The sequence below is a fragment of the Salipiger sp. 1_MG-2023 genome (genome assembly GCF_030547555.1).
Taxonomy (GTDB): domain Bacteria; phylum Pseudomonadota; class Alphaproteobacteria; order Rhodobacterales; family Rhodobacteraceae; genus Salipiger.
Map to the genome: position 1 here is coordinate 1 of NZ_JAUOQN010000028.1, position 57,671 is coordinate 57,671.

General features: G+C 63.8%; 46 protein-coding genes (1 of these 46 running past the window's edge). 25 read left to right on the forward strand and 21 right to left on the reverse strand.

The window, feature by feature from the left end:
* Positions 1-446: 446 nt before the first annotated feature.
* Together Q4543_RS13970 and Q4543_RS13975 are read left to right on the forward strand one after the other, a co-directional pair.
* Entirely contained in the window at positions 447-1,319 is an 873-nt protein-coding gene (locus Q4543_RS13970; protein ID WP_303439081.1) for an S-methyl-5'-thioadenosine phosphorylase, read from the forward strand.
* Between the two features lie 21 nt (positions 1,320-1,340).
* Complete coding sequence (locus Q4543_RS13975; protein ID WP_303439082.1) at positions 1,341-1,949, forward strand: LysE family translocator; 609 nt, start codon at positions 1,341-1,343, stop codon at positions 1,947-1,949.
* A 300-nt stretch (positions 1,950-2,249) separates the two neighbouring features.
* On the opposite strand, the gene phaZ is transcribed toward Q4543_RS13975, so the two are convergent.
* On the reverse strand, positions 2,250-3,509 hold the full coding sequence (phaZ, locus tag Q4543_RS13980) for a polyhydroxyalkanoate depolymerase (RefSeq protein WP_303439083.1): 1,260 nt from the start codon (positions 3,507-3,509) through the stop codon (positions 2,250-2,252).
* Positions 3,510-3,722: 213 nt separating this feature from the next.
* Here phaZ and Q4543_RS13985 point away from each other — a divergent pair, with 213 nt between their 5' ends.
* The 3 genes from Q4543_RS13985 to Q4543_RS13995 all read left to right on the forward strand — a co-directional run bounded on the left by Q4543_RS13985 (position 3,723) and on the right by Q4543_RS13995 (position 6,910).
* Positions 3,723-5,516, forward strand: coding sequence for an alpha/beta hydrolase (locus tag Q4543_RS13985; RefSeq protein ID WP_303439084.1), 1,794 nt, complete (start codon positions 3,723-3,725; stop codon positions 5,514-5,516).
* A gap of 130 nt (positions 5,517-5,646) precedes the next feature.
* A complete protein-coding gene (locus Q4543_RS13990; RefSeq protein WP_303439085.1) occupies positions 5,647-6,093 on the forward strand; it encodes a phasin, PhaP in 447 nt (148 codons plus the stop codon).
* 295 nt (positions 6,094-6,388) lie between these two features.
* Positions 6,389-6,910: a phasin gene (locus Q4543_RS13995; RefSeq protein ID WP_303439086.1), complete on the forward strand. Its 522-nt coding sequence runs from the start codon at positions 6,389-6,391 to the stop codon at positions 6,908-6,910.
* A gap of 69 nt (positions 6,911-6,979) precedes the next feature.
* On the opposite strand, the gene Q4543_RS14000 is transcribed toward Q4543_RS13995, so the two are convergent.
* The 5 genes from Q4543_RS14000 to tldD all read right to left on the reverse strand — a co-directional run bounded on the left by Q4543_RS14000 (position 6,980) and on the right by tldD (position 14,017).
* Entirely contained in the window at positions 6,980-7,606 is a 627-nt protein-coding gene (locus tag Q4543_RS14000; protein ID WP_216005145.1) for a 3-oxoacid CoA-transferase subunit B, read from the reverse strand.
* Positions 7,606-8,310 carry a CoA transferase subunit A gene (locus Q4543_RS14005; RefSeq protein WP_216005144.1) on the reverse strand — a complete coding sequence of 235 codons (705 nt, stop codon included), beginning with the start codon at positions 8,308-8,310 and terminating at the stop codon, positions 7,606-7,608. Before Q4543_RS14005 ends, Q4543_RS14000 begins: the two co-directional genes overlap by 1 nt.
* Positions 8,311-8,401: 91 nt before the next feature.
* Positions 8,402-11,143 carry a type I DNA topoisomerase gene (gene topA / locus Q4543_RS14010; RefSeq protein WP_303439087.1) on the reverse strand — a complete coding sequence of 914 codons (2,742 nt, stop codon included), beginning with the start codon at positions 11,141-11,143 and terminating at the stop codon, positions 8,402-8,404.
* A gap of 133 nt (positions 11,144-11,276) precedes the next feature.
* Entirely contained in the window at positions 11,277-12,428 is a 1,152-nt protein-coding gene (gene dprA, locus Q4543_RS14015) for a DNA-processing protein DprA (RefSeq protein ID WP_303439088.1), read from the reverse strand.
* 167 nt (positions 12,429-12,595) lie between these two features.
* Complete coding sequence (gene tldD / locus Q4543_RS14020; protein WP_303439089.1) at positions 12,596-14,017, reverse strand: metalloprotease TldD; 1,422 nt, start codon at positions 14,015-14,017, stop codon at positions 12,596-12,598.
* Between the two features lie 251 nt (positions 14,018-14,268).
* Here tldD and coxB point away from each other — a divergent pair, with 251 nt between their 5' ends.
* The 6 genes from coxB to Q4543_RS14050 all read left to right on the forward strand — a co-directional run bounded on the left by coxB (position 14,269) and on the right by Q4543_RS14050 (position 19,300).
* The gene (coxB, locus tag Q4543_RS14025) at positions 14,269-15,147 is read left to right on the forward strand and encodes a cytochrome c oxidase subunit II (protein ID WP_303439090.1); all 879 of its coding nucleotides are present in this window, start codon (positions 14,269-14,271) and stop codon (positions 15,145-15,147) included.
* A gap of 76 nt (positions 15,148-15,223) precedes the next feature.
* A complete protein-coding gene (gene cyoE / locus Q4543_RS14030) occupies positions 15,224-16,174 on the forward strand; it encodes a heme o synthase (RefSeq protein WP_303439091.1) in 951 nt (316 codons plus the stop codon).
* Positions 16,171-16,347, forward strand: a complete 177-nt coding sequence (locus Q4543_RS14035; protein ID WP_216005138.1) for a hypothetical protein — start codon at positions 16,171-16,173, stop codon at positions 16,345-16,347. The genes cyoE and Q4543_RS14035 overlap by 4 nt, the downstream gene beginning before the upstream one ends.
* Positions 16,337-16,921, forward strand: a complete 585-nt coding sequence (locus Q4543_RS14040; protein WP_303439092.1) for a cytochrome c oxidase assembly protein — start codon at positions 16,337-16,339, stop codon at positions 16,919-16,921. Before Q4543_RS14035 ends, Q4543_RS14040 begins: the two co-directional genes overlap by 11 nt.
* A 31-nt stretch (positions 16,922-16,952) precedes the next feature.
* Complete coding sequence (locus Q4543_RS14045) at positions 16,953-17,753, forward strand: cytochrome c oxidase subunit 3 (protein WP_303439093.1); 801 nt, start codon at positions 16,953-16,955, stop codon at positions 17,751-17,753.
* 269 nt (positions 17,754-18,022) lie between these two features.
* Positions 18,023-19,300, forward strand: a complete 1,278-nt coding sequence (locus Q4543_RS14050) for an O-acetylhomoserine aminocarboxypropyltransferase/cysteine synthase family protein (RefSeq protein WP_303439094.1) — start codon at positions 18,023-18,025, stop codon at positions 19,298-19,300.
* A 24-nt stretch (positions 19,301-19,324) separates the two neighbouring features.
* Here Q4543_RS14050 and Q4543_RS14055 read toward each other — a convergent pair whose 3' ends face one another.
* Positions 19,325-19,993 (reverse strand): cysteine hydrolase family protein, encoded by a 669-nt coding sequence (locus tag Q4543_RS14055; RefSeq protein WP_303439095.1) that lies wholly within the window; start codon positions 19,991-19,993, stop codon positions 19,325-19,327.
* A complete protein-coding gene (gene fabG / locus Q4543_RS14060; protein ID WP_303439096.1) occupies positions 19,993-20,772 on the reverse strand; it encodes a 3-oxoacyl-ACP reductase FabG in 780 nt (259 codons plus the stop codon). The genes Q4543_RS14055 and fabG overlap by 1 nt, the downstream gene beginning before the upstream one ends.
* A 139-nt stretch (positions 20,773-20,911) precedes the next feature.
* Here fabG and Q4543_RS14065 point away from each other — a divergent pair, with 139 nt between their 5' ends.
* Together Q4543_RS14065 and Q4543_RS14070 are read left to right on the forward strand one after the other, a co-directional pair.
* Positions 20,912-21,907: a phosphotransferase enzyme family protein gene (locus Q4543_RS14065; protein ID WP_303439097.1), complete on the forward strand. Its 996-nt coding sequence runs from the start codon at positions 20,912-20,914 to the stop codon at positions 21,905-21,907.
* Positions 21,904-23,205 (forward strand): aspartate aminotransferase family protein, encoded by a 1,302-nt coding sequence (locus Q4543_RS14070; RefSeq protein ID WP_303439098.1) that lies wholly within the window; start codon positions 21,904-21,906, stop codon positions 23,203-23,205. The genes Q4543_RS14065 and Q4543_RS14070 overlap by 4 nt, the downstream gene beginning before the upstream one ends.
* Here the strand turns inward: Q4543_RS14070 and Q4543_RS14075 are convergent.
* Positions 23,197-23,958, reverse strand: a complete 762-nt coding sequence (locus Q4543_RS14075; protein ID WP_303439099.1) for a DeoR/GlpR family DNA-binding transcription regulator — start codon at positions 23,956-23,958, stop codon at positions 23,197-23,199. The two genes, Q4543_RS14070 and Q4543_RS14075, sit on opposite strands and share 9 nt — an antisense overlap.
* A gap of 164 nt (positions 23,959-24,122) precedes the next feature.
* Between Q4543_RS14075 and metH the strand changes: the two genes are divergently transcribed.
* Complete coding sequence (metH, locus tag Q4543_RS14080) at positions 24,123-27,878, forward strand: methionine synthase (protein ID WP_303439100.1); 3,756 nt, start codon at positions 24,123-24,125, stop codon at positions 27,876-27,878.
* Positions 27,879-28,023: 145 nt separating this feature from the next.
* Here the strand turns inward: metH and der are convergent, their stop codons facing one another.
* From der to Q4543_RS14095, 3 genes are all read right to left on the reverse strand, one after another.
* Complete coding sequence (gene der / locus Q4543_RS14085) at positions 28,024-29,478, reverse strand: ribosome biogenesis GTPase Der (RefSeq protein WP_216005128.1); 1,455 nt, start codon at positions 29,476-29,478, stop codon at positions 28,024-28,026.
* Between the two features lie 87 nt (positions 29,479-29,565).
* Positions 29,566-30,891, reverse strand: a complete 1,326-nt coding sequence (locus Q4543_RS14090; RefSeq protein ID WP_303439123.1) for a PQQ-like beta-propeller repeat protein — start codon at positions 30,889-30,891, stop codon at positions 29,566-29,568.
* Positions 30,892-31,042: 151 nt separating this feature from the next.
* Positions 31,043-31,699, reverse strand: coding sequence for a tetratricopeptide repeat protein (locus Q4543_RS14095; protein WP_303439101.1), 657 nt, complete (start codon positions 31,697-31,699; stop codon positions 31,043-31,045).
* Positions 31,700-31,891: 192 nt separating this feature from the next.
* On the opposite strand from Q4543_RS14095, the gene Q4543_RS14100 reads away from it, so the two are divergent.
* The 4 genes from Q4543_RS14100 to Q4543_RS14115 all read left to right on the forward strand — a co-directional run bounded on the left by Q4543_RS14100 (position 31,892) and on the right by Q4543_RS14115 (position 38,607).
* The gene (locus Q4543_RS14100; RefSeq protein ID WP_303439102.1) at positions 31,892-33,166 is read left to right on the forward strand and encodes an efflux RND transporter periplasmic adaptor subunit; all 1,275 of its coding nucleotides are present in this window, start codon (positions 31,892-31,894) and stop codon (positions 33,164-33,166) included.
* Positions 33,163-36,819 carry an efflux RND transporter permease subunit gene (locus Q4543_RS14105; protein WP_303439103.1) on the forward strand — a complete coding sequence of 1,219 codons (3,657 nt, stop codon included), beginning with the start codon at positions 33,163-33,165 and terminating at the stop codon, positions 36,817-36,819. The genes Q4543_RS14100 and Q4543_RS14105 overlap by 4 nt, the downstream gene beginning before the upstream one ends.
* Positions 36,820-36,952: 133 nt before the next feature.
* Positions 36,953-37,993, forward strand: a complete 1,041-nt coding sequence (locus tag Q4543_RS14110) for an AI-2E family transporter (RefSeq protein ID WP_303439104.1) — start codon at positions 36,953-36,955, stop codon at positions 37,991-37,993.
* A 137-nt stretch (positions 37,994-38,130) separates the two neighbouring features.
* Positions 38,131-38,607: a hypothetical protein gene (locus Q4543_RS14115; RefSeq protein WP_303439105.1), complete on the forward strand. Its 477-nt coding sequence runs from the start codon at positions 38,131-38,133 to the stop codon at positions 38,605-38,607.
* 65 nt (positions 38,608-38,672) lie between these two features.
* Here Q4543_RS14115 and Q4543_RS14120 read toward each other — a convergent pair whose 3' ends face one another.
* From Q4543_RS14120 to Q4543_RS14130, 3 genes are all read right to left on the reverse strand, one after another.
* Positions 38,673-41,027: a TRAP transporter large permease subunit gene (locus Q4543_RS14120; RefSeq protein ID WP_303439106.1), complete on the reverse strand. Its 2,355-nt coding sequence runs from the start codon at positions 41,025-41,027 to the stop codon at positions 38,673-38,675.
* 14 nt (positions 41,028-41,041) lie between these two features.
* Positions 41,042-41,971, reverse strand: a complete 930-nt coding sequence (locus Q4543_RS14125; protein WP_303439107.1) for a TRAP transporter small permease subunit — start codon at positions 41,969-41,971, stop codon at positions 41,042-41,044.
* Positions 41,972-42,087: 116 nt separating this feature from the next.
* The gene (locus tag Q4543_RS14130) at positions 42,088-43,173 is read right to left on the reverse strand and encodes a TRAP transporter substrate-binding protein (protein WP_303439108.1); all 1,086 of its coding nucleotides are present in this window, start codon (positions 43,171-43,173) and stop codon (positions 42,088-42,090) included.
* 236 nt (positions 43,174-43,409) lie between these two features.
* Here Q4543_RS14130 and Q4543_RS14135 point away from each other — a divergent pair, with 236 nt between their 5' ends.
* Positions 43,410-44,825, forward strand: a complete 1,416-nt coding sequence (locus Q4543_RS14135) for a cache domain-containing protein (protein ID WP_303439109.1) — start codon at positions 43,410-43,412, stop codon at positions 44,823-44,825.
* Positions 44,826-44,835: 10 nt separating this feature from the next.
* On the forward strand, positions 44,836-45,477 hold the full coding sequence (locus tag Q4543_RS14140; RefSeq protein WP_303439110.1) for a response regulator transcription factor: 642 nt from the start codon (positions 44,836-44,838) through the stop codon (positions 45,475-45,477).
* Positions 45,478-45,490: 13 nt separating this feature from the next.
* On the opposite strand, the gene Q4543_RS14145 is transcribed toward Q4543_RS14140, so the two are convergent.
* On the reverse strand, positions 45,491-45,703 hold the full coding sequence (locus Q4543_RS14145) for a hypothetical protein (RefSeq protein ID WP_303439111.1): 213 nt from the start codon (positions 45,701-45,703) through the stop codon (positions 45,491-45,493).
* A 448-nt stretch (positions 45,704-46,151) separates the two neighbouring features.
* On the opposite strand from Q4543_RS14145, the gene Q4543_RS14150 reads away from it, so the two are divergent.
* Both Q4543_RS14150 and ilvN read left to right on the forward strand, forming a co-directional pair.
* Entirely contained in the window at positions 46,152-47,906 is a 1,755-nt protein-coding gene (locus tag Q4543_RS14150; RefSeq protein ID WP_303439112.1) for an acetolactate synthase 3 large subunit, read from the forward strand.
* Between the two features lie 106 nt (positions 47,907-48,012).
* The gene (gene ilvN, locus Q4543_RS14155; RefSeq protein ID WP_303439113.1) at positions 48,013-48,582 is read left to right on the forward strand and encodes an acetolactate synthase small subunit; all 570 of its coding nucleotides are present in this window, start codon (positions 48,013-48,015) and stop codon (positions 48,580-48,582) included.
* 10 nt (positions 48,583-48,592) lie between these two features.
* Here ilvN and Q4543_RS14160 read toward each other — a convergent pair whose 3' ends face one another.
* Complete coding sequence (locus Q4543_RS14160; protein WP_303439114.1) at positions 48,593-48,949, reverse strand: hypothetical protein; 357 nt, start codon at positions 48,947-48,949, stop codon at positions 48,593-48,595.
* A 239-nt stretch (positions 48,950-49,188) separates the two neighbouring features.
* Between Q4543_RS14160 and Q4543_RS14165 the strand changes: the two genes are divergently transcribed.
* Positions 49,189-50,007, forward strand: coding sequence for a helix-turn-helix domain-containing protein (locus Q4543_RS14165; RefSeq protein WP_303439115.1), 819 nt, complete (start codon positions 49,189-49,191; stop codon positions 50,005-50,007).
* Positions 50,008-50,022: 15 nt separating this feature from the next.
* Here Q4543_RS14165 and Q4543_RS14170 read toward each other — a convergent pair whose 3' ends face one another.
* Positions 50,023-50,817 (reverse strand): DUF2189 domain-containing protein, encoded by a 795-nt coding sequence (locus tag Q4543_RS14170; protein WP_303439116.1) that lies wholly within the window; start codon positions 50,815-50,817, stop codon positions 50,023-50,025.
* Between the two features lie 317 nt (positions 50,818-51,134).
* Here Q4543_RS14170 and Q4543_RS14175 point away from each other — a divergent pair, with 317 nt between their 5' ends.
* Complete coding sequence (locus Q4543_RS14175; protein ID WP_303439125.1) at positions 51,135-52,067, forward strand: lysophospholipid acyltransferase family protein; 933 nt, start codon at positions 51,135-51,137, stop codon at positions 52,065-52,067.
* Here Q4543_RS14175 and Q4543_RS14180 read toward each other — a convergent pair.
* Complete coding sequence (locus Q4543_RS14180) at positions 52,031-52,894, reverse strand: thioredoxin family protein (protein ID WP_303439117.1); 864 nt, start codon at positions 52,892-52,894, stop codon at positions 52,031-52,033. The two genes, Q4543_RS14175 and Q4543_RS14180, sit on opposite strands and share 37 nt — an antisense overlap.
* A 238-nt stretch (positions 52,895-53,132) precedes the next feature.
* Between Q4543_RS14180 and acnA the strand changes: the two genes are divergently transcribed.
* Positions 53,133-55,904 (forward strand): aconitate hydratase AcnA, encoded by a 2,772-nt coding sequence (gene acnA, locus Q4543_RS14185; RefSeq protein WP_303439118.1) that lies wholly within the window; start codon positions 53,133-53,135, stop codon positions 55,902-55,904.
* A gap of 58 nt (positions 55,905-55,962) precedes the next feature.
* Here acnA and Q4543_RS14190 read toward each other — a convergent pair whose 3' ends face one another.
* On the reverse strand, positions 55,963-56,673 hold the full coding sequence (locus tag Q4543_RS14190; RefSeq protein WP_303439120.1) for a hypothetical protein: 711 nt from the start codon (positions 56,671-56,673) through the stop codon (positions 55,963-55,965).
* A protein-coding gene (locus Q4543_RS14195; protein ID WP_303439121.1) for a GSCFA domain-containing protein crosses the window boundary here: on the reverse strand, positions 56,670-57,671 show its 3' portion. The gene runs 57 nt beyond the window's last position; the window shows 1,002 of its 1,059 coding nt (coding positions 58-1,059); its start codon lies off the right edge, out of view; it ends in the stop codon at positions 56,670-56,672. The genes Q4543_RS14190 and Q4543_RS14195 overlap by 4 nt, the downstream gene beginning before the upstream one ends.

The following is a 57,671-nucleotide window of genomic DNA, read 5'->3' on the forward strand; positions in this document are numbered from 1 at the left end:
CTCCTCGAGATCCACGTAGCTGAACAGCGATCCCGTCACTTGGTCCGATCCGCGCATCGCCACCTCCATCCATGCCGCGGTGGCGATGAATCATGTTCCGCTACGGGCGTCGAGGCCGGAGTTTTTCAGCGGCCTGTTAGTTGCCACAGATGGCCGTGACGCCAACTGCATGCTGATAGTTTCGAGAATGCAGAATGGGTTCGACCTTGAGAGTGGCGTCATAAGCGAGTGGCAACAGCGGACGGACGGCACAACGTCAAAGGCGGCGGCTTCAACGTTTACCCGTCCAGCATCTCGCCTGCCTCGCTGCGTACTGGATGCTGCTCGCCGGGCTTGGTGGCGTCGCAGTGACCATCTCCTCGCGCGGCGGAGCTCCCGCCGCGCGCCTTGATGCGCCCCCGCTGCCGTGCCTTACTGGGCGCACCACCCGCAATCAGGAGCATCGCATGACCCCCACCATGATCGGCGTGATCGGAGGCTCTGGCCTCTACGATCTGGACACGCTGACCGACAAGCGCTGGACAAAGGTCGCAACGCCCTGGGGGCTGCCCTCGGACGAGATCCTGACCGGCACGCTGGACGGCGTGCCAATGGCCTTCCTGCCCCGCCACGGGCGCGGCCATGTGCACAGCCCGTCCACCGTGCCCTACCGCGCCAACATCGACGCGCTCAAACGGCTGGGGGTGACCGACGTCATCAGCATATCGGCCTGCGGCTCGTTCCGCGAGGCAATGGCACCGGGCGATTTCGTGGTGATCGACCAGTTCATCGACCGCACCTTCGCACGCGACAAAAGCTTCTTCGGAACGGGGTGCGTTGCGCATGTGTCGATGGCCCACCCGACCTGCCCGCGCCTCGGCGCCGCCTGCCTCGACGCGGCGCAACACGCCGGCATCACCGTACATGACGGCGGCACCTACCTTGCCATGGAAGGTCCGCAATTCTCGACCCTCGCGGAATCGCGGATGTACCGCGACAGCTGGGGCGCCGACGTCATCGGCATGACCAACATGCCCGAAGCGAAACTCGCCCGCGAGGCCGAACTCTGCTACGCCTCGCTCGCCATGGTCACCGATTACGACAGCTGGCACCCCGATCATGGCGCGGTCGAGATCACCGACATCATCCGCGTCCTGACCGGCAATGCCGACAAGGCGCGCGCGTTGATTGCACGCCTGCCCGCGCTGCTCGGGGCCAATCGCGCCCCTTGTCCGCATGGCTGTGACCGCGCGCTCGATAATGCCCTGATGACCGCCCCGGACAAACGCGACCCGGCGCTGCTGGCCCGGCTCGACGCTGTCGCCGGGCGCGCCCTCTAGCCTTTCAGAGAAAGCCTCGACATGCCCCTCGACACCTGGCTGACCTTCCTCGCCGCCTCGACGCTGCTGCTGCTGATCCCTGGCCCGACCGTGCTGCTTGTGCTCAGCTACGCGCTGTCCAAGGGGCGCTCTGTCGCGGTTGCTTCGGCGCTTGACGATTTTACCGCGATGACCCTGTCCCTCGCCGGGCTAGGGGCGCTGGTGCTGGCATCGGCCACCCTGTTCACCGCACTCAAATGGATCGGCGCGGTTTACCTCATCTGGCTCGGGATCAAGCTGATCCGAACCGCGCCAACCCATGGCCTGACCCTGCCGCACGCCGACATCAACGCCCGCGGCGTCTTTGGCCATGCCGCTGCGGTCACCGCCCTGAACCCCAAGAGCATCGCCTTCTTCATCGCCTTCGTGCCGCAATTCATCGACCCGACCAGCCCGATCCTGCCGCAGTTCACCATCCTCGTCGTCAGCTTCGTCATCCTCGCCGGCCTCAACGCGCTGGCCTACGCGCTGGCTGCCGACCGCCTGCGCGGCCTGATCCGCCAAGATCGCGTTCTGGCTTGGCTGACCCGCGCCGGCGGCGGCGCTCTGATCGCCATGGGGCTGCTCACCGCCACCCTGCGTCGCAGCTAACGCGCCGCAATGTCCCTCGCCAAGACATGGCCGGGACAACATCCTTGCGCCTGTAGGCTGGAAAACGACAAAGAGATGAGCAGAACCAACGGCGCCTAACCGAAGATGTCCTGCTGTACGACGACCTCCTCGCGACCGCTCAAAGCGATAGCCATGAATCTCCACGCCAACTGCGCCCGTGACGGTCGTCGAACAGAGACGCCGCGCCCCTCTTCATCTTGCCCCTAAACTCCGGGGAGCGCGAGGGGCTGGCCCCTCGCCTGCACAAGGCCCGCAACAGGTGCCAGCGTCAAAAATCGCTCAGGCCGCGTTGGCCGCCTTGCGCGGGGTCTTGGCATTGGCGTCGATGAACTCCAGCACCAGCGGGCGAATATTGTTCCGCCAACTCTTGCCGGCGAAGATGCCATAGTGACCCGCGCCCGGTTCAAGATGGCTCGCCTTCTTCGAATCCGGCAGCCCGGTGCACAGGTCAAGCGCCGCCACGCATTGCCCCGGAGCCGAGATGTCATCCTTCGCACCTTCGACCGTCTTCACCGCGACATCGGTGATCTTGCCGATATCGATCATGTGGCCATCGACCATGAACTGATTCTTGGCAATCTCGCCATTCTTGAAAATCCGCTCGACCGTCGACAGGTAGAACTCCGCTGGCATGTCCATCACGGCCAGATATTCATCATAGAACCGGTTATGCGCATCGTGGTCCGTCGCTTCGCCGCGCGCCACCTTCATGATCTCATCCGAGAACGCCTTGGAATGACGCTCGAGGTTCATCCCCATGAAAGACGACAGCTGCAACAGCCCCGGATAGACCAGCCGCCCGACGCCCGGATATTTGAACCCGACGCGCTGAATCATCGTTTCCTCAAGTTGGCCCATGGTGACGCGATTGCCGAAATCGGTCACCTCCGTCGGGGTTGCATCAGGGTCGATCGGCCCGCCGATCAGGGTCAGCGTGCGCGGCTGCGCCTCGGGTTCGAATTCGGCGAGATAGGCCGTAGCCGCCAGCGTCAGCGGCGCCGGCTGGCAGACCGCGATCACATGCGTATCCGGCCCAAGATGTCGCATGAAATCAACAAGGTACATCGTATAGTCTTCGATATCGAACTTGCCGCAGCTGACCGGGATGTCGCGGGCGTTCTTCCAGTCGGTAACATAAACCTCGGCGTCAGGGATCAACGACACCACCGTAGAGCGCAGCAGGGTCGCGTAATGCCCCGACATCGGCGCGACAAGCAGAACCTTGCGCGGCTTCTCCTCGCGCTCGGCCACGTTGAAATGCAGCAGCTTGGCAAAGGGCTTGTCGAGTACGGTTTCCTTGTACACAAGATGGTCCTGCCCGTCGTTGCAGGTGATCGTTCTGATCCCCCAGCTTGGCTTGACCACCATGCGCTTGTAGCTGCGCTCCGCCACTTCGCCCCACGCGGCCAGCCATGTCAGCGCCGGGTTGGGAACAACCGCCATCGCCGGATAGGATGCCATCGCTTTCGCCGTCGCGCCCACCCACTGGTTGGTGTTGCGGATGGTCTCCATCAGGTCGTAAGTCGCCATGAAGCGCATGGGCGTCTCCTGTCTTTCTGTCGCGGCAGCATACTGCACCCCGTCCGGCGCATGTATACGACCAATTCATTACAGACCCCTTGCAGCACAAGGCCCAGTATTGCCCTTCCTGTGCGCGCGCGGCCCCTGCCCTGTCAAATCAATTCGCCGCTTTGACCATCGCCACGGCGTCGTTATTCTGTTTTCAGTGAAGAATAGGGGGGATTCGCGATTATGACAACGAATGCTGAAATCAGCAGCCCCGGGCGGGAAAAGCTCGAGGAAAATCTCGCGAAAGTCGAGCAACTTACCCAGAGATTGCTGGGTGCGCTCGCCTCTCACAAGCCGATCAACTCGGCGCTGGGTGGACCGGACCCGATGCTTTATGCGCAGGCCGTGACCGCCTACTGGCAGGACTGGATGAAGAACCCGACCAAGGTCTTTGAACAGCAGGTCGGATACTGGGGCAAGTCCCTGCAGCATTATCTCGAGGCCAATCAAGCCCTTGCCGAAGGCAAACTGACACCGCCCGACGACACCGGCCCGACCGACAAGCGCTTTGGCAACCCGCTATGGGACAGCCATCCCTATTTCAACTTCATCAAGCAGCAGTACCTGATCAACGCCGGCGCCATCAGTGCTGCGGTCGATCAGATCGAAGAGCTCGACCCCACCGAAAAGCGCCGTCTGCGCTATTTCGCCCAGCAGATCACCGATATGATGGCGCCGACGAATTTTTTCGCCACCAACCCCGATGCCCTGCAAAAGGCCATCGAAACCGAAGGTGAGAGCCTCGTCAAAGGGCTCGAGAACCTCGTGACCGATCTCGAGGCCAACAATGGCGAACTGGTGGTGCGGCTGGTCGACGAAGAAGCCTTCGAGGTTGGCGGCAACATTGCCACCGCGGAAGGCAAGGTGGTCTGGCGCAACCGGATGATGGAGCTGATCCAGTATTCGCCCACCACCAAAACCGTGCATGACATCCCGGTCGTCATCTTCCCGCCGTGGATCAACAAATACTACATCCTCGACCTCAAACCGCAGAACAGCCTGATCCGCCATATCGTCGATCAGGGCTACACCCTGTTCGTGGTCAGCTGGGTGAACGCCGATGCCAGCTACCGCGACGTCGGGCTCGAAGAGTATATCGACGACGGCTACCTGACCGCGATGCGTCTCGTGCGCGAGATCTGCGGCACCAAGCAGGTCAACGCGGTGGGCTATTGCATCGCTGGCACCACGCTGGCGCTGACTCTGTCGCTGCTGAAGAAACGCGGCGACAAGCAGGTGAAATCGGCGACCTTCTTCACCACCCTCACCGATTTCAGCGAACAGGGCGAATTCGTGCCCTTCCTTCAGAACGATTTCATTGATGGCATCGAGAAGGAGATCGAGATCAGCGGCATTCTGCGAAGCTTCATTATGTCGCGCACCTTTTCCTTCCTGCGCTCGACCGACCTGATCTACACGCCTGCGATCCGGTCCTACATGATGGGCGAAACGCCGCCCGCCTTCGATCTGCTGTACTGGAACGGCGACGGTGCGAACCTGCCCGGCAAGATGACGATGCAATATCTGCGGGGCCTGTGCCAGCGCAACGAATTTTCCGAAGGGCGCTTCGAGCTTATGGGCGAAACGCTGGATCTGCGCGATGTCGATGTGCCGCTGATCTCGATCGCGGCCGAAACCGATCACATCGCCGCATGGAAAGATTGCTACCGGGGCGTGCAGAAGATGGGGTCGAAGAGCAAGCGCTTCATCCTGTCTGAGTCCGGCCATATCGCCGGCATCGTCAACCCGCCGAGCAAGAAGAAATACGGTCACTACCTGAACCCCGACCTGAAGCTTTCCGCCGACGACTGGCAGGCGCAGGCAGACTTCCACGAGGGGTCGTGGTGGCCGACATGGGAGGCGTGGCTGTCGAAGCGATCCGGCAAGAAAGTCCCCGCCCGGACCCCCGGCGATTCGGATCATCCGGTGCTTTGCGACGCTCCCGGCACCTATGTTCGCGTAAGAGCCAATCAGTAAGCTCCGACAATTCCACAATTATGCTGCATTGCAGAAATTTCACTTGAAATGCTGCGGTGCAGCATTCATATTGGTCTCAGCCGACAAATCGGGGGGTGGGCTCCCGAGGCAATCAGACAGGAATTTACAGATGGCCGCCAAGACGCAAGACTTCACCGCCATGATGAAAGACATGATGGGTTCGTTCCCCGTGGACACCAAGGCCATGGACGAAGCCTTCAAGACCACTGCGACGCTGAACGAAAAGCTGTCGGCCGTGGCACTCGAAGCCGCCGAGAAATCGACCGAGCTTTCGGCAAAGTGGACCAAGGACACCCTGACCAAGCTGTCCGACATGACCAAGTTCAAGGCAGAGCCCGCTGATTACGCAAAGGCGATGACCGATTTCGCTTCTGCTCAGGCCGAGACTGCAGCCGAGAACATGGCCGCCTTCGCCGAAATCGCGAAGAAGGTTCAGATGGACACCGTGGAACTGATGATGGCTGCCGGCAAGGACTTCACCGAAGACGCCAGCGCCGCCATGAAAAAGGCCACGGATGACATGACCGCCGCCGCCAAGAAAGCGACGACGAAGTAAGATCGCCCGCCGCTCCCCCCAGCGCGACGAGGCACGCAATTGCGCCCCTCTCCTCCCAAACATGGCGCAATACGGTGGGGCGGGTTCCTTGGTTGAACCCGCCCTTTTTTCCATTCGGAGTTTTGACGCGACTTTCCCGCCTTCGGCAGCATCGGCGGGATCGCACCGAAACCGCTAAAGTTTCCAAGAAAGACCGCTGCCACCCCTTGCAATGCTGCATCGCAGCATCGACATTTGCAGCAACCCCAGGGCGGCGCCCCGCCGCCGAGAATCCCCCGAAGGAGGAGATTTCAAGATGGCAATGACCGAAGACTTCACCGCCAAGATGAAAGACATGATGGGCGCGTTCCCGATGGACAGCACCAAGCTGGAAGAGGCATGGAAATCCTCTGCCGCCTATAGCGAAAAGGCGACCTCGATCGCGATCGAAGCCGCCAGCAAAAGCACCGACATCTCGGTCGGCTTCACCATGGAAACCCTCGGCCGCATCGGTGAACTGGCCAAGGCCAAGCCCGAAGCCGCCGATTATGCCCAGGCGATGACCGATTTCGCATCGGCGCAGATGTCCTCGCTTCAGGACAACATGACCGCCCTTGGCGAAGTCGCGAAAACCATGCAGGCCGACACCATGGAACTGATCATGTCCATGGGCAAGGAAATGGCGGATGAGGCCTCGGCCACGACGACCACCGTCGCCAAGGCAACGACCCCTCCTGCCGCGCCCAAGACCGCCAGCGCCGCAAAGACCACCACGCGCCGCACCACGGCAGCTGCCAAGACAACCGCGCAAGAGGCTACCCCCTCGACCGACAGCTGAAACTGGCACAAGACATAAAGAAACGCGGCTCCCTTTCGGGGCCGCGTTTTGCATTTCAGCACTGACTGCTCAGTTGACGATGGTCGCCTCGGTCGCAGCGCGCAACTCGTCCTCGGTGACGCCCTCGGCGGTCTCGACGATCTTCAGACCGCCCTCGACCACGTCCAGCACCCCAAGATTGGTGATGATCCGGTCGACCACGTTCTTGCCGGTCAGCGGCAGCGTGCAGGCCTTGAGCACCTTGCTCTCGCCATGCTTGTTGGTGTGGTCCATCACCACGATGACCTTGCCGACACCGGCCACCAGATCCATCGCGCCGCCCATGCCCTTGACCAGCTTGCCGGGGATCATCCAATTCGCCAGATCGCCGTTCTCGGCCACTTCCATCGCGCCAAGGATCGCCGCGGCGATCTTGCCACCACGGATCATGCCAAAGCTGGTGGCGCTGTCGAAATAGGCGGTGCGCGCCAGTTCGGTGATGGTCTGCTTGCCGGCGTTGATCAGGTCGGGGTCTTCTTCGCCCTCGAACGGAAATGGCCCCATCCCCAGCATGCCGTTTTCGGACTGAAGCGTGATATCCTTGTCGCCAACGAAGTTGGCCACCAGCGTCGGAATGCCGATGCCAAGGTTCACATACATCCCGTCTTCAAGCTCTTGCGCCGCGCGGGCGGCCATCTGATTGCGATCCCAAGGCATTACGCGTCCTCCCTCTTGCGCGTGGTGCGCTGTTCGATGCGCTTCTCGTGATCGCCCTGAATGATGCGATGCACGTAGATGCCCGGCAGATGGATGTGATCTGGATCGAGCGAACCGCGCGGGACGATCTCTTCGACCTCGACCACGCAGACCTTGCCGCACATCGCCGCGGGCGGGTTGAAGTTGCGGGCGGTCTTGCGGAACACGAGGTTGCCGGTGTCGTCCGCCTTCCATGCCTTGACGATGGACAGGTCGGCAAAGATGCCTTCCTCGAGGATGTAATCCTGGCCATTCCAGGACTTCACATCTTTGCCCTCGGCGATCACCGTGCCGACGCCGGTCTTGGTGTAAAAGCCCGGAATGCCGCAGCCGCCGGCCCGCATCCGCTCGGCGAGCGTGCCCTGCGGGTTGAATTCCAGCTCAAGCTCACCCGACAGATACTGGCGCATGAACTCGGCATTTTCGCCCACGTAGGACGACATCATCTTCTTGATCTGCTTGGTGTCGAGCAGCTTACCCAGCCCGAACCCGTCAACGCCGCAATTGTTCGACGCAACGGTGAGATCCTTGACGCCGCTTTCGACGATGGCGTCGATCAGCAGCTCGGGAATGCCGCACAGGCCAAAACCGCCCGCTGCGATCAGCATTCCGTCGGTGAGCAACCCGTCAAGGGCCTCCGCCGCGGAGCCATAGACTTTCTGCATGAAGAACTCCTCCTGGTAACGTTGCCGCACGTTGCCGCGCCGCAGCAGGAGAGTCAACGAAGGCAGCGCAGGCGCCGCCCCCATCAATGTGTCATTCCGTGCCGGAAGCCTTTTTCGCTGCGGGCTTTTTTGCCGCCGGCTTCTTTGCCGGGGCTTTCTTCGTGGTCTTTGCAGCGGGCTTCTTGGCCGCAGGTTTCTTCGCCGCGGGTTTCTTGCCACCCTTCTTCGCCGCTTTCTCGGCGATCAGCGTAAGCGCCTGTTCCATGCTCAGATCTGCCGGCTCGACATCCTTGGGAAGGGTCGCGTTGACCTTTTCCCATTTGACGTAAGGCCCGTACTTACCCTCGAACACCGCGATCTTGCCGCCATCAGGGTGATCGCCCATCTCGCGGATCGCCTTGGCCGCGGTGCGCCCGCGCCCCGGATTAGCGCGCTTGTGGGCGATCAACTCGACCGCGTGGTTCATGCCGATCTCGAAAACCTCCTGAAATTCCTTCAGGTTGACGTAGACGGGTTTCTCTTCATCCGGGGCCTGATGCATGATGTAGGGGCCAAAGCGACCGAGGTTGGACTTGATCTCGCCCCCGTCGGGATGCATCCCGATCACCCGCGGCAGCGTCAGCAGCGTCACCGCCTTTTCAAGATTCACATCTTCCGGAGCCCATCCGGGCAGAAACGCCCCGCCTTTCTTGGGCAGCGAGGCGCGCGGCGGTTTCTTGTTCTCGGGCGTTGGCTCGCCCTGCTGCACATAGGGACCAAAGCGCCCGGCCTTGAGCCAGACCTCCTCGCCGTCATGGCTGCCGAGCAGGCGTTCTTCGCCAACCGCGCCCTCGCCCGCGATGGGGCGGGTGTAGGTGCATTCGGGATAATTGCCGCAGCCGACAAAGCCGCCGGTGCGCGAGGTCTTGAGGTGCAACCGACCTTCGCCGCATTTGGGGCAGATGCGCGGATCAGACCCATCGGGCCGTGGCGGATACAGCTGCGGCGCAAGCGCGTCGTCGAGCACGTCGAGCACCTCGGTGATGCGCAGCTCCGACGTCTCGGCGATGGCTGCCGAGAAATCGCGCCAGAAGCGGCCCAGCAGCGCCTTGTAATCCATCTCGCCAGCCGAGACCTCGTCCAGCTCGTTTTCCAGCTCGGCGGTGAATTCATAGCCCACGTAGCGGCTGAAGAAGTTCAACAGGAAAATCGTAACGATGCGGCCCTTGTCCTCGGGGAACAGACGGTTCTGTTCCTTGCGGACATATTCACGATCCTGAATCGTGGTAATGACGCTGGCATAGGTCGAGGGGCGACCGATCCCCAGTTCTTCCATACGCTTGACCAAGGTCGCCTCGGTGTAGCGCGGCGGCGGCTGGGTGAAGCTTTGCGTCGCCAGCACCGCGCCATTGGCTGCCAGCACGGCCGCGCTGCTTTTCTGCATACCCGCGCTGGCATCTTCGAGCAGCTCGTCGCCCTTGTCGGACGCCTTGTCGAACTGGGCCTGAAGCGAGGATTTGGCGAAATGCGCCGGCTCGCCCTGCATGATCTGCGGCAGGCGGTTGTCATCTTCGCCTTCGGCGTCGTCGCGGCCTTCTTCGTAGATCTTCAGGAAGCCGTCAAACAGCACGACCTGACCGGTGGCGCGCAGACCAACCTGACCATCCTGCGAGCGGATGTCCACGGTGGTGCGCTCCAGCCGGGCCGCTTCCATCTGGCAGGCCAGCGTGCGCTTCCAGATCAGATCGTACATCTTGCGCTGGTCGTCCTCGCGCAGCGACAGGCTGGCCGCATCCTTGGTCATGTCGGTGGGGCGGATGCATTCATGCGCTTCCTGCGCGTTCTTGGCCTTGTTCTTGTAGATGCGCGGGCTGCTCGGCACGTATTCCTTGCCGAATCGGTCGGCAATGGCCTCGCGGCAGGCGGTCACCGCTTCGGGCGCCATGTCGATGCCGTCGGTCCGCATGTAGGTGATGTGACCCGCCTCATACAGCCGCTGCGCCGCGTTCATGCAGGCGCGAGCGCCCATGCCGAACTTGCGCGAGGCCTCCTGCTGAAGGGTCGAGGTCATGAAAGGCGCCGACGGGTTGCGCGTGCCCGGCTTGGCCTCGACGCTGTCGATCTTCAGCTGTCGCGAGGTGATGGCCTGCACGGCCAGCTCTGCCTCGGTGGCGTTTGCGATGTCGAAACGATCCAGCTTGCGACCGCCCAGCAGCGACAGCCGCGCCTCGTATTCCTGCCCGCGCGGCGTGGTGAGCAGCGCCTTGACCTGCCAGTATTCACGGGCATTGAACGCCTCGATTTCGGTCTCGCGCTCGACAATGAGACGCAGGCAGACCGATTGCACCCGCCCCGCGCTGCGCGCACCGGGCAGCTTGCGCCAGAGCACCGGCGACAGGTTGAACCCCACCAGATAATCCAGCGCGCGGCGGGCCAGATAGGCCTCGACCAGCGGCGCGTCGATCTCGCGCGGGTTCTGCATCGCCTCGGTGACGGCGGCTTTGGTGATCGCGTTGAAGGTCACGCGGCTGACGGCCGTGTCCTTCTTGATCGACCGGCGCTTGGTCAGCGCTTCGCGCAGATGCCACGAGATCGCCTCGCCCTCGCGGTCGGGGTCGGTCGCGAGGATCAGCGCGTTGTCGGTTTTCAGCGCCTCGGCGATGGCTGCGACATGTTTGCGCGAGTCGGCGCCGATTTCCCAAGTCATGTCGAAATCATTGTCCGTGTCGACTGATCCGTCCTTTGCGGGCAGATCGCGAACATGTCCGTAAGACGCGAGAACGACGTAGTCAGAGCCCAGATACTTGTTGATTGTCTTGGCCTTGGCAGGGGATTCGACAACGACGACGGGCATGGGCAAACGACCTTTTTGACTTGAAATGCCCGGGAAGAGGCCTTTGGGCATATGGCGGCGCAACATGTGGGGCGCAAGGGGGAAATGTCAATCAGCCCGCCCCGACATGGCTCTGCGCAGCTGTCTTTTCCGGTCAGATCCGTGTCAGCATCCCTCCCGGCCTGCGTTGGATATGACCGTCAAGTTCAAGGTCGGTGAGCAGTGGCGTCACCTCGCCCGAGCTGGCGCCAAGATCACGGATAAGCTGGTCTTCGGGCACCGGCGACGGCCCAAGTCGCGACAGGATCGCGCCGTGCAGCACCGCGGTTTCACGCAGGCCGCGCTGCTCGGGCGGCGGGGCGGGAATGATCGGCAGATCGAGATCCGCCTGCATCGGCTGAACGGCGTTGCCCACCGCCTCGATCACGTCGTCGGCGCCGCGCACCAGCCGCGCGCCGTCGCGGATCAGCATGTTGCAGCCACCGGCGCGGGCATCGAACGGATGCCCCGGCACCGCCAGCACCTCGCGCCCCTGATCAAGCGCCGCACGCGCGGTGATCAGCGAGCCGGATTTCACCGCCGCCTCGACCACCACGGTGGCCGCGCTCATGCCCGAGACGATGCGGTTGCGGGCCGGAAAATGCCGGGCGTGCGGCTGCATTCCCATGGGTTGTTCAGAGATCAGCGCACCGCCATTGTTGCGGATATCTTGGGCAAGGCGCGTGTTTTCCGAAGGGTACAGAATATCGACCCCCCCCGCCATCACCGCCACGGTGCCGCCTTCAAGCGCCGCCTGATGCGCCGCCGTGTCGATGCCCCGCGCCAGACCAGAGACCACGACGAAGCCTTCCTTGCCCAGTTCCTTTGCCAGGGATTTCGCCATGCGCCCGCCCAGCGACGAGGCATTACGCGCGCCAACCAGCGCCACCGACGGGCGGGTCAGCGCCGCGACATCGCCCGCCACCCAAAGCATCGGCGGCGCATCGGGAATATCTGCCAGCAAGGTGGGATAGCCCGGCTCTCCGGCAAAGACGGCCCTGGCACCATAAAGCCGCGCCGCCTTGATCTCGGCCAGCACGACGCCTTCGGGGCATGTATGATACTCCGAAACCCCGGCAGCGGAGGCGATGGCGGGAAGTTCTGCCAGTGCCGCCTGTGCACATCCGTGTTCAGAGAGCAGCCGCCAGAAGGTCGTCGGACCAACGCGGCGTGAGCGCAAGAGACGGAGCCAGGCCAACCGAGCCTCTTCCGTGGTGGGTGGGAGTGGGGGGTGATTGGAAGAAAAGCTGTAGCTGTTCTCAGTCATCCTGTGCCCCATCTGCTTGCTGAAACATTGGTACGCCCAGCTGGTTAATAGGCGGTAAACCAACGCTGAGCGCCGCGGGGAATCTCGCAAGCCATTGCCATAAAACAAAACATCCCGGCGCAAACAGGCCGGGATGCACACGCGACGACAGAATCGTCAAGAATCGCCTAGGTTGCGGCGCCGCCGACGGTCAGCCCGCCGATCATCACTGTCGGCTGCCCGACCCCAACCGGCACCCATTGCCCCTGTTTGCCGCAATTACCCATGCCCGGATCGAGCGCCATGTCGTTGCCCAAGGCCCGGATGTGTTGCAACGCCGTGGCGCCGTCGCCGATCAGCGTCGCGCCCTTGACCGGCGCGCCGACCTTGCCATCCTTGACCCGATAGGCCTCGGTACAGGAAAACACGAATTTGCCATTGGTGATATCGACCTGCCCTCCGCCAAAGCCCACGGCCCAGATACCATCCTTCAGATCGGCCACGATGTCCTGCGGGTCGGCCTGCCCGCCGAGCATGTAGGTGTTGGTCATCCGCGGCATCGGCGCATGGGCAAAGCTTTCGCGCCGCCCGTTGCCAGTGGGCTGCACGCCCATCAACCGCGCGTTCTGGCGATCCTGCATGTAGCCAACCAGAATGCCGTCTTCGATCAGCACGTTCTTGCCCGAGGGCGTGCCCTCGTCATCGATTGTCAGGGACCCGCGCCGGTCCGGCATCGTGCCATCATCGAGCACCGTGACACCCGGCGCGGCCACTCGCTGCCCCATCAGCCCGGCAAAGGCCGAGGTCTTCTTGCGATTGAAATCGCCTTCGAGCCCATGACCGATGGCCTCGTGCAGCAGGATACCCGGCCAGCCCGGCCCAAGCACGATATCCATCACCCCGGCAGGCGCCGGTTCTGCGCGCAGGTTCACCAGGCCAATGCGCAGCGCCTCGCGGGCCTTGGCCTGCCAGTCCGCCGGTTCAAGCATCCCGTCCAGCATGTAGCGCCCGCCGCCCGAGGCGCTGCCGCTTTCGCGCCGACCGTTCTCTTCGACGATGATGCTGACGGTGACGCGGGTCATCGGGCGCACATCGGTCATCAGACCGCCTTCGGGGCGCAGGATCGCCACCTCCTGACACGAGGCCGCAACCGTCGCCGTCACCTGCACCACCCGAGGATCGAGATCGCGCGCATAGGCATCGATCTCGCGCAGGGTCTCGACCTTGACCGAAAACGGCTGCCCCGCGATCGGATCGGCATCGCTATAAAGGACGCGGTTGGTGCCCTGCGGCGGCGGCGCCATCACCCCACCGCCATCACCCACCGCCAGCCGCGCGGTTTCGCCTGCCCGGCGGATCGCCTGCTCGCTGATTTCGGTGGCGTGGGCATAGCCTGTCACCTCGCCATTGACCGCCCGCAGGCCGAACCCTTCGGAGGCATCATAGCTTGCCGTCCTGATTCGCCCGTCGTCCAGCACCAGCGCCTCACCGCGCCGCCGTTCAAGGAAAAGCTCGCCATCGTCGGCACCGGACAGCGTCTCGCGCAGCAACGCAAGGGTCCGGTCCATGTCCAGCGCGGTCTCAAAGGGGCGGAACGGGGCGTCAGTCATGGTCTTTTCCTTCGCATCGGTTGATCCAGATCAAAAAATATCTTTTTCGAGACCTTCGATCTGGTGTAGTTGACGACCAACATGTGCTCTTTAGAGTGTGTGAACAATGGGGGGGAGGCTCAAACTCGTGCCAATTGCACGAGCCGTGCTCTCCTGCGACGTGACGATCGAAACACAAGGTCGCCATGCCGGCGCAGAGGATGGACGCCGGCACGGATCGCGACCGACACTCAGGACGAGGTGACAGAGCTATGCGCAAGATTTCCATGCTGACGGGTGCCCTGAGCGCCATGACGGCCGCGCCCGCCCTTGCCCAAGGGCTCGAGGTGGTGGGCCGCCCGCATCAGGGCGGGCTTGGTTTCCAGCCCGCAGCAACAGAACTTGCCCGAGACCTGCAATGGCTCGACGGAATGCTGCTGTGGATCATCACCGCGATCTGCCTGTTCGTGATCGGCCTGATGATCTATGCCTTTGTGCGCTTCAACCGGCGTGCCAACCCGACGCCCGCCAGCTTCACCCACCACACCCCGATCGAGGTGGCTTGGACCCTCGGCCCGATCCTGATCCTGCTGGTGATCGGCGCGTTCTCGTTGCCGGTCCTGTTCAAGCAGCAGGAAATTCCGGACGGCGATCTCGTAATCAAGGTGACCGGCTACCAGTGGTACTGGGGCTATGAATATGTCGGCGAGGATCTGGCCTATGATGGCTACCTGATCGGCTCGCCCGCCACCGGCGGCGACAACCGCTTCAACTCCGATGTCGAGGCGCAGCTGATCGAGGCGGGTTACACCAAGGACGACTGGCTGCTTGCCACCGATACCGCCGTGGTGGTGCCCGTGGGCGCAACCGTGGTGATGCAGGTGACCGGCGCCGATGTGATCCACAGCTGGACCATCCCCGCCTTTGGCGTCAAACAGGACGCAGTGCCGGGCCGGATCGCGGAACTGTGGTTCGCCGCCGAGCGCGAAGGGGTGTATTTCGGTCAGTGCTCCGAGCTTTGCGGCATCAGCCACGCCTATATGCCGATCACGGTAAAGGTGGTCAGCCAGGACGCCTATGATGCATGGCTTGCCGCCTCGAAAGACGACGGCGGCTATGTTGACGTCGGGCAGTTTCTGGCCAACAGCTGACCGCCAGGCACCTGAAGGGGCAAACCGGGGCCTTGGCCCCCGCCCCTAACCTTTCAGATGAAAAGCCCCGATACATATGACCGATCTTTCGACGAACAGCAGCTTTGGTGAGACCCAGTCCGGGGAGGCGCGCTTCGGGGATTACTTTGCCTTGCTCAAACCGCGGGTGATGACCCTTGTGGTGTTCACCGCCTTCGTGGGGCTGCTGGCCGCGCCGGTGCCGGTGCATCCGTTCATCGGCTTCTGCGCCATCCTGTTCATCGCCGTGGGCGGCGGCGCCTCTGGTGCGCTGAACATGTGGTGGGATGCGGATATCGATCAGGTGATGAAGCGCACCGCCAAACGCCCAATCCCGGCTGGCAAGGTCGACAAGGGCGAGGCTCTGGCCATCGGGCTGGTGCTGTCGGTGTTCTCCTGCGTATTCCTTGCGCTGGCGACGAACCTGCTGGCCGGGGCGCTGCTGGCCTTCACCATCTTCTTTTACGTGGTGATCTACACCATCTGGCTCAAGCGCTCGACGCCGCAGAACATCGTGATCGGGGGGGCCGCTGGTGCCTTCCCTCCGATGATCGGCTGGGCGGCGGCGACGGGGCAGGTCGGCATCGAGTCGGTGCTGATGTTCTGCCTGACCTTCATGTGGACCCCGCCGCATTTCTGGGCTCTCGCGCTGTTCATGCGCAATGATTACGACGATGCCGGCGTGCCGATGCTGACCGTGACCCATGGGCGCCGCTCGACCCGGCTGCACATCCTTGTCTACACCGTGCTGCTGGCGGCGCTGGCCATCGGCACCGGCTTTACCGCCATCGGCGGGCCGGTCTACCTTTCCGTCGCTGTCGTGCTGAACGCGCTGTTCCTGAAGGGCGCGTGGCAGATCTTCCGCCGCGACGAAGACGCCTCGGAAACCGACAATTTCAAGACCGAGCGCGGCTTCTTCAAGCTGTCCCTGCTGTATCTCTTCGCCCATTTCGGTGCGATCCTGATCGAGGCAGGGCTGGCGCGGTTCGGACTGGGGGGCTGGGGATGAGCATCACCAAGACGCATGAACTGCACAAACGGCGCTTTGGCCGGAATGTCGGTGTGGGGCTGCTGTTGACGGCTTTCATCTTCATCGTTTTCGGCATGACCATGGTAAAGATCACCGGCGGCGACGTCAGTGGCGCGCTTCAGGGCAAGGGAAAGATCGAGAATGGCGACTGACCAGAAATCGAAGACGGTCCTGACGCTTGTCGGCGTGGTGCTCTTCATGGGTGCCATGGCTTGGGCGTCGGTCCCCTTCTACAACTGGTTCTGCCGTGTCACCGGCTTTGCTGGCACCACCGGTGTCGCGGCCGGGCCGTCCTCGGACATCCTCGAGCGCACCATCAAGATCCGCTTCGACGGGTCCAAGGCGCGTGGCTTCCCTTGGGAATTCAAGCCCATGCAGACCGAGATGACCCTGCGCATCGGTGAAGAGGGTCTGGCCTTTTACGAGGCCTACAATCCCACCGATCACCCTGTTGCGGGACAGGCATCCTATAACGTCTACCCCTATGACGCTGGCGGCTATTTCAACAAGATCGAATGCTTCTGCTTCACCGAGCAGGTGCTGCAACCGGGCGAGCGTGTCGTGATGCCGGTCAGCTTCTTTGTCGATCCCGAGATCGTCGAAGACGAGGATGCCAAGCACGCCAGCCACATCACGCTCAGCTATACCTTTTACGAGATCGACCTGCCGGAGGAGTCGCAGGCCGCGCTTGATCCAACAACCACGGACCTGAATTCCGTGAACTAGAACCGCCTAACCGCGAGGGAGAACGAGACGCATGGCCCATGCAAAGAACCACGATTACCACATCCTGAGCCCCTCGGTCTGGCCATTTGTCGCCGCCGTCGGGGCCTTTGTCATGCTCTTTGGCGCGGTGCTGTGGATGCACGGGTCGGGGCCATGGATCTTTCTGGCCGGTTTCATCGCCGTGCTCTACGTCATGTTCGGCTGGTGGTCGGACGTGATTGCGGAAAGCAAGATCGGCGATCACACCCCGGTGGTGCAGATCGGCCTGAAATACGGCTTCATCCTGTTCATCATGTCCGAGGTGATGTTCTTTTTCGCGTGGTTCTGGAGCTTCTTCAAACACGCGATGTACCCGATGGGGCCGAACTCTCCGGCAGTTGATGGCGTCTGGCCGCCAGCGGGGATCGAAACCTTCGATCCGTGGCACCTGCCGCTGATCAACACCATGATCCTGCTGTGCTCGGGCTGCGCCGCGACATGGGCTCACCATGCGCTGGTGCACGAGAACAACCGTGAAGACATGAAATGGGGCCTGATCATCGCCATCGTTCTTGGCGCGATCTTCACCGTGTTTCAGATCTATGAATACAGCCATGCCGCCTTCGGGTTCTCGGGCAATATCTATGGCGCCAACTTCTTCATGGCGACGGGCTTTCACGGCGTGCACGTGCTGATCGGGACGATCTTCTTGTTCATCTGCCTGCTGCGTCTGATGAACGGGCATTTCACCCCGACCAAGCACATCGGTTTCGAAGCCGCCGCATGGTACTGGCATTTTGTCGACGTGGTGTGGCTGTTCCTGTTTGCGGCTATCTACGTCTGGGGCGGCTGAATCTTCCCACATCGAACGAGCAGAGCGGGCCCTTGGGTCCGCTCTTTTCATTTGTAATGGACGCGGGGCTGGTGTTTGACGGCCGGCCCATGCTGCGCCGGATGGCCGATCCCTCACCTATGGCTGGCGATCCGCAGGCTGGCTGGCCCCGGGCCAGCTGCGCTGCGCCCCGGCGGTTCAACCGGTCCTCACAAACCACAGCCGCGCGGTTGTGAGGGCGCGTGGTTTGGCTTACGCCTTGTCTCGTTGCCATCCCAAGGGAGGACAGGATGACTCACGGCTTCGATACATTGCAGGTTCACGCAGGCGCGCGCCCCGATCCGGCGACCGGCGCGCGGCAGGTACCGATCTATCAGACAACCGCTTACGTGTTTCGCGATGCCGATCACGCGGCGGCGCTGTTCAACCTTCAGGAGGTTGGCTACATCTACTCGCGGCTGACCAACCCGACGGTCTCGGCCCTGCAAGAGCGAATCGCGACGCTCGAAGGCGGCGCCGGCGCGGTGTGTTGTTCGTCGGGCCACGCGGCGCAGATCATGGCGCTGTTCCCGCTGATGGGTCCGGGGCTGAACATCGTTGCCTCGACCCGCGCCTATGGCGGCACGATCACCCAGTTCAGCCAGACCATCAAGCGCTTTGGCTGGTCCTGCACCTTTGTCGATTTCGACGATCTGGACGCGGTCGAGGCCGCGATCGACGACAACACCCGCGCGGTGTTCTGCGAGACCATCGCCAACCCCGGCGGCTATGTCACCGATCTTGATGCAATCGCCGCGATTGCCGACCGGGCAGGCCTGCCGCTGATCGTCGACAACACTTCGGCCACGCCTTACCTGTGCCGCCCGATCGAGCATGGCGCGACGCTGGTGGTGCATTCGATGACCAAATACCTGACCGGCAACGGCACCGTCACCGGTGGCTGCGTGGTGGATTCGGGGAAATTCGACTGGTCGGCGTCGGACAAGTTTCCGTCGCTCTCCGCGCCCGAGCCCGCCTATCACGGGCTGAAATTCCACGAGACCTTTGGCGCGCTCGCCTTTACCTTCCATTCCATCGCCATCGGCCTGCGCGATCTGGGCATGACGCTGAACCCGCAGGCGGCGCATTACACGCTGATGGGCATCGAAACCCTGTCACTGCGGATGCAAAAGCATGTCGAAAACGCCGGGCGCGTGGCGGCATGGCTGGAAAATCACCCGGCGGTGGAACAGGTGACCTATGCCGGGCTGCCCTCGTCGCCCTACAACGACCGACTGGCGCGGATCTGTCCCAATGGCGCTGGGGCGCTGTTCACCGTGACGCTGAAATCGGGCTACGAGGGCTGCGTCAAGTTCGTGGAAGCGCTGGAAATCTTCAGCCATGTGGCCAATCTGGGCGACACCCGCAGCCTCGTCATCCATTCGGCCTCGACCACCCACCGCCAGCTGTCCGAAGAACAGCAGGTGGCGGCAGGGGCCGCGCCGAACGTGGTGCGAATTTCCATCGGCATCGAAGACCCCGAAGATCTGATTGCCGATCTCGATCAGGCGCTGAGAGCGTCGATGTAAGCCCGAGGGGGGCTGCCAGCCCCCCTACCCCAGAAAGCTGCGGACCTCCTCGCTGCTCACCACATGGCAGTAGATCATGTTGAGGATCCGAAGCTCTGCCTCGTGCAGTTCCCGCGTGGCAGCGGCGCAGCAATCCTCGACCACGACAACGCCAAAGCTCTCATCGGCAAGACTGCGCACCGAAGAACTGATGCATTGGTCGGTAAAGATACCTGCCACGATGACATCACGAATACCCAGATTGTGCAGCACCATGCGCAGGTTGCTGCCGGTCAGCGCGCTGTCGGTGGTCTTGGTCACCACGATCTCGTCCGCAACCGGCGCCACGGCGGGGACGATCTGCGAGGCGTGCTCGTCCTTTGGCAGCAACAGATTGTTGAAGCCCGGCTTTTTCTGGCTCAGGGATCGGTCGCGCCCGTCGCGCGTCAGGCTGGCGATGCGAGCGTGCAGCACTTCGATGCCCTGTGCGCGCGCCCAAGCCTGAAGCGCGGCGGTGTTCGGGATCACCGTGCCGTGCATCCGGTCCAGAAACGGCTGCCAACGGGCGGCTTCGGCCGGATCGCCGGGCACCTCAAGATAGGTGTTCTGAATGTCGATCACCAGCAGCGCCGTGCGCGCCCGATCCAGCACGATATCCTCGGGTTCCGGCGCGGTTTCATAGTAGAAACTGCGCCAATCTGTCTTCCAGCCCATCAGATCTCGCCGATCGCATCAAGGCTTTCGGGCAGGATCTGCCCGCCGTCCACCACGATCTGCTGGCCAGTGACATAGCCCGCCTCGTCCGAGGCAAAGAACAGCGCCGCATTGCCGATATCGGCCACCGCGCCCAGCCGCTTCAGCGGGATCGAGGCGGCCATGGCATCAAGGTAGTCTTGCCCCAGCCCGGCCAGCCCTTTGGTCATGATATTGCCGGGCAGCACCGCGTTGATCGTGGTGTTGTAGCGCGCCAGCTCCATCGCGGCGGTTTTCAAGAACCCCAGCTGGCCGGATTTCGACGCGCCGTAATGCGCCCAGCCCGGATAGCCGGTGACTGGCCCGGTGATCGACGAGGTCAGCACCACGCGCCCCTTGCCCGCCTTTTCGAACAGCGGAATGCAGGCCTTGACGCACAGGAAGCTGGACTTGAGGTTCACCGACATGACGTGATCCCAGTCCTCCGGCGACATGTCGACCATCTTGACCTGCGGAAAGATCCCCGCGTTGGCGCACAGGATATCGACGCCGCCAAACAGGCCCACGGTGGCGGCGACCATCTCTTGCACGCTGTCCCAATCGGCCACATCGGTCAGGTGATAGGCTGCGATGCCGCCCGCGGCCTTGATCTCGGCGACGGCCAGCTGCGCCGCCTCCTCACCGCGCGCCGCCATCATCACCTTGGCGCCCTGCGCCGCGAAGATCTCGGCGATGCCGCGCCCGATGCCTTTGGAACCGCCTGTCACGATGACCGATTTGCCTGCGATGGATGTGAGCATCCGCTCCCCCTGCTATTGTCTGGAAATTGGGCGTTTGCCGGATGACACCGCGCCCACCGGTGCAAGTACAGGTGAAAATGTTGCAAGTCGCAGATTTCAGCCCTAGCGAGACAGGGCGTGCAAAAGAAAAGGGCATCAGATGGCAGGTCTGTATGATGAAGGCTTTACCGAACGGCTGCGGCAGGGCGCGCTGTCGCTGCGCTATGAATGGGGGCTTGGCCCCGAGGCCGATGTGCGGCTGCTGACCCTGTCAGAGAACGCCACCTTTCTTGCCAGCGATCCGGGCCGCGCGCCGATCATCCTGCGGGTGCACCGCCCCGCCTATCATACCTTGGCCGAGATCGAGTCCGAACTGGCATGGATCGAGACGCTGCGTGCTTCGGGTGCCATCGACACGCCCGCGCCGCTGACGCTGGCCAGCGGCGGCCATGTCGCACAATTCAGCGATGGCAACGATACCCGCCACGTGGTCGGCTTTGCCTTCATGCCCGGCGATGAACCCAGCGCCGGCGAAAGCCTTGCGCCGGGGTTCGAACTGCTGGGGGCGATATCGGCCCGGCTGCACCGGCAGGTGCAGGGCTGGCAACCGCCGCAGGGCTTCACCCGCAAGACATGGGATTTCGACAGCGCCTTCGGGGCGCAGCCGCTGTGGGGAGACTGGCGCGCGGCCTTGGGGCTGGATGACGAAGGGCGCGCGGTGCTCGAAACCCTGTGCGACGTGCTCAAACGCAAGCTCGACGCTTACGGCAAGGGCACGGATCGCTTCGGGCTGGTGCATGCCGATCTGCGGCTGGCCAACCTGTTGCAGGACGGCGACAAGCTGAGCGTCATCGATTTCGACGACTGCGGCTTTTCGTGGTTCATCTATGATTTCGCCGCCGCGATTTCCTTTTACGAAACCGAGCCCTATATCCCCGCGCTTCAGGCCGCTTGGCTGAAGGGCTACCGCACGATCGCCCCGCTGGACGCTGAACACGAGGCGATGATCCCAAGCTTCGTGATGTTCCGTCGCCTGCTGCTGACCGCGTGGATCGCCTCGCATGCGGAAACGCAAACCGCCGCCGACGCGGGCCATGGCGCCTATACCGCTGGCACCGTGGCGCTGGCCAAAGCTTATCTGCAGGCCGAGGCATGAGCGACATCCGCCAGATCCTCGACATGAACGCCTTTGACGCCAGCAAGGGCACGACGGGGAAGGTGCAGCGGCGGCTGGACAACCTTGGCGCGGCCTCGGTGCTGTTCTACCGCCAGCCGATCGAGATGATTAGCGCACAAGGCGCGTGGATGCAGGCGGCGGACGGCACGCGCTATCTTGATTTCTACAACAACGTGCCCTCGGTCGGGCATTCCCACCCCGAGGTGGTGCGCCCGATCAGCGAGCAGATCGCCCGGCTCAACACCAACACGCGCTATCTGGTCGGCGTGGTGGATGAGTATCTCGAGGCGCTGAAGGCCCGGCTGCCAGAGCCCCTGAGCAACGTCATGCTGACCTGTTCGGGCAGCGAAGCCAATGATCTGGCGCTGCGGGTGGCGTTTGCCGCCACCGGCGCGCGCGGCGTGATCGTCACCCAGACCGCCTATCATGGCAACACGGCGCTGGTGACCGACGTCTCGCCCTCGGCGATGAAGCGCGGCGCGCCGCCCGATTGGGTCGAAACCGTGCCCGCGCCGGGCAGCGCCGCTTATGGCGACGACATCGCGGGCGGTTTTGCCCAAGCCGTGACAGAGGCGATGGCGCGGCTGACGGCGCGCGGGCATGGCGTGGCGGCGCTGCTGGTCGACAGCATCTTCAGCTCGGACGGGGTGTTCGCCGATCCGCCCGGCTTTCTGCGCGCCGCCGCCAAGGCGGTTCAGGCGGCTGGCGGGCTGCTGATCGCCGACGAGGTGCAGCCGGGATTTGGCCGTACCGGCGGCGGCTTCTGGGGGTTTGAACGCCACGGGGTGGCCCCCGATATCGTCACCATGGGCAAACCCATGGGCAATGGCTTTCCCATGGCCGGCATGGCGGCGCGGCCCGCGCATCTGCAAAGCTTCTGCGCTGAAACCGGCTATTTCAACACCTTCGGCGGCAATCCGGTGGCCGCCGCCGCCGGGCTGGCGGTACTGCGGGTGATCGAGGCCGAGGGGCTTCAGCACAATGCCGCCCGCATCGGCGCGCAGCTGATGCAGGGCTTGCAAACCATCGCCAAAGGCTCGGAGCGCGTCGGGCAGCTGCGCGGCGCGGGGCTGTTCCTTGGCGTCGATCTGATACGGGACGGCGCGCCGGATCCCGCCTTTACCACGCAGGTCATCGACGCGATGCGCGCATCCGGTGTGCTGATCGGGGCGGCCGGGCGCTATGGCGCAACGCTGAAACTGCGCCCGCCGCTGTGCCTTGACGCCGCAGAGGCGGCGCAGTTTCTCGACGCGTTCGAGCGCGCCGTGTCAGGCTAGACGTACAGAGACCCCCGCCGCGGCCAGCGCCTGCGCCAGCGGGCCGGTGGGGGCGGCGTCGCTCACCAGCGCATCCAGCTCGCCCCAATCGGCGTAGCGCGCCGTGGCGATGCGATCGAACTTGGAATGATCCGCGACAACCATGGTGCGGGCGCATTGCCGCATCATGGTGGCATAGACCTCGCCCGCCTCGATCAGCGCATCCGACGGCCCCAGCGGTGACAGCGCGCTGGCCCCGCACACCGCCCAGTCGGCGCTATAATCGGACAGGAACCGCACGGTCTGCGCACCGTGCATCGCGCCCTCGCCCGCGTGGTACAGCCCCGGCGCCATGATCACCTGTATCGTCGGGTTCGCCGCCAGCGCCGCCGCGATGCTGGTGCTGTGGGCGATCACCGTCAGATCGCCCAGATCCAGCGCCATGCGCTGCGCCAGCAGCGTCGTTGTCGCCCCCGAGCCCAGCATCACCACCCGTGCCCCCGCCATCATCCGCACCGCTTCGCGCGCGATGGCGGCGCGTTCCTCGACCAGATCAAGATGCCGCTCGGCCAGCGCCGGTTCGACCTCGCGGCGCAGCATCGCCCCGCCATAGGTGCGCGCGATCAGCCCCTGCGCCGCCAGCTCTTCCAGATCGCGCCGGATGGTTTCGGTGGTCACCTCAAAGCCGCGCGCCAATTGCCCCACCCGCAGCGTCGGGGTGATCGCCAGCCGGTCGAGAATCTGTTTCTGACGCGCATCCTTGCGACGTGACATGCCCGGCCTCCTGCTTTGCGCGCGATCCAAGCAGAGCGCCGCGCAGCCCGCAACCCCGCCCGCACAGGCCTTTGTGAATGGAACTCATAATCTCCTTGCTCAATATGAGTTGGAAATCAGGCCCCGTGAAGGATACATGAACGCAAAGCCCAGCAGGATATGTCATGACTCGTACCGCCCCCGTTCGCTCGCCCGTCTTCGACCAGCTCGCCGCCGCCGCCAAGGATCGCATCCTGATCCTTGACGGCGCGATGGGCACACAGATCCAGAAGCTCGGCCTTGCCGAGGGCGATTTTCAGGGCTGCGGCGGCGGCGCCTGCACCTGCCATTTGCCGCACGCCAGCGACAAGCCGCAGCAGGGCAACAACGACATCCTGAACCTCACCGCGCCCGACGTGATCGAGGACATCCATTACCGCTATGCCATGGTCGGCGCGGATATCGTGGAAACCAACACGTTTTCATCGACCACCATCGCGCAGGCCGATTACGACATGCAGGCGGCGGTGCATGATCTGAACGTCGAAGGCGCGCGGCTGGCACGCAAGGCGATGGACCGGGCCGAAGCGACCGATGGCCGACACCGCTTTGTCGCGGGCGCGCTTGGGCCGACCAACCGCACCGCGTCGATCTCGCCCGATGTGAACAACCCCGGCTACCGCGCCGTCAGCTTCGACGATCTGCGCATTGCCTATGCCCAGCAACTGCGCGGGCTGATCGAGGGCGGCATCGACATCGTGCTGATCGAAACGATCTTCGACACGCTCAACGCCAAGGCCGCGATCTTTGCCTGCGAGGAAGTGTTCGAAGAGACCGGCACCCGCCTGCCGGTGATGATCTCGGGCACCATCACCGACCTGTCGGGTCGCACGCTGTCGGGGCAGACCCCCACCGCCTTCTGGCATTCGGTGCGCCACGCCCAGCCGTGGACCGTGGGCCTGAACTGTGCGCTTGGCGCCGATGCGATGCGGCCCCACTTGGCCGAGATCGCCGGCGTCGCCGACACGCTGACCTGCGCCTACCCCAACGCTGGCCTGCCCAACGAGATGGGTGAATACGACCAGACCCCCGAGGAAATGGCCGCGCTGATCAAAGGTTTCGCCGCCGAGGGGCTGCTGAACGTGGTTGGCGGCTGCTGCGGGTCAACCTATGAGCATATCGCCGCTGTCGCCAAGGCGGTCGAGGGCTACAAGCCCCGCACCATCCCCGAGGCCCAACCGCTGATGAAACTCTCGGGGCTCGAGCCCTATACGCTGACCAAGGACATTCCCTTCGTCAACGTGGGCGAGCGCACCAACGTCACCGGCTCGGCCAAGTTCCGCAAGCTGATCACCAATGCCGATTACGCCGCCGCACTGGATGTCGCCCGCGATCAGGTCGAGGCGGGCGCACAGATCATCGACATCAACATGGACGAAGGCCTGATCGATTCCAAACAGGCCATGGTCGAATTTCTCAACCTGATCGCCGCCGAGCCGGACATCGCCCGCGTTCCGGTGATGATCGACAGCTCGAAATGGGAGATCATCGAGGCTGGCCTGAAATGCGTTCAGGGCAAGCCGGTGGTCAACTCGATCTCGATGAAGGAAGGCGAAGAGGCATTCCTTGAACAGGCCACGCTGTGCCGCCGCTACGGCGCCGCGGTCATCGTCATGGCATTTGACGAAAAGGGACAGGCCGACACCGAGGATCGCAAGGTTGAAATCTGCACCCGCGCCTACAAGCTGCTGACCGAAAAGGTGGGTTTCCCGCCCGAAGACATCATCTTTGATCCCAACGTCTTTGCCGTGGCGACGGGCATCGAGGAGCACAACAATTACGGCGTCGATTTCATCGAAGCCACCCGGCGCATCACCACCGATTGCCCGCATGTGCATATCTCGGGCGGCGTGTCGAACCTGTCGTTCAGCTTTCGCGGCAACGAGCCGGTGCGCGAGGCGATGCACGCGGTGTTCCTCTATCACGCCATCCAGAACGGCATGGACATGGGCATCGTCAACGCCGGACAGTTGGCGGTTTATGACCAGATCGACGCCGACCTGCGCGAGGCCTGCGAAGACGTGGTGCTGAACCGCACGCCCGAGGCGACCGAGAACATGCTCGAGATCGCCGAGCGTTACCGTGGCACCGGCGGCGCAAAACCGCGCGAAAAGGACATGTCGTGGCGCGAACTGCCGGTTGAGAAGCGACTGGAACACGCGCTGGTCAACGGCATCACCGAATTCATCGAAGCCGACACCGAAGAGGCGCGCCTTGCCGCCGATCGCCCGCTGCATGTCATCGAAGGGCCGCTGATGGCAGGGATGAACGTGGTTGGCGACCTGTTCGGCGCGGGCAAGATGTTCCTGCCGCAGGTGGTCAAATCCGCCCGCGTGATGAAACAGGCGGTCGCCGTCCTGCTGCCCTTCATGGAGGAAGAAAAGCGTCTGAACGGCGGCGAGGGTCGCGAAAGCGCTGGCAAGGTGTTGATGGCGACGGTGAAGGGCGATGTGCACGACATCGGCAAGAACATCGTCGGCGTCGTGCTGGCCTGCAACAATTACGAGATCATCGACCTGGGCGTCATGGTCTCCGCCGAAAAGATCCTCGCAACGGCCAAGGCCGAAGGCGTGGACATCATCGGCCTGTCCGGCCTGATCACCCCGTCGCTTGATGAGATGGTGCATGTGGCGTCGGAAATGGAACGCACCGGGCTTGATATCCCGCTGCTGATTGGCGGCGCGACCACCAGCCGTGTGCATACGGCGGTGAAAATCCACCCGCGCTATGGCAAGGGGCAGGCGGTCTATGTCACCGATGCCAGCCGCGCCGTGGGCGTGGTCAGCTCGCTGCTCTCGCCGACGCAAAAGCCGGAGTATGTGGCAAATATCCAAAGCGAGTACACCGATGTTGCCGAAAAGCACGCCCGCGCCGAGCTGGCGAAAAAGCGCATCAGCATCCAGCAGGCGCGCGACAATGCGCTGAAGCTCGACTTTGGCAACCACGTCCCCGCGCCAAGCTTCCTCGGCAACCAGACGCTGCCCGACTGGGATCTGGCAGAGCTGGCGGAATACATCGACTGGACGCCGTTCTTCCAGACCTGGGAGATGAAGGGCGTCTACCCAAAGATCCTCGACGACCCCAAGCAGGGCGAAGCCGCCCGCGCCCTGTTCGCCGATGCAAAAGAGATGCTGGACCAGATCATCGCCGAGAAATGGTTCTCGCCCAAGGCCGTGGTCGGCTTCTGGCCCGCCAATGCGGTCGGTGATGACATCGCGCTTTACACCGACGAGACCCGCACCCAGCCGCTAGCGACCCTGCACACCCTGCGCCAGCAGACCGCAAAGCGCGAAGGCCGGCCCAACGTGGCGCTGTCCGATTTCGTCGCGCCAGAGGGCAAGCCCGACTACGTCGGCGGCTTCGTGGTGACCGCAGGCGCCGAAGAAGAGGCCATCGCGAAACGCTTCGAGGCGGCGCATGACGATTACCGCTCGATCATGGTCAAGGCGCTCGCCGACCGCTTTGCCGAGGCACTCGCCGAGCGCCTGCACGAAAAGGTCCGCAAGGAGCTCTGGGGCTACGCAGCTGACGAGACCACCTCCGCAGCCGACCTCATCGCTGAGAAATACGCAGGCATTCGCCCCGCCCCCGGCTACCCTGCCCAGCCCGATCACACCGAAAAGGATACCTTGTTCGCGCTGCTGGGGGCGACCGAGGCCACCGGCGTCGAGCTTACCGAGAGCTTTGCCATGTGGCCGGGCTCATCGGTCTCTGGCCTCTATATCGGACACCCGGACAGCTACTATTTCGGTGTGGCGCGCGTCGAACGGGACCAGGTCGAGGATTACGCCGCACGCAAGGGCATGACCACAGAGGACACCGAACGCTGGCTTGCTCCGATTCTCAATTACGTACCGGGCAATGCGGTGGCAGCAGAGTAAGGGGGCCAGCCCCCTCGGCCTTGCGGCCTCACCCCCGGAGTTTTTCTGGCAAGATGAAGCGCAGGCGCCCGCCCCTTCATCTTGCCCTTAAACTCCGGGGGTTTGGGGGCTGGCCCCCAATGCGTTTCCGCGGCGGGGCGCGCCGTCAGTTCTTTTTGCCGAGGTGTTTCGTCAGCGCGCCTGCATTCTTTTCGCGACGGCCCTTGTAGGGATTCTTGTCAGACGCATCGCGCATATAAAGCCGGATCGGTGTGCCGGGCATGTCGAAGCTTTCACGCAGACCGTTCACCAGATAGCGCGCATAGCTCTCCGGCATCTTGTCTGGATGCGAGCATTTCACCACGAAGGCGGGCGGGCGCGTCTTGGCCTGCGTCATGTAGCGCAGCTTGATGCGCTTGCCCTGCGGCGCGGGAGGCGGGTGCGAGGCCACCATACCTTCGAGCCAGCGGTTCAACTGTCCGGTTGTCACGCGGGCGTTCCAGGTTTCCCACGCCTTGATGATCGCGGCGTTCAACCGGTCAAGTCCGCGCCCGGTTTTGGCAGACACCGTGACAAGGGGCGCGCCGCGCAACTGCGGCAGCAAGCGGTCAAAGGCTTCCTTCAGGGCCATCAGCTTTTCCTGCTTGTGCTCTTCGACGTCCCATTTGTTGACTGCGACCACCACGGCGCGCCCCTCCCGCTCGGCAAGGTCGGCGATCCGTAGATCCTGCTGTTCAAAGGGAATCGCCGCATCCAGAAGCACCACCACCACCTCGGCGAACTTTACCGCGCGCAGGCCGTCGGAGACCGAGAGCTTTTCCAGCTTTTCCTGCACCTTGGCCTTTTTGCGCATCCCCGCCGTGTCGAAGATGCGCATCGGCGTGCCCTGCCAGTCGATGCGCACCGAGATGGCATCGCGGGTGATCCCGGCTTCGGGGCCGACCAGCAGGCGGTCTTCGCCAAGGATCTTGTTGATCAGCGTCGATTTGCCCGCGTTCGGGCGGCCCACCACGGCGATCTGCATCGGACGTGCATCGGTGATCTTCGGCAGCGGGCTGTCGGGATCATCGTCTTCGGACAGCGCGACGTCGGTCTCCGGGGATTCGGCGGCGGCGCGCTCGGCGAATTGATCCGCCAGCGGCTGCAGCACGCCATAGAGGTCGGGCATCCCTTCGCCGTGTTCGGCTGACAGGCGCAGCGGCTCGCCCAGGCCCAGCCCATAGGCTTCGAGCACGCCAGCCTCGGCGGCAGAGCCTTCGGCCTTGTTGGCGGCGAGGATAACGTGCTTCGCCCGCTTGCGCAGGATCTCGGCAAAGATCTCGTCAGTCGGGGTCACCCCGGCGCGCGCGTCAATCAGGAACAGGCAGATATCGGCCATGTCGACGCCGCGTTCGGTCAGGCGACGCATCCGCCCCGGAAGGCTGTCGTCGGTGGCGTCTTCAAGCCCGGCCGTGTCGATCACGGTGAAGCGAAGATCGCCGAGCCGCCCTTCGCCCTCGCGCAGATCGCGCGTCACGCCGGGCTGGTCGTCGACCAGCGCCAGACGTTTGCCGACAAGGCGGTTGAAAAGCGTGGACTTGCCGACATTCGGGCGGCCCACGATGGCGAGAGAGAAGGACATGACAGGCACCCCGGATCACGGCATTGGATCACAAGCCGCCCCGATAGCGCATTTGCGCCCCCCGCGAAAGGGGGCGCTTTCGCAGGCTCAGCGATAGGCCAGCAACTGGCCCGTGGTGCTGACCACATAAAGCGTGCCGCCTGCGACCACAGGAGCGGTTGTCGCGCCTCCCGGAATGGGAACGGCCGAGAGCAGCGCGCCATTGACCGGATCGAAGCTGCGCAGCAGCCCGTCGGACGAGGCGATGACCAGTCGTCCGCCCGCCATGATCGGGCCGTGATGCGCATAAGCCGAGTCGCGCTTGCGCTGCGGCTTGCGCACCGCGACATAGCCCGGAAGTTCTACCGCCCAGACCTGTTCGCCGCTGTTGGCATCCAGCCGCACGAGGCGGTTTTCATCCGAAACGAGGAACACCGAATCTGTCGTGGGCCAGACCGGCCCCAGTGCGCCCAGCTTTGCCGTCCAGATCCGCTCGCCGCTGTCGAGGTTGAAGCCGACCACCCGGCCCGAATGATTGCCGACAAAGACCTTGTCGCCAGAAATCACCGGCCCGCCGGTGATGTCGGTCACCGTGGCAAGGGCAGAGCCCTGCCGCGTGCCAACCACATCCGCCGACCAGCGCCGCAGCCCGCCCTGCCGAAACAGAGCCTGCACGCCGCCGCTGCCATAGGCAAAGATCACCAGATCGTCCGACACCGCCGGCGTCGGCGCACCGGCGACGTTGTTGATGTCGCCAAGCCCGGTCGAATCCCAGCGGATGCGCCCGGTATCGGCCTCGAGCGCCCAGCCCAGCTCGTCGCCCGAGGTCAGGTAGACCAGCCCGCCCGCCACACTCGGTGCGCCAGTGGCGGTGTTGCCAAGGCGCTGCGTCCAGATTTCGGCCCCGGAGGCTGCATCCAGCGCCGTCACCCAGCCAAAGCCCGAGGTCACGTAGAGCCGCCCGTTGTCATAGGCCAGCCCGCCGCCCTGCGCCTGATCAGCAGCGTCGCGAACCGGGATCATCGGTTTGCGCCAGGCGATCTGGCCGGAGGGTGTCACGGCGCTGACCACATGGCCTGCATCCATCACGAACACCCGCCCACCGCCGACCACCGGATCGACATTGAGCCGCGTGCGCTTGCCATCGCCGGTGCCGATGTTCACCGCAAAGGCCAGCGCGGGCGCGCGGCTCAGCGCCGCGTTGCCGGTGCGCGCAAAGGGCGACACCGGGGCCTGCGCCCAGTCGGCATTGTTTACCAGGGCGGGCACCGCCACAGGGCGGGCGCTGTTCACCGGAGTCGCCGCATCCGGGGCGGCGGTGCGCAGCACTTCGCGGGTGCCATAGCGCTCGCCCCGCAGGATCGGCTCGGGTTCTTCGCAGGCGGCCAGCAGCGTCAGGCCGACCAGCCCCGCCGAAATCATCGTGATGCGCAAAAGACCTGCCCCCTGCCGTTCCTGCCTGCCCTGCGCCGGTTTCCCCGGCATTGGGCGCTCTGTCTGACCCGTCATCGGGCGCTCCGCCCAGCGTTAGCTGTCATCGGGCGTTCCGCCCTGTATTATCCGTCATTGGGCGTTCCGCCCCGTTTTATTCGTCATTGGGCGTTCCGCCCAAAGCCACAATCAACTGAGACGCGCGCTGGCGCAAGCCCGCGGTGATCTCGGAATCCTCTAGGATGCGCCGCAGCCGTTCCAGCGCAGCATCGGCGCTGCCGGCCTCGATGTCCAGCAGGGCAAGCTGCTCTTCGGCGAGCAGCCGCAAGGGCTTGCCGGGCACCGCAAGTCCTTCGAGCCCGGCGCGCCGGTCCTCAAGGCTCAAGGGGCTGTCTTGCAGGGTCATCGTCTTCCATGTGGCGATATCGCGGTAGATCTCCGGCAATTCGCCATCGACGGTCACCGATTCCAGCGCCTGCGCGGCAGTGTCCGGCGCGCCATCCTGCGCCGCATCCGCCGCCAGCAGCATGGCAACCACGGCGCGGGTCTGCGGCGTTGGCGCGTCGATCGCCGACAGCTGCGCCACGCGGGCCTCGGGGGTCTCGGCGTCGAGCGCGCCGAGCACCTCGTCGCCCAGCGCCTGCGCCTGCACACGCTTCTGCGACTGGCTGTATTCGTGCCATGCCGCCCCGCCAACCAGCGCAAGCACTGCGACGATGCCGATCCAGCCGTAACGCTTCAACAGCGCATAAAGCTTGTCGCGGCGAACTTCTTCGGTCACCTCGTCGATGAAACTGTCCGGATTGCTCAAGGGCGGCCTCGCTCGGGTTGTTCGGCCTTTCCTTACAACCCGAGACCCGCCATGCCAAGGCCGCGCCCGCTTGATCGGTGTTACGGGCGCGGCTAACCTGAACCGGCTGGTTCAAATTCACGTCAAGACCTGTCGAGCGAATCCCCTTATCACGGAAACCGCGCCCAGTAAGACCGTCGAAAGCCCTTGCCCATGCGTCCTGTCTCGATCCTCACCGCGATTGTCGTCATCGCCGTTCTTTACGGGGTCGTGATGGAGCGCGACCGACTGCTGGGCTGGGCGCGTGACATCGCCCCGGCTGAGCAGCCCGAGTCCGCCGCCGCCCCTGCCCCCGCGCCCGAGGATGCCCCCGGCACCGTTGCGGTGATGGCGCTGCATTCGCAGGCGCAGGAAATCGACGATGCGGTGCTGCTGCGCGGCCAAACGCAGGCCTCGCGCGAGGTGCAGGTGGCGGCCGAGATCGCCGGGCGGGTGATTTCCGAGCCGATCCCCGGCGGCACAGAGGTGATGGCGGGCGATCTGCTGTGCCGGCTCGATCCGGGCACCACCGGCGTGTCGCTGATCGAAGCCGAGGCGGCGCTGGCCGAAGCGCGCGCGCAGCGCCCGCAGGTCGAAGCCCGCATCCCCGAAGCCGAGGCGGCGCTGCTGCAGGCGCAGGCGCGGCAAGAGGAATCGCAGATCAACCTGACCGCCGCCGAGAAGCTATCGCAAAGCGGCTATTCCTCCAGAACATCGCTGGCCGCGGCTCGTGCCAATCAGCGCGCCGCCGAGGCCGGGGTGCGCAGCGCCGAAGCCGGGATCAAGGCGGCGGCCTCGGGCATTGGCAGCCTTGAGGCGCAGATCGAAAGCGCCCGCGCCGGAGTGGCCCGCGCCAAGACCGATGTCGACAATCTCGACATCACCGCGCCCTTTGCCGGGGTGCTCGAGACCGACACCGCCGAGCTTGGTACCCTGATGTCGGTCGGCACCCGCTGCGCCACGGTGCTGCAACTGGATCCGATCAAGCTGGTCGGTTACGTACCTGAAACCGATGTGTCCCGCGTCATGCCGGGCGCGCGCGCCGGGGCGCGGCTGGCGGGGGGCGAGACCGTCAGCGGCACCGTCACCCATGTCGCGAGCCGCGCCGACGAGACCACCCGCACCTTTCTGGTCGAGATCACCCTGCCCAACCCCGGCCACGCCATCCGCGCCGGGCAAACCGTCGAGATCGGCATCGAGGCCGCGGGCGCGCTGGCCCATCTGGTGCCGCAATCGGCCCTGACGCTGGACGATGACGGGCGGCTGGGCGTGCGCTCTGTCGCGGGCGACGGCACCGCGATGTTCTTGCCGGTCACCGTGCTGCGCGACACCCGCGCCGGGATCTGGCTGGGCGGGCTGCCGCGCCGGGTCGACATCATCACCGTGGGTCAGGAATACGTCACCGACGGCGTGCCGGTCACGGCATCCTTCGAAAGTGTGCTGCCATGACCGGGCTTGTCGACTGGGCCGCGCAGCGGGCACGAATGGTCATGGCCTTCATCGTGCTGAGCATCGTGGCGGGGGCATGGGCCTATGCGACGCTGCCCAAGGAAGGCGAGCCGGATATCGAGATTCCGGCGCTGTTCATCTCTGTCCCTTTCCCCGGCATTTCCGCTGAAGACAGCGAAAAGCTGCTGGTCAAGCCGATGGAAACCGAACTGTCGGATCTCGACGGGCTCAAGACCCTGTCGGGCACCGCCGCCGAAGGCTACGCCGGGGTCGCGCTGGAATTCGAATTCGGCTGGGACAAGACGCAGATCATGGCCGATGTGCGCGATGCAATGACCACTGCCTCGGGAAATTTTCCCGACGGGGCCGAAAGCTACAGCATCAACGAGATCAACTTTTCAGAATTTCCCATCCTGATCATCTCGCTGACCGGCCCGGTGCCCGAGCGCACCATGGCGCAGGTGGCGCGCGATCTGCAGGACCGGGTCGAGGGGCTGGACTCGGTCCTCGAAGCCGGCATCGCCGGCAATCGCGACGAGATGGTCGAGGTGGTCATCGACCCGCTGCGGCTGGAATCCTACAACGTCACCGCGCCCGAGCTGATCAACGTGGTGCAGAACAACAACATGCTGGTGGCGGCGGGCGAGGTGACCAGCGACACCGGCAGCTTTTCGGTCAAGATCCCGTCGAGCTTTGACGAGCCGCGCGACATCTACGACCTGCCGGTCAAGGTCAACGGCGACCGGGTGGTGACGCTGGGCGATCTGGCCAGCATCGCGCTGACCTTCGAGGACCGCACCGGCACGGCGCGGTTCAACGGCAACAACACGGTCGCCTTGCAGGTGGTCAAGCGCAAGGGGTTCAACCTGATCGACACCTCGGCGGCGGTGCGCGCGGTGGTGGCGCAGGCGCAGGCCGACTGGCCGCCCGAGCTGCGCGCCGCCGTCACCGTCGCGGCCAGCAACGATCAAAGCCGCATCGTCGATTCGATGGTCAAGCAGCTGGAAGGGGCGGTGCTGACGGCGATTGCGCTGGTGATGATCGTGGTGCTGGCGGCGCTGGGAACGCGGGCGGCCCTGCTGGTGGGCTTTGCCATCCCGACGTCGTTCCTGCTGTGTTTCCTGCTGCTGATGGCGATGGGCATCACCGTGTCGAACATCGTGATGTTCGGGCTGATCCTTGCGGTGGGGATGCTGGTGGACGGGGCCATCGTGGTGGTCGAATACGCCGACAAGCGCATCGCGCAGGGCACCGGCCCGATGCACGCCTATGTCGAGGCCGCCAAGCGGATGTTCTGGCCGGTGGTGTCCTCTACCGCGACAACGCTCTGCGCCTTCCTGCCGATGCTGTTCTGGCCGGGCATCGCGGGGCAGTTCATGGGGATGCTGCCGGTCACGCTGATCTTTGTGCTGTCGGCGTCGCTGATCGTGGCGCTGATCTATCTGCCGGTGATGGGGGGCGTTTCGGGGCGGTTTTCGCGCGGGCTGCATGGCAAGGGGCAGGCGCTGCGCCGTGCCCTGCCGCAGTGGTGGATGCGCGCCGCGCTGGTGCCGGTGGCCTTGCTGGGCATGGTCCTTGGCGCGCTGATGGTGCTGAACCCGTCGTTCCTGTATACCGCGCCGGGCGATCTTGGCTGGCAGCGCTGGCTGCCCGGCATCGGGCTGTTTCTGGCGTTTTCCGTCATGGCCTCGATCACCATGGACGCAGCGCGCATCGAACACCGCCGCAAGCGCATCAAGGGCAGCTATCGCCGCACGCCGTTTGGCCGTGTCATCGCGCTGGTGGCGGGCAATCCGGTGATGCCGCTGGTGACCATCGGGGCGGTGGTCTTTTTCGTCATTTCGGTCTTCGGCTATTATGGCGAGAACAACAACGGCACGGAATTCTTTACCGAATCCGAACCCGAGCAGGCCATCGTCTATGTGCGGGCGCGCGGCAACCTGTCGCTGCGGGAAAAGGATGCGCTGGTGCGCCGGGCCGAGGATATCGTACTGACCCATCCCGGCGTCGCCACCGCCTTTGCCTTTGCCGGCGATGGCGGTCTGTCATCGAACACCGGCGGTGCGCAGCCGCCCAAGGACACCATCGGCCAGATCCAGATCGAGATCGTGCCATGGGAAGACCGCCGCGATCGCCCCGAACTGGACGGCGATCTTGTGCTGGCCGAGCTGACGCAGGCGCTGCAATCGATCCCCGGCATCCAGATCGAGATCCTCGATGTCGCGATGGGCCCCGCCTCGGCCAAACCGGTGCATCTGCGGATCAAATCCGACGACTGGCAGGCGCTTCTGGACGCAACCGCCACCGCCCGTGCCAAGTTTGACTCGTTGCCCGGCCTGCGCCTGATCGAAGACACCCGCCCCCTGCCCGGCATCGACTGGCAGATCGACGTCGATGTCGAAAAGGCCGGGCGCTACGGTGCCGATGTCGCCACCGTCGGCGCGATGGTGCAGCTGGTGACGCGCGGGCTGATGCTGGACACCATGCGCGTCGACAGCTCGGACGAGGAAATCGACATCCGCGTGCGCCTGCCCGAAGACGACCGCGTGCTGTCGACCCTCGATACGCTCAAGGTGCGCACCTCGGGCGGGCTGGTGCCGCTGTCGAATTTCATCACCCGCCAGCCGGTGAACAAGCTGGCCGAGATCAACCGGGTCGACCAGAAGCGCCATTTCGACATCAAGGCGGGGGTTGTCGAAGGGCTGGTGGCCTTCCATCACGAGGGCGAGATCACCGGCTATGGCCGCGAGGAGACCTCGGGCACCGTCACGCTCAGGGGCACCCGCTATGCGCTGGTGCAAGGCACCGCCCCGGACGGGGCGCAGGCCACCCCCGTCACCCCGGCCGAGCGGATCGCGGCGCTGACCGACTGGCTGAACGCCACCCCCCTGCCCGCTGGCATCAGCTGGGAATGGACCGGCGATCAGGAGGAAGAGGCCGAGAGTCAGGCCTTTCTCGGGCAGGCGTTCTCCGCCGCGCTGGCGCTGATGTTCATCATCCTGCTGGCGCAGTTCAACAGCTTTTACAACGCGGTGCTGGTGCTGCTGGCGGTGGTGTTGTCCACGGCGGGCGTGTTCCTTGGCATGATCGTGCTCGACCAGACCTTCAGCATCATCATGTCGGGCACCGGGGTGGTGGCGCTGGCGGGGATCGTGGTGAACAACAACATCGTGCTGATCGACACGTTTCAGGATTATTCCCGCTACATGCCCCGGATCGAGGCGATCATCCGCACCGCCGAAGACCGCATCCGCCCAGTTCTGCTGACCACCATCACCACCATCGCCGGGCTGTTTCCGATGATGATGGGGCTGAGCCTCGATTTCTTCGGCGGCGGCTATACCGTCGACAGCCCGACATCGCTGTGGTGGAAACCGCTGGCGTCGGCGGTGGTGTTCGGCCTTGCGGTGGCGACGGTGCTGACGCTGGTCTTCACCCCCGCGATGCTGGCGCTGCGGATCTGGGCGACGACCTATCTGCACTGGATCGCGCGGGCGCTGGCGGCGCTGTCGCTGGGCGCGGGCAGCCGGGCGGCGCGCGACTGGGCGCTGATGCGCGCGGCGCGGCGGATCAAGGCACCGACAATCCTGTGGGAAGACATGCCCGACGCGGCCCCGCACGCGGATGCTCCAACGCTGAAGGTCGCGGAATAGCGCCGGGAAAAGTGGCAGCGCCGCCAATCGGCGGCCAGAACCTGCTTAATTTCTGGTCATTTCGCCGAGGCGTGGCAATATGGCCGCGCAAGCCTACCTGTGCCCTGCCCAATCACGATAGACGGCCCCAAGAATGATCTCGTTTCGCGAACCTGCCTATTTCGTCGCTCTTCTGATCATGCTGGGCTGGCTTTTGCACATCGGCAAACCGGTGCTGCTGCCGATCATGATTGCGCTGATCGCGCTGTATATCCTGTCGAACCTGACCACCCGTCTGGGCGAGTTGCCGGGATTTGGCCTGTTGCCCGCCTTGTTGCGCCGGGTGCTGGTGCTGCTGTCCTTTACCGCGCTGGTGGTGCTGGTCAGCTTCTACGTCGTCGAGACCTTTGCGCAGGTCGCCGTGGTGCTGCCGAGCTACGAGAGCAATCTCGACCGTGTGGTCACCCGCATCGCCATGATGATCCGCATCGAAGACGAGCCGACATGGGCCAACATCCGCGCGCTGACCTTTGATCAGTTCGAGGTTGGTGCCATCATCGGCCCGGTGCTTGCCTCGCTGCGCGGCTTTAGCAGCACGGTGTTTCTGGTGATCCTCTACGCCTTCTTCTTCATGGCCGAACGGGCAGGCATGCCCGACAAGCTGCGCCTCGCGCTTGGCGACAGCCGCAAAGAGGCCAAGACGGTCGATCTGTTCGACCGCATCAACACCCGCGTCGGCGACTATCTTGCGGTCAAGACGGTGGTGAACATCATCCTCGGCGTTCTGTCCTACGGGGTGATGCTGCCGCTGGGCATCGACTTTGCGCTGTTCTGGGCGATCCTGATCGCGCTGCTGAATTACATCCCCTACATCGGCTCGATGATCGGGGTGCTGTTTCCGGTGCTGCTGAGCCTTGCGCAGACCGGTTCGATCGGCATGGCGGGCACGGTGATGGTGGCGCTGACTGCGGCGCAGATGTTTGTCGCCGGATTTCTTGAACCGCGCATGATGAGCCGGGCCTTCAACCTGTCGCCGTTTGTGGTGCTGCTGGCGCTGGCCTTCTGGTCGTCGCTCTGGGGGCTGGCAGGGGCGGTGCTGGCGGTGCCGCTGACCGCCTCGCTGATCATCGTCATGGCCGAAATCGAAACCACGCGCCCGGTGGCGATCCTGCTGTCGGCCTCGGGCAAGGTCTGATCACCGCGCCGCACGGTTTCGTCAGACCCATGTGATGTCACGGATAAACACGGTTGCGTTGACGCTCTTATGTTTGGGCATCGCGGCAAATATTGTTTGCGCGCTTACATTCATTTTTGCTGGAAAGTTCGACGTCAATGATACCCAACCTGCCCCTGAGAAACCTGCTCGTCGCCGGGCTCGCCGGTGAGATCGCCTTTGAAGCCTATGCATGGCTGATCTCGCCCCTGCTGTTTGGCGTGGCCCTTGCGCCCGCCAACCTGATCGTCGCGCTGACCAAGCTGGGCTTCGGGCTTGAGATCCCCTACGCCGCCGGCTTCGCGGTACATTTCACCATCGGCGCGCTCGGGTTCTCGGCCTTCGTCTGGCTGACGCATCTTGTGACCCGCACCCGGCTGGTGCTGTCTGGCGCGATTGCGGGCTTTGTACTGTGGTTCGTGGCGCAGGGCATTCTGGCACCCGTGGTCGGGCGCAGCTTCATGATGGGGTTCGGCCCCTACACGCAATCCTCGTTCATCGGACATGTCGGCATGTCGATGCTGATCGGTTTCGTGCTGCTGAAGCTGACCGCCGCCAAACCCTTGGTGGGCAACCGCGCCTCTGTGCTGGAGTGACGGCACGAAGCCAGAACGCAAAACGCCCCCGCAATGTCCTGCGGGGGCGTCTTTGTTCAGGCTGATCAGTTCGGGATCAGGTCTGGAATGATCGTCACGATCCCCGGTGCGAACCACAGCAGCGCCAGCCCTGCCACCTGTATCAGCACGAACGGAATGACGCCCCGATAGATATGCCCGGTGGTCACCGCCGCTGGCGCCACCCCGCGCAGGTAGAACAGCGCAAAGCCGAAGGGCGGGGTCAGGAACGAGGTTTGCAGGTTCACCGCGATCATGATCGTCACCCATTTGGGATCGAACGAGCCGCCATAGATCACCGGGCCGACGATTGGCACCACGATGTAGATGATCTCAAGGAAATCCAGCACAAAGCCCAGCACGAAGAGCACCAGCATCACCACGAGGAACACCTTGTGCTCGTTGTCGAAGCTTTGCAGGAATTGCTGGATATAGTGTTCCCCCCCGAAGGAGATCACCACGAGGTTCAGCAGCTGCGACGCCACGAGGATGGTGAACACCATCGATGTCACCTTGGCGGTCTCGCGCACCGCCGGTGTCAGCACCCCGGCCTTGAACAGCACCCAGCAGGCAAAGAGCAGCCCGAACAGCGCATAGAGATAGGCGATCTGCGCCACCACGAAGGCCGCCCAGTTCTCGAATCCCGCGCCCTCGGTGGTCACCCGCAGGTCGAAGTTGACCCCGACGAGGATCATAACCACCACCGCCAGCGTCGACCACAGGATGATCTTGGGCGATTGTTCCTGCTCGCCCAGCTTGCGATAGGCGGCAAGCATGATGGCCCCGGCCGCGCCCAGCGCCGCGGCGGGCGTCGGGTTGGTGATCCCGCCAAGGATCGAACCCAGCACCGCCACGATCAGCACCAGCGGCGGGAACACCACGCGGATCAGATCGTTGGTCGCCATGCGCTTGGCTGCGAAGGCGCAGCCGTAAAGCATGATCGCCCATGGCACCGCCATCAGCACCACCGTCATCCCCGCCGAGGTCGTCGGCCCGATGAACAGGATGTCGACGATCAGCCCCAGAACGATGCCAAGCGCGCCGATATACAGCGGCACCGGGTCCGACATCGGAGAGGTCGCCCGCCCCCATGCCAGCACGATGCCGAAGAACACGGCGATGATCGCGATGCCGGTGCCGATGGGCGCGGCATTGTCGATCTTGGCCTGAAGCGCCACGGCCATTTCCTCGGCGTCCAGCTTGTGACCGGCATCGACACCGCCCGCGGCGTCGATCTCGGCCTGCTGGGCCACGGCAGCGTCCCATGCCGACTGGCCGTGCAGGTCGATCATCGCGGCCTTGCACTGCTCGCCGACGTTGGTGCGCAGCGATGCGTTCTGGCCGCTGTCCGAAAAGCTCGACACCACGGTCGACTGGCTGCCGACCATGTTGACCTGCCCAAAACCGATCATCGCGACGATCAGCAGCAGCGGCACGCCAAGATACCAGGTAAAGGCCTCGCCGCGGGTGACAGGCTCGCCGACCGCGCCTTCGGACATCACCGGCGGCGCCTTGTGCGGGTTGAGCATCGCGTAGCCAAAGGCATAGGCCGCATACAGCACCGCCAGCAGGATCCCCGGCAGCAGCGCCGCCTGAAACAGCGTGCCGACCGACACAACGGCAGGCTTGCCAAGATAGGTCAGCGCGTCGGTGCAGCCCAGCGACTGCGCGCGGGCCTCTTGCGCGGTGGAATACAGATCCCCCGCCAGCGTGCCCAGCAGAACGATGACGATGGACGGCGGGATGATCTGCCCAAGCGTCCCCGAGGCCGCGATGACCCCGGTCGCCAGTTCCGGCGAATAATTGTTGCGCAACATGGTCGGCAGGGCGAGCAGCCCCATGGTGACCACGGTCGCCCCGACGATCCCGGTCGAGGCGGCAAGGAACGCCCCCACCACCACGATCGACACGGCCAGACCGCCCGGCAGCGGGCCAAACACCCGCGCCATGGTCTTGAGCAGGTCATCGGCAATCTTCGAGCGTTCAAGCACGATGCCCATCATCACGAACATCAGCACCGCCAGCAGCGTTTCGATGCTGGCCCCGGCTATGACACGTTCGTTCACCCGGTTGACGATGAAGGCAAGGTTGCGGTCCATCGCCGTTTCCCAGCCCTGCGGGAACAGATGTTCGGCAAAGCGTGGCAGATCCGGGTAGCGGAACTTGGAAATCGTGTCTTCCTTGACCCCGCTGGCCACCAGATCGCGATACGCCTGCGAGCCGCTGTCGATGGCCTGATGCACCAGCAGCCCCGCGCTATCGAGCGCGGCGATGATGGCAAAGGAAATCACCCCGGCGCCGCCGATGGCGAACGCCACCGGAAACCCCGAGAGAATGGCGGCAAAAAGCGTGAGAAAGACGATGATCAGGCCAATCTCGACGCCATCGAGTCCGAAAAGCATATGCGTGGTCCCTCTCAGAATTCCGCGTGATCGTAGGCTTCTTCGCCCGTTTCGATCTGGTCGTGGTCGTGATAGCGGCCTTCGGATTCAGGCCCTTCGCGCAGCTCCATCAGCGAGCGCCAGAAGAAGGTGATGCCTTGCAGGAAAATGAAGGCGCACATCAGCACGATCAGGATCTTGAACAGGAAGTAGGCGGAAAAGCCGTTGGGGCTGAAGGCGATGGTCTCGACGTTCCAGCGCAGCGCCCGGGATTTGTTGAGCAGCCGCTCGAGGCTTTCCGACGCCGACGGGTTCGGCACGATCAGGTGGCGCCACAGGAAGAACCACGAATACAGCCACATCAGCACCGCCATCGGCACCATGAAGATCAGGCTGCCGACCATGTCGATAATCTTTTTGGTGCGGTAGCTGACCGGCGAATACAGCAGATCGACGCGCACATGCCCGCCCTGCACAAACGTATAGGCAAGGCACAGCGCCACGACGATGGCGTTGTACAGCTTCAGCTCTTCGGACCACCAGCTGACATCGAAACTGATCGGCAGGCCAAAACCGAACGACAGGTCAGGCCGGGCAAAGATGCGCTGCACAAAGATGATGACCACCTGTTGCAGCACCATCAGCAGGCCCGCCCATGCGGCGATGCGCCCGACGGAGTTGTGAAGCGCCTCGAGGCCGCGCACCATCCCCCACATGACACTTCCGCGCCATAGCCCAATGGCCGTGAGCACAAGAAAGGTCGTGAAGACGATGAAGAACAGTTCGGTAGACGCGCCGTAGTAGACAAAGCGCATGATGGCCTGCTTGTCCGACCAGTCCAGCCAGCTGGCGGGATGGGTCAGCGCATAGCCGAGATTCCAGAATGACATGGCAATATTGCCAAAGAACCAGGCCAGGCCATCCAGTATCGCACTGAGCGCCCCGCCCGAGGCAGCCTCTTCCATGACCCTACCCCCGTATGCTGTGTTGTTCCCCGGCCGGCGTTCGCGGCGCGCGGCCATCGTTCAAAAGCGTTGCGCCCCCGCGCCGGGCGGGGGCGCTGACCCGGGCCTTGCCCTGATCAGATACCCATCACGCGGTTACGCTGCGTGGTGAAGGTACCTTCGGACCGTGCGATCCACTGCGCCGACGATTTCAGCGAGTCCATGTAGCTGGCGTGACAGCGGGCATAAAGCTCGTCGCCCATCGGCTCTTCGGCCACTTCTGTCGCCGCCGCGCCAAAGGCATCCCAGACGCTGTCGGGGAACTCCATCAGCTTGACGCCGCCGGCCTGAAGCCGCTGCAGCGCTGCCGAGTTGTTGGCCATGAACAGCGACATCGACCAGATATTCGCCGCGCGAGTCACCTGATTGATGATTTCCTGCTGGCCTGCGGTCAGGCTCTCGTAGGTATCAAGGTTCATCGTCAGGTTCAGGTTCGGCCCCGGCTCGTGGAAACCACCGGTGTAGTAGATCTTGGTGATCTCCTGGAAACCGGCCTTTTCATCGGCCCACGGGCCGATCCACTCGGTGCCGTCGATCGCGCCCGACGACAGCGCCTGATAGACTTCTGCGCCCGGCAGGTTCTGCACCGATGCGCCGAGCTTGCCGAGCACCTGACCGCCCTGCCCCGGCATCCGGAACTTGAGGCCCTGGAAATCCTCGGGGCTGTTGATCTCTTTGGAGAACCAGCCGCCCGACTGCGGGCCGGTGTTGCCCGCCGGGAACGCCTTGAGGCCGAAGATGCTGTAAAGCTCTTCGGACAGCTCTGCGCCGCCCTCGTGATAGATCCAGTTGGCATATTCCATGAAGGTCATGCCGAAGGGGATCTGGCTGAAGAAGCTGATCGCCGGGTGCTGGCCAAGGAAATAGTAATCCACGCCATGGTACATGTCGGCCTGACCGGCAGACACCGCGTCGAACACCTCGAACGCGCCGACAAGCTCACCGGCAGCCTTGAGATCGACGGTCAGCTGGCCATCGGTGGCGGCGGTGATCTGGTCAGCGCAATATTGCGCGCTGTCGTGAACCCCGGCGAGGCCACGGCCCCATGTGGTCACAAGGGTCAAGGTCCGCTTGCCCTGCGCATAGGCCGGGGCCGCAAGCGTAGACGCAGCAGCAGCAGCGCCACCAGCAGTGGTGGCCCTCAGAAATGAACGGCGATCCATGTATGTCCTCCCGAATTGACGTGCGGGTCCGGCTCCTCCCGAGGCCCGCGCGGATCGTTGTCGTGCCGGCCACATTACGGAGGCCCGCCCCGCTAGAAAATACCCACTGCTACGGAGTTGCGCAGAAAAACTGCACGAAAGCCGGTGTTTTCCGCAGTTTCAGAACCCGGCGAGGCTAGGGCTTTGCGCGCAAACGTGATTTGCTTTCCCCGCACACCATGCATCGATGGGGCCGAATGATCGCGATTCTCGACCGGCTGCGGCCTAGCTACGGCCAGAAACTGTTCCTGCTTGCCACGGTGCCGCTGATTCTGTCGGCGGCCGCCATCGCGGCGATCGTTTCGTGGCAATCGAGCGCCACCGCCGACCGCGAGATCCGGGCGCTGGAAATCCAGCTGATCGAGGCCAAGAAGCAAGAGCTGCGCAATTACGTCACACAGGCGCGCAACGGGTTCTATTTCATCTACGGCGGCGCCGCGCCCGATGACGCCGAGGCCAAGGCCAAGGTCGCGCAGATCCTTGCGGCGATGATCTATGGCGAGGACGGCTCATTCTTTGTCTACGATTACGACGGCACCAACCTTGTCTCGCCCCGCCGCACCGGGATGATCGGCCGCAACTGGTCGGGCCTGACCGACCCCGAAGGCACGCCGATCACCGACCGGCTGATCGAGATCGCCCGCGAGGGCTCGGGCTATCACGAATATCTCTGGCCCAAGCCTTCAACCGGCAAAGAGGCACGGATGATCACCTTTGTCCTTGGCTTTCAGGACTGGCAATGGGCGGTCGGCACCGGGGTCTGGATCGACGACATCACCCATGAGGTGGCGGCAGCGCGCGCCGGGGTCGAGGCACGGGTACGCCGCACCTTCCTGTATATCGGAGGCATCACGCTGACGGCGCTGCTGATGGTGTTCGCGTCGGGTCTGGTGATGAACCTTCGCGAACGGCGGCTGGCGGATGCCAAGCTGAAGGAACTGACCCAGCGGGTGTTCGACGCGCAGGAAGAAGAGCGCGGGCGGGTGGCGCGCGAATTGCACGACGGCATCAGCCAGATCCTCGTCGGGGTGAAATACGCGCTCGACATCGCGCGCCGCCGCGTTGCCACCGGCGATGCGCGCGCCGGCGAGGCGCTCGCGCGCGGGCAGGAGAACCTGTCGGGGGCCATTCAGGAGGTGCGCCGGATCAGCCGCGATTTGAGGCCGGGAATGCTTGATGATCTGGGGCTTGGCCCGGCGATCAAGGCGCTGACCGAAGATTTCCACGCCCGCACCGGCATCGACACCTGTTTCGAAACCGTGGTGTTCCGCAACCGCATCGATCAGGAGGGGCGCATCGCGCTGTACCGCATCGCGCAAGAAGCGCTGACCAACGTCGAGCGCCATTCCGGCGCCACCAAGGTCGACATCGATCTGCGCGGCCATCGCCGCGGCTGCACCCTGCGGATCGCCGACAACGGCTGCGGCATAGAGCGCGACAGTCAGGATCGCCGTGGCATCGGCCTGCGGAACATGCAAGAACGCATGGACCAGCTGGGCGGGGTGCTGCGGGTGCTGTCCTCGAAGTCGGGCACGGCGATCGAAGCAGAAATCCCGCTGTCGCATCTGTTGCCACCCGAAAACGCCCCGCCTTCGGCAAGGGCCAGCGCATGAGGCGTTCGAAATGACCACAACCCGCGTCGTCATCGTCGACGATCACCCTCTTGTCGCCGAGGGCATCGAAGCGATCCTTGAAAGCTATGACGACGTCACCGTCGCCGCGACCTTGTCGAACGGGCAAGAGATGATCGACCAGCTCGACGCGCTGTCGCCCGACGTGATCCTGATGGATCTCAACATGCCGGGGCTGAGCGGGCTGTCGGCGACCGAAATGATCCTTGAACGCCGCCCCGAGACGCGCATCCTCGTGCTGTCGATGCATGACACGCCGGAATATATCTCGACCGCGCTCGGCCATGGCGCGGTGGGCTATGTGCTCAAGGATGTGCCGTCGGACGAGGTCAAGCAGGCCATCGACGCGGTGATGCGGGGCGAGCGCTACCTGTGTACCGGCGCGGAGGGGGCGCTGCGCCCGGTGATGTCGGGCGGGCGCGAACAGCTGACCAACCGCGAACAGATGGTTCTGCTGCAACTGGCGCAGGGAAAATCGAACAAGGATGTGGCGGCCGAGCTGGATATATCGGTGCGCACGGTCGAAACCCACCGCAAGAACATCAAGCGCAAGCTCGGCATCAGCTCGACCGCGGGGCTGACCCGCTACGCGCTCGAACATGGCGTGTTGCAGGGCACCGGCGTCAACGGCTGACACCCCTGCCCGGTCAGATCACCGGATCGGCAGGTTGCGCAAAGCCAAGGCCGATGTTGCTGGCCGGGATCACCATCGAATGCACATCGTCGTCATCGGCGGCAATCTCATTGGCATGCTGCCCGGCGCTGATGCACAGACCCAGCGCCATGAACGCGACCAGAAGCCCGGCCTTGAGCATGTTGAAATCCCCAAGCCTGTGCGAATGGGCGGTCTGGAAAGCCATGGTCTAGATTCCTCGTCATGCTGTGATCGGTCAAATGAACCGTTTGGTTCAATCCTGCCCCAAAGCCGTGTTTCAGGCAATTCACGTCTGCGCGTGGAGGCGGTTGGCCTGCGCCCGGCATAGGGTAACACTGCTGACCATTTCAGGATCTGGCAAATTTCTTTGCGAATATTACTCCATCACGGGATCATCTTGAAACTTTCGAAAACAAAATTCCCCAAGGTGATGGATTCGATGGTTGACGCCCGCCCGTGCCCCGCCTAAGGTCCGCCCCGCGCAACCCCGCAAGGAGTCCATCAAGGTGGCACGTCTGGTACTGATCGTAGGAACAAGGCGCATGGGCCGGTAACTCGGAACCATAATGGTTTCCCATGCGCCCCCGAAAATCCTCGGGGGCTTTTTTATTGCGCAAGACCATATGCAACGACGTCGTAAACGGAGACACGCGATGACACGTCAGATGACCGGAGCGAAAATGTTGGTTCAAGCCCTGAAGGATCAGGGTGTGGACACCGTATTCGGCTATCCCGGCGGCGCGGTACTACCGATTTACGACGAGATCTTTCAGCAAAATGACATCCAGCATGTGCTGGTGCGTCACGAGCAGGCCGCGGTGCATGCCGCCGAAGGCTACGCGCGCTCGACCGGCAAGGTCGGCGTTGCGCTGGTGACCTCGGGGCCGGGCGCGACCAACGCCGTCACCGGGCTGACCGATGCGCTGATGGATTCGATCCCGATCATCGTGCTGTCCGGTCAGGTGCCGACCTTCATGATCGGCTCCGATGCCTTTCAGGAGGCGGATACCGTCGGCATCACCCGCCCCTGCACCAAGCACAACTGGCTGGTCAAGGACACGGCGAAGCTGTCCTCGGTAATCCATCAGGCGTTCCATGTCGCCTCGTCGGGGCGTCCCGGCCCGGTGCTGGTCGACATCCCCAAGGACGTGCAGTTCGCATCGGCGGAATACACCCCCAAGCCCAAGGCGCCGGTCGGTCATTACCAGCCGCAGGTCAAGGGCGACATGGAGACGATCACCGCGCTGGTCGAGGCCATCGAGACCGCCGAAAAGCCGATCTTCTACACCGGCGGCGGCGTCATCAACTCTGGCCCCGCCGCCAGCCAGCTGCTGCGCGAGCTGGTCGAGGCAACGGGCATTCCCATCACCTCGACGCTGATGGGCCTTGGCGCCTACCCGGCATCCGGCAAGAACTGGCTGGGGATGCTTGGCATGCACGGCCTGTACGAGGCCAACATGGCGATGCATGGCTGCGATCTGCTGATCAACATCGGCGCGCGCTTCGATGACCGGATCACCGGGCGGCTGGATGCGTTCTCGCCGAACTCGAAAAAGGCGCATATCGACATCGACCCCAGCTCGATCAACAAGGTCATCAAGACCGACCTGCCGATCGTCGGCGATGTCGGCCATGTGCTCGAGGATCTTCTCAAGGTCTGGAAGGCGCGCGGGCGCAAGGTCAACCGCGAAGGCCTTGCAAAATGGTGGCGCCGGATCGAGGAATGGCAGGCGGTGAAATGCCTGACCTACAAGACCTCGGAAACGGTGATCAAACCGCAATACGCGCTGCAGCGGCTCGAGGCGCTGACCAAGGGCATGGATCGCTACATCACCACCGAGGTCGGCCAGCACCAGATGTGGGCGGCGCAGTTCCTCGGCTTCGAAGACCCGCACCGCTGGATGACCTCGGGCGGGCTGGGCACCATGGGCTACGGCTTCCCGTCGTCGATCGGCGTGCAGATGGCGCATCCCGAAAGCCTTGTGATCAACGTCGCGGGCGAGGCGTCGTGGCTGATGAACATGCAGGAAATGGGCACGGCGGTGCAGTACCGCCTGCCGGTCAAGCAGTTCATCCTGAACAACGAACGCCTCGGCATGGTGCGCCAGTGGCAGCAGCTGCTGCACGGCGAGCGCTACAGCTCGAGCTGGTCCGAAGCGCTGCCCGATTTCGTCAAGCTCGCCGAGGCGTTCGGCGCCAAGGGCATCATCTGCAAGGACCCTGCCGATCTGGACGACGCGATCATGGAGATGCTGAACCATGAGGGCCCGGTGATCTTTGACTGCCTTGTCGAGAAGCACGAAAACTGCTTCCCGATGATCCCGTCGGGAGAGCCCCACAACAAGATGCTGCTCGGCGACGCCAAAGCAACCAACGCCATCGCGGGCAAGGGGGCGGTGCTGGTCTGATCCGGCACCAGGGCCAGGGGGTTTCCAACGAAGCCCTCTGGCCGCCCTCCCCCAACAGAAGAGTGATCGAACACTCTTCGACTTCCCGATCGAAAAGGATTTCCAGATGCCCCCGCTCCACATCAAGAAGGGCTCCAACAAGCACTCCGCCTATAACCTGCGCCCGACCTTCTCGGACGTGCAGGAGGCGCATACCATCACCGTGCTTGTCGAAAACGAGCCCGGCGTTCTGGCCCGCGTCATCGGCCTGTTCTCGGGCCGCGGCTATAATATCGACAGCCTCACCGTCGCCGAGGTCGATCACGAAGGCCACCTGTCGCGCATCACCATCGTCACCACCGGCACGCCGCAGGTGATCGAGCAGATCAAGGCGCAGCTTGGCCGCATCGTGTCGGTGCGCGAAGTGCACGACCTGACCGCCGAGGGCAGCTCGGTCGAGCGGGAACTGGCGCTGATGAAGGTGACCGGCAGCGGCGAAAAGCGCGTCGAGGCGCTGCGCCTTGCGGATATCTTCCGCGCCAACGTGGTGGATTCGACACTGGAAAGCTTCATCTTCCAGCTCACCGGCGCGCCTGACAAGATCGACGCCTTCGCCGACCTGATGCGCCCGCTCGGTCTGGTGCAGGTCGCCCGGACCGGCGTCGCCGCCCTGGCCCGGGGTCACACTGGCAACTGAGCCTTCTGGCTCAGCCCGCCTGGGAGGCTCTCAGCGTCCCGGGCAGTATCTTCTGCGACGGAAAGGCAACGACATTGCCATCCGTCAGGCCCGGCCCGCGCCGCGGCGCCGGGCGCTGCGGCGTCACCTGCCGCAGCTTTTCCGCGATCTCCGGACAGTGCTGCTGTTCCAGCAGCCGCGGATTGCGCGCAAATCGCAAGTTGCGATCCTGTCTCAGATCGAATTGTATCAGGTCACCTGCATCCAGAGACACGCCGCCATGCAGGCTTGCCTCGGTGTCGGGATAAAGCGCAAGATCGCCTTGATCTTCACACCAGATGACCGCCTTCTGGTCTTGATGATCGGCCCAGAGCACCACCCCGTACATCGTCTGCGTCATATCGATCCCCATGTCGCTCCCCTGCCTTACAGAATGCGCAATTCCGGACACAGACGCAGCGGAAGAAACGTGTCTCATACTTGCTTTTTGTGTCCAAGCACGTATCAATTGTCTCTAATCCGCGTCAGGACTGACGCCAGGTAGCGTCACGCTGCAACCCAGCCACGAACGGCCTTGCGCCAGATGCCGTCAGGCCTGAAATTGGGCCTGCAAAAAGAGGGAAACGCATGGGCATATCATCGCGCATTTATCAAACTCAGCCCAGTCCGGCGGAATTGCGCGGCGTTTTTGGTGCCAACTTGCGTCAACTCGGAGAAAAAGCGCCCTCTATTTCGGCGCTCTGCCGCGATCTTGGAATCAACCGGACACAATTCAACCGCTATCTTGCCGGGGAAAGCTTTCCGCGTCCTGACGTACTGCACCGGATTTGTGAGTTTTTCGGCGTCGATGCCCGCATCCTGCTTGAGCCCGTCGATGACATCACGGCGACGCAGACCGGCGTGTTCAACCACCCGTTCATTTCGGAATTTGTCGGCGCGCAGATGACCGGGCTGACTGAAGAGCATTTCCCCTCGGGTTTCTACCGCTTCAGCCGGGCAGCCTTCAGCGACACCGACCGGTTCGTCGTCGGGCTTGTGCATGTTTCCAGAAATCAGGGCTACACGTTCCTGCGCGGCTTCGAGCCGAAAGAGGCGATGAGCATGCACAATATGCCGACCGACCCGCGCACCCGCGAATTTCGCGGCCTCGTGATGCCGCAGGCTGAAGGCGTCGCGGTCATGGTCAGCCGCCGCGATGCCGTGACAAGCACGTTCAATTACCTTGCGCGCACCTCGGCGCTCGCCAAGATCTTCTGGCTTGGCTATACCGTGCGCACCATGCCCGAAGACCCTGTCGGGCGTCGCGCGGCCCGGCTGGTCTACGAACATCTCGGCACAAATACCTCGCAAATTCTCAAGGCCGCCCGCAGCGCCGGCTACGCGAGCGAAGCCGATCTTGAACCGTTTCATCGCAAGCAGCTGCGCATCGGCCTGCCGTTTTATTGACGGCGCGCCTTCCGGTCAGGTTCCCAGCCGCGACAGGCGATCCGTGCCGCTCAGCAGCGCATAAAGGTGCCATGTCGCGTGGCCTAGCACCGGCAGCACCACGAAAAGCCCGAGAAATCCCGGCAGCATCGCCAGAAACGTCGCCGCTGCGATGAACGCAGCCCAGCTGAACATCACCATCGGGTGCGTCGCGACATATTGGAACGACGCGATCATCGCCGTGACGAAATCGATCTCGCGGTCTAGCAGCATCGGCAGCGCCAGCACCGTGATCATGTAAAGCAGGGCCGAGAACGCAGCCCCGACCGCCGTTCCCATGGCCAGCATCGTGATGCCGTTTGGCGTCAGAAAGACCGCAAGGCTGGACGAGACATTGGTCATCACCGACAGCCCCATGAACAGGGCAAAGATCATGTGACCCAGAAAGAACCAGAACAGGAACACGATCACGATCACCGCGCAGATCGACGGCAGCTGCCGTTTCGTCTGGGTCAGGATCACGCCGACGATCCTCATCCAGTCAAGCGGCCGCCCCTGCCCGAGCCTGCGGCTGATATCGTAAAAACCGACCGCCGCGAACGGCCCCAGCAACGGAAAGCCGATGGCCGCCAGCACCAGCCAGTAGGTCTGCCCGGTGATCCACGTGATCCAGCTCATGAACAGCCCCGCCACCACGTAGAAACCGGCAAAGACCAGCGCGAAGCCGGGCGCGCGCTTCCAGTCCGCCACGCCACGACGCAGCGCTTCGATCAGGGTGGAAAATGCCACCGGCGCAAGCGGGGGCACCCCCGGCTTTGCCTCAACGGCCATCCCATCCTCCTTGGTGTGACCCGTGTTGTTGTGAACAAGCTTGCATGACACATTCGAGATGACGCAAGCAAAACCTGCGCGGCGGCTGAACTGTACCGCCGTGCCGGGTGGCATCATCGCCTAGCCCATCGCGGCGGACGCCTCTCGAAGTAGCCATCGCGGCAGCGAATCAGCTTGCCAGCCTCCGTGCCCAGAGCCGTCTGCATAGGCATGCAATGGGGCCGGGCCTCCGGTGGTGCCTTGCAGAGCACGCAAGACCCTCGCCCGACTTGCGGGCCGGGCCGCGCGGGCCTATTTCTGAGCCCGCGAGGAAAGGGATAGCCGTGGCCAAGAACAAGACAAGAGGCGGCGCCGCCGACTGGCTGGCAGACCGGACCCTGCGCGCGCTGATCGCCCTGGCGCTGGCCCTGCCCCACCGGGCGCGGCTGCGGCTCATGGGGGCGGTGGTGCGCCGGGTGATCGGGCCGCTGGCGGGCTACAGGCGCCGCGCCATGGACAACCTCGCCTATGTGCACCCCGAATGGTCGGAGAAAAAGCGGCGCCGCACCGCGGACGCCGTTCTCGACAACGCGGGCCGCACGATGATCGAGAATTACGACGTGGCGGGCCTGCTTGCCCGCATGTCAGGCGCCGAAATCTCGGGCGACGGGCTGCCCGAGATCGAAGCCGCCAGAGCTGAGGGCCGCCCCATCCTGTTCGTCACCGGCCATTACGGCAATTTCGAAGCGCCGCGCGCGGCGCTGGTGGCGCGGGGCTGGAAGATCGGCGGGCTGTATCGCCCGATGGCCAACCCGTTCTTCAACGCCCATTACGCCGCCAACATGCACGCGCTCTGCGATCCGGTATTTGAACAGGGTCGGCGCGGCACCATGGGCCTGCTGCGGCACATCAAGGGCGGCGGCATGGGCGTGCTGCTGTTCGATGTCTTTTCCAGCGACGGCGTTGCGATCGACTTTCTCGGTCAGCCTGCCCCTACGTTGACCTCTGCGGCGGATATCGCGCTGCGCACCGGAGCGCTGTTCGTGCCGTTCTTCGGCATCCGCAAACCCGACGGCATCGGCTTTGACGCGGTGTTCGAAGCCCCCATTCCTCACGGCGACCCCACCGAGATGATGCGCGAGGCGACACGGCGACTTGAGGCGCGCATCCAGGCCGACCCCGGCCAATGGTTCTGGATTCATCGCCGCTGGAAACCGCGGCGGCAGGAAAAGCATCAGCGCAGGCGCGACGCCGCCAATATCGGGCCGTAAGGGTTTTCCTGAAGCATCACGACGATCGGATCGTCGCCCGTCACTTCGGTCTGAAGCTCCAGCGGCGCATCGCCGTTCCACATCCCCAGCACCTGCCAGCCATGGGCGATGTGGGTATAGGTGACCGTCCGGCCCTCGTTTTCGCCTGCGGTGATGTCGACTGTCACCTTCGGTGTATAGCGCACGAGATGCACCAGCGTGTCGGGCATCGGTCCAAGCGGGCTGGCGTGGATCTTCAGCACGTCGCCGTCGCGGGTGACGGTCAGCTTGGCCCGTGGTGCGATGGTCGATGCCTTCTGCACCGCTTCCATCACCTTCATCGGGCGTGAGCCGACCACGTCGAAACTGCCCCCGACGATCATCTGCGGGGTGTAGATCGACCGCCGCCCGGCGCTGCGGGCATAGCCTTTCTGGCGGGCGGTAAAGGCCGGATCGCCAAAGCTGTCACGCCAGCCGATGTAATCCCAGTAATCCACATGCAGCGCCAGCGCGATGACATCGTCGCGCTGCCCAAGCTCGGAGAGCACCGCATCGGCAGCGGGGCACGAGATACATCCCTGCGAGGTGAAAAGCTCGACCACGACCGGCATGTCGGTTCCTTGGCTGGAAACCTGAACATCCGTCCCGTCCTGCACAAGGCCGCTGCGTGCGGATGCCTCCGGCATCTGAGCGCCCTGCGTGACAGGGTTGACCGTAGTGGCGTGCGCGCGCGCTGCCTCTGCGCCAGAAGCGCCAAGCGCTCCGCCGTCCGGCCCCGCTGCCTGCGCCATGGCCCCAGAGGTCGCCATCAGCATCAGCAGCGCAGAAGCTAAGGTAAATCGATACATGTCCCGCAAGATGTCCTTGTCGTCCCTGTTCCGACCTACCGAACAGGGCGTTGAAAAACCAATCAAGGTTTTGCGAGAGATCCTACAGGAGTATCGTATCGTTGCACGCAGGTCGCGCCGACATCCGGCATACTATGGTACACAAGGCTGGGCAAAGGCCCTTGAAAGCGCGGCCCACCGCAACAGATACTACCTGTGAAAGACATTTCTTCTCCAGCCATACGCAAGGGAGCACATCATGCCCATTCAAGTCGGCCAGGACCTGTCCAAAACCCGCAAGACGCTGGATGTCGGCGGCAAGACCTATGCCTATTATTCGATTCCCGCTGCCGAGGCCGCGGGATTGGGCAGCTTCTCCAACCTGCCCGCCGCGCTGAAGGTGGTGCTGGAGAACATGCTGCGCTTCGAGGATGGCAAGACGGTCTCGGTGGATGACATCAAGGCGTTCTCAGACTGGGCGATGAACGGCGGCAAAGGTACGGTGGAACTGGCCTACCGCCCCGCCCGGGTGCTGATGCAGGATTTCACCGGCGTTCCGGCGGTGGTCGATCTTGCGGCGATGCGCGACGGCATCAAGGCGCTGGGGGGCGATGCGCAAAAGATCAACCCGCTGAACCCGGTCGATCTGGTGATCGACCACTCGGTGATGATCGACGAATTCGGCAACCCGCGCGCCTTCCAGATGAATGTCGACCGCGAATATGAACGCAACATGGAACGTTACGAGTTCCTGAAATGGGGCCAGACCGCGTTCAACAACTTCCGGGTGGTGCCGCCGGGCACCGGCATCTGCCATCAGGTCAACCTTGAATACCTGTCGCAGACCGTGTGGAGCGACACCGATCAGGATGGCGCAGAGGTCGCCTATCCCGACACGCTGGTCGGCACCGATTCGCATACCACCATGGTCAACGGCGCTGCGGCTCTGGGCTGGGGCGTTGGCGGCATCGAAGCCGAGGCCGCGATGCTGGGCCAGCCGATTTCCATGCTGATCCCCGAGGTCGTCGGCTTCAAACTGACCGGCGAGATGCTCGAGGGCACCACCGGCACCGACCTCGTGCTCAAGGTTGTCGAGATGCTGCGCGAAAAGGGCGTGGTCGGCAAATTCGTGGAATTCTACGGGCCGGGCCTCGACAATCTGCCGCTGGCGCAGCGCGCCACCATTGCCAATATGGCCCCCGAATACGGCGCGACCTGCGGTTTCTTCCCGATCGACGCGGAAACCATCCGCTATCTGGAACAGACCGGCCGTGACAAGGACCGCATCGCGCTGGTCGAAGCCTATGCCAAGGCCAACGGCATGTGGCGCACCCCCGATTACGAGCCGATCTATACCGACACCCTGTCGCTGGATATGACCACCATCGTGCCGGCGATTTCCGGCCCCAAGCGCCCGCAAGATTACATCACGCTGGACGCCGCCGCCCCGGCCTTTGGCAAGTTCGTCGCAGATCAGCGCTCCGGCAAGGACGCCAGCGCCAATTCCGAAGTGCGCTGGGAAGGCGAAGGCGGCGCACCCGAACCCGCGGACATTCCCGGCGACCAAGGCCACCACAACAAGGGCTGGTACCAGACCGACGATGGCGCCTATCAGCTCCACGATGGCTCTATCGTCATCGCCTCGATCACGTCCTGCACCAACACGTCGAACCCCTATGTGATGATCGGCGCGGGGCTTGTCGCCCGCAAGGCGCGCGAGCGTGGCCTGACGCGCAAGCCGTGGGTCAAGACGTCGCTGGCGCCCGGCTCGCAGGTGGTCTCCGACTATCTGCAGGCGGCGAATCTGCAAGAGGATCTGGATGCCATCGGCTTCAACCTCGTGGGCTATGGCTGCACCACCTGCATCGGCAACTCCGGCCCGCTGGAGGCCCCGATCAGCAAGGCGATCAACGATTACGATCTGATTGCCACCTCTGTGCTGTCGGGCAACCGCAACTTCGAGGGGCGCATCAGCCCGGATGTGCGCGCCAACTACCTTGCCTCGCCGCCGCTGGTGGTGGCCTATGCGCTGGTCGGCGACATGAATGTCAACATCGCCACCGATCCGCTGGGCAAGGACAAGGACGGCAACGACGTCTATCTCAAGGACATCTGGCCGTCGAACGCGGAAATCGCCGAACTGGTGGAAAAGACCGTCACCCGCGAGAGCTTCCAGACCAAATATGCCGACGTCTTCAAAGGCGATGAGAAATGGCAGGGCGTCGAGGTCAACGGCGGTGAAACCTATGACTGGCCGCCGGCCTCGACCTATGTGCAGAACCCGCCCTATTTTCAGGGCATGGGGGCCGAGCCGGGGGTGATCAGCAACATCGAAGGCGCCAAGATCCTTGCGGTTCTGGGCGACATGATCACCACCGACCACATCTCGCCCGCCGGCTCGTTCAAGGAAAGCACCCCCGCCGGGCAGTACCTGACCAGCCATCAGGTGCCGGTGCGCGAATTCAACTCGTACGGCTCGCGGCGCGGCAACCACGAGGTGATGATGCGCGGCACCTTCGCCAACATCCGCATCAAGAACGAGATGCTGGACGGGGTCGAAGGCGGTTACACGCTGGACCCGGACGGCAAGCAGACGTCGATCTACGATGCGGCGATGGCGTATCAGGAACAGGGCACGCCGCTGGTGATCTTTGGCGGCGAGCTTTACGGCGCGGGCTCGTCGCGCGACTGGGCGGCCAAGGGCACGGCGCTGCTCGGCGTCAAGGCGGTGATCGCGGAGAGCTTCGAGCGCATCCACCGCAGCAACCTTGTCGGCATGGGGGTCATCCCGTTCGAATTCACCGGTGGCGATGATCGCGAGACGCTAAAGCTGACCGGCAAGGAAACCGTGTCGATCACCGGACTGGATGATGTGAAACCGGGGCAGATGACCCCGTGCAGCATCACCTACGAGGATGGCACCAGCAAGGACATCACCCTCAAGTGCCGTATCGACACCGCGATCGAGCGCGAATACGTCGAACATGGCGGCGTGCTGCATTACGTGCTGCGCGCGCTGGCCAAGTCGTAAGCTGGCCCAGTTCTGAAATACGCAGCGGTCCGCCGGGAATTCGGCGGGCCGCTTGCTGTCAGGCGTTGGCGGGCGCTTGCAGCGATTGCGCCAGCGCCTCGATCATCAACGCGCCAAAGGCGGCGTTGGCGTGGTGTTCGTCTTCGGGGGTCTCGTGGCGGAATTCGGGGCGCATGTAGCCTTCGCTGTCGAGGCAATGCGCCGGCACATCCACCACCGCAACGCCCCTCTCTGCCAGTTCCGCCAGCATGATCTGGCGATAGAGGTCAAACATCCGCCGCACCAACGCCGGGTCCATGTGGCGCAGCGTGGCATGATCGCGAAACATCACCGGCGGCGAGAGCGCCACAACCGGCATGCCGATCCGCTTCAGCAATTCGCACAGCGCCAGTACATACCGCTGATCTTCCAGCACCACGCGCCGGAACAGCGCACGCGACACCGGCTGCCCGCCGGGAACCGCGATGTCGATGGACTGGCGCGACCAGACCATCTTGTGCATCACCCGCATCGGCCAGAGCGGCGCCGACAGCGCGATCACATCCGCCTGAAAGGCTTGCGGCGGCAAGCGGTGGAAATTGCGCCGGTAATCGGGATCGGTGATCGCGGCGTGGCTGCCCGCATCGCGAAAGAACGGCGTCGGCAGGATGTGTCCGCCGCCAAGCGGTTTGACCAGAATGTCGATGCCCGCCGGCAGCCCCGCGCGCAGCAGCGCAAGCCCCTGCGCCAAGGCGCCGGTGTGGCTGTCTCCGGTCACGAGGATCTTCATGGTTCGGCCTCACCAAAGACGGCGAGCAATTCCTCGTCGCATTTCACCCGCTCGGCGCGCTCGGCCTCGAACAGCTTGGGGATGGGCTGCTGAGGCACATCGCGCCCCTGCCCGCCCTGCGCGGCAAAGAAGGTCTTCATCACATGCGCCACGCCATGGGGCGAGACCTCGCGCTTGTCGGCCTCGTAGAAAAAGCCCTGCATGAAGGGCTGGGTGATGATCTCGTATGACGGGAAATAATCGATGAACGCATGGGCATCGTAGAGCTCTCCGGCGACGGCGCGCAGCACCGATTTCGAATAGCTCGACGCCACGGCGACCTGCGCCTGCGTTGCCGTGGCCATCAACGGCACCGGGCTGACGGTCAGGAAAATCTCGACCTTGGGGTTCAGCGCGCGCAGCTCGGCCACAAAGCTTTCCATATCGGCGCGCACCTCGACGGCGGAGAGGTTGCGAAACTGGTGCCGCGCCGGATCAAAGCGGCCGCCCGCCGTGCCCGGACACAGCGGAAAGGCGGTGCCATCTTCGGCGCTCAGCCACGCTTCGGTCAGGCCAAGCGTAAAGACAAACACCTCGGCGCGGGTGAACATGTCGAGCACGCGCGCAAGGTGGTCGCGCCGCAGCATCTCCAGCTCGACAACCGAGCCGAAGGGTTCAGGCTCGATGGTTGGGCGCAGCGGATCGACGACGCCGCCCTTGTGCTCCCACGCCGCCTCGCGCGGGGCAAAGCGCCCCTGCGCCCGGCGCAAAAGCTGCAACAGCTGGCGCGAGGTATAAACGTTGCCATAGCGCGCCGAATACATGCCGTAGCCGAAATCCACATGCGCCTCGGGCGGCACACCCTGCGGCGCCGGTTCGGCATCGATATATTCAAAACCCGTGCCGCGCAGCGCCCGCCCGATATGCTGCGCGAAACAGCTTCCGGCGGTGGCGATGGCGCGCCCCTCGAAGGTGAAGCGCGGCTGGTACCAGTCGCCGACATCCATCGGGTGGCGGCC

Excerpts from the sequence above, each read along its gene's own strand:
- Q4543_RS13970 (WP_303439081.1), top strand. The coding sequence starts at position 447 with ATGACCCCCACCATGATCGGCGTGATCGGAGGCTCTGGCCTCTACGAT.
- Q4543_RS13975 (WP_303439082.1), top strand. The coding sequence starts at position 1,341 with ATGCCCCTCGACACCTGGCTGACCTTCCTCGCCGCCTCGACGCTGCTG.
- phaZ (WP_303439083.1), bottom strand. The coding sequence starts at position 3,509 with ATGCGCTTCATGGCGACTTACGACCTGATGGAGACCATCCGCAACACC.
- Q4543_RS13985 (WP_303439084.1), top strand. The coding sequence starts at position 3,723 with ATGACAACGAATGCTGAAATCAGCAGCCCCGGGCGGGAAAAGCTCGAG.
- Q4543_RS13990 (WP_303439085.1), top strand. The coding sequence starts at position 5,647 with ATGGCCGCCAAGACGCAAGACTTCACCGCCATGATGAAAGACATGATG.
- Q4543_RS13995 (WP_303439086.1), top strand. The coding sequence starts at position 6,389 with ATGGCAATGACCGAAGACTTCACCGCCAAGATGAAAGACATGATGGGC.
- Q4543_RS14000 (WP_216005145.1), bottom strand. The coding sequence starts at position 7,606 with ATGCCTTGGGATCGCAATCAGATGGCCGCCCGCGCGGCGCAAGAGCTT.
- Q4543_RS14005 (WP_216005144.1), bottom strand. The coding sequence starts at position 8,310 with ATGCAGAAAGTCTATGGCTCCGCGGCGGAGGCCCTTGACGGGTTGCTC.
- topA (WP_303439087.1), bottom strand. The coding sequence starts at position 11,143 with ATGCCCGTCGTCGTTGTCGAATCCCCTGCCAAGGCCAAGACAATCAAC.
- dprA (WP_303439088.1), bottom strand. The coding sequence starts at position 12,428 with ATGACTGAGAACAGCTACAGCTTTTCTTCCAATCACCCCCCACTCCCA.
- tldD (WP_303439089.1), bottom strand. The coding sequence starts at position 14,017 with ATGACTGACGCCCCGTTCCGCCCCTTTGAGACCGCGCTGGACATGGAC.
- coxB (WP_303439090.1), top strand. The coding sequence starts at position 14,269 with ATGCGCAAGATTTCCATGCTGACGGGTGCCCTGAGCGCCATGACGGCC.
- cyoE (WP_303439091.1), top strand. The coding sequence starts at position 15,224 with ATGACCGATCTTTCGACGAACAGCAGCTTTGGTGAGACCCAGTCCGGG.
- Q4543_RS14035 (WP_216005138.1), top strand. The coding sequence starts at position 16,171 with ATGAGCATCACCAAGACGCATGAACTGCACAAACGGCGCTTTGGCCGG.
- Q4543_RS14040 (WP_303439092.1), top strand. The coding sequence starts at position 16,337 with ATGGCGACTGACCAGAAATCGAAGACGGTCCTGACGCTTGTCGGCGTG.
- Q4543_RS14045 (WP_303439093.1), top strand. The coding sequence starts at position 16,953 with ATGGCCCATGCAAAGAACCACGATTACCACATCCTGAGCCCCTCGGTC.
- Q4543_RS14050 (WP_303439094.1), top strand. The coding sequence starts at position 18,023 with ATGACTCACGGCTTCGATACATTGCAGGTTCACGCAGGCGCGCGCCCC.
- Q4543_RS14055 (WP_303439095.1), bottom strand. The coding sequence starts at position 19,993 with ATGGGCTGGAAGACAGATTGGCGCAGTTTCTACTATGAAACCGCGCCG.
- fabG (WP_303439096.1), bottom strand. The coding sequence starts at position 20,772 with ATGCTCACATCCATCGCAGGCAAATCGGTCATCGTGACAGGCGGTTCC.
- Q4543_RS14065 (WP_303439097.1), top strand. The coding sequence starts at position 20,912 with ATGGCAGGTCTGTATGATGAAGGCTTTACCGAACGGCTGCGGCAGGGC.
- Q4543_RS14070 (WP_303439098.1), top strand. The coding sequence starts at position 21,904 with ATGAGCGACATCCGCCAGATCCTCGACATGAACGCCTTTGACGCCAGC.
- Q4543_RS14075 (WP_303439099.1), bottom strand. The coding sequence starts at position 23,958 with ATGTCACGTCGCAAGGATGCGCGTCAGAAACAGATTCTCGACCGGCTG.
- metH (WP_303439100.1), top strand. The coding sequence starts at position 24,123 with ATGACTCGTACCGCCCCCGTTCGCTCGCCCGTCTTCGACCAGCTCGCC.
- der (WP_216005128.1), bottom strand. The coding sequence starts at position 29,478 with ATGTCCTTCTCTCTCGCCATCGTGGGCCGCCCGAATGTCGGCAAGTCC.
- Q4543_RS14100 (WP_303439102.1), top strand. The coding sequence starts at position 31,892 with ATGCGTCCTGTCTCGATCCTCACCGCGATTGTCGTCATCGCCGTTCTT.
- Q4543_RS14105 (WP_303439103.1), top strand. The coding sequence starts at position 33,163 with ATGACCGGGCTTGTCGACTGGGCCGCGCAGCGGGCACGAATGGTCATG.
- Q4543_RS14110 (WP_303439104.1), top strand. The coding sequence starts at position 36,953 with ATGATCTCGTTTCGCGAACCTGCCTATTTCGTCGCTCTTCTGATCATG.
- Q4543_RS14115 (WP_303439105.1), top strand. The coding sequence starts at position 38,131 with ATGATACCCAACCTGCCCCTGAGAAACCTGCTCGTCGCCGGGCTCGCC.
- Q4543_RS14120 (WP_303439106.1), bottom strand. The coding sequence starts at position 41,027 with ATGCTTTTCGGACTCGATGGCGTCGAGATTGGCCTGATCATCGTCTTT.
- Q4543_RS14125 (WP_303439107.1), bottom strand. The coding sequence starts at position 41,971 with ATGGAAGAGGCTGCCTCGGGCGGGGCGCTCAGTGCGATACTGGATGGC.
- Q4543_RS14130 (WP_303439108.1), bottom strand. The coding sequence starts at position 43,173 with ATGGATCGCCGTTCATTTCTGAGGGCCACCACTGCTGGTGGCGCTGCT.
- Q4543_RS14135 (WP_303439109.1), top strand. The coding sequence starts at position 43,410 with ATGATCGCGATTCTCGACCGGCTGCGGCCTAGCTACGGCCAGAAACTG.
- Q4543_RS14140 (WP_303439110.1), top strand. The coding sequence starts at position 44,836 with ATGACCACAACCCGCGTCGTCATCGTCGACGATCACCCTCTTGTCGCC.
- Q4543_RS14145 (WP_303439111.1), bottom strand. The coding sequence starts at position 45,703 with ATGGCTTTCCAGACCGCCCATTCGCACAGGCTTGGGGATTTCAACATG.
- Q4543_RS14150 (WP_303439112.1), top strand. The coding sequence starts at position 46,152 with ATGACACGTCAGATGACCGGAGCGAAAATGTTGGTTCAAGCCCTGAAG.
- ilvN (WP_303439113.1), top strand. The coding sequence starts at position 48,013 with ATGCCCCCGCTCCACATCAAGAAGGGCTCCAACAAGCACTCCGCCTAT.
- Q4543_RS14160 (WP_303439114.1), bottom strand. The coding sequence starts at position 48,949 with ATGTACGGGGTGGTGCTCTGGGCCGATCATCAAGACCAGAAGGCGGTC.
- Q4543_RS14165 (WP_303439115.1), top strand. The coding sequence starts at position 49,189 with ATGGGCATATCATCGCGCATTTATCAAACTCAGCCCAGTCCGGCGGAA.
- Q4543_RS14170 (WP_303439116.1), bottom strand. The coding sequence starts at position 50,817 with ATGGCCGTTGAGGCAAAGCCGGGGGTGCCCCCGCTTGCGCCGGTGGCA.
- Q4543_RS14180 (WP_303439117.1), bottom strand. The coding sequence starts at position 52,894 with ATGTATCGATTTACCTTAGCTTCTGCGCTGCTGATGCTGATGGCGACC.
- acnA (WP_303439118.1), top strand. The coding sequence starts at position 53,133 with ATGCCCATTCAAGTCGGCCAGGACCTGTCCAAAACCCGCAAGACGCTG.
- Q4543_RS14190 (WP_303439120.1), bottom strand. The coding sequence starts at position 56,673 with ATGAAGATCCTCGTGACCGGAGACAGCCACACCGGCGCCTTGGCGCAG.